Below are 48,215 nucleotides of genomic sequence, written 5' to 3'. Positions count from 1 at the left end.
CCCAGACCGCGAGCGCGGTGGGGCTTTAGTGGGTTATTCGGTTAGGTCAGGTGGTCTGCGGGACCGGGTGGCGGCGGCGTGCAGCCTCGATCTCCGCGGTGATGATGTTGTCGGCTTCGCGTTCGAGGTCGGCGGGGATTGAGATTTCGCCTCGGTCGACCATTCCCAGGATGGCGGCGATGGCGTCCTCCCAGAGGGCGCCGGTGTAGTCGTCGCGGATCATGCGGAGCTCTCGGGTGTCTCCCGTGGGGACGTACTCCCGAAGTGCTTCAGCGACCTCCTGTGCTGTCCTCATGCGGCCAGTTTACCGCCATAGGTAGGTCATCGGGTCGATGTGTTCCCCGAGCGTGTGGATGGTGCGGACGCTCGGGAACGCGCCGTCGTTGAGGACGACCCTGTAGACGCGCCCCTGGTACTCGGTGTGGAGCTCGACAGTCCCACGAATGGCCCTGGGTCCGCGTGGGTCTCGGTAGACCTGTTCGAGGATCTGGTTCAGGTGGCAGGTGACGTCCTCGGGGTCTCCCCAGGCTGGCAGCGGTGTCTTGCCGGCGGGGCGGTTTCGGCCGTGCTCCTTGATGATGTGGTCCACGTCGGCGTCTGTGACGGTCCGCGGGAAGCGTCGCCGCTCCCAGGGAAACTGGGTGCCGTCGCTGAATGTCACTCGCTCGTACGGGTCGAATGGGTCTTCGGGGAAGCCGGATGCCGTGGCCGCGCCGCGGCCGGTGGAACATCAGCTCCGTCTGCCCGATGGCCAGTGACGACACCGTGCAGATCAACCCGGACGCCTCGATCGCCTCCGCGCCCCGAGCCGCTGCGTGTACACCTAAGGAGCCGATAAAATGCCCGAAATGAGGTACCTGGACTATGCGGAGCTCGCCGAGCGGCTCCTCGCAATGGCAGAGGAGCGCCACGGCACGCAGTCCAGCGAGCGTTTCCTGCTCGGCCAGGATCCCGCAGTACTGTTCACGGGACTCGTGGTCGACAAGGTAACTGTCTCCCAGGGACTCTACGAGAACATCGTCAGTGAGATGACGGCACTCATCGCCAGTGAGACCGACCCCTGGATGCGCGGCGACCACCAGTACTGGGTCGACCAACTCACAGAGCTGCAGAAAGCCGCCACCGCCACCTAACCGGCCGCGCACCTCAGCCCACAGGAAGGAGAACACTCTTCGGGGATCACTCCCGCCTCCGCGGGCAGCACCCGGCCGGCACTGTTGTGCAGGTGGCCCCTGCCGGCTTCTACCATGACGGCCTCTAGGCGTTCGATCGCCGCGGCGGGGGCTTGGCGAGCACGTTCACGGTCACGACCAGCGGTCAGGAGCTGGCGCTCCTAGGGCTCAGCCCGCTCGTGGTTGCTCATATCCGAGAGCACACAGCCTCCGTATATTGCGGTGGCTCGGTCGTGCGCCAACGCTGCCGGAGGACGTGACTGGCGACGCTACCCGTTGACGAGCTGGGCGGCGCGCTGCTTCGACACTCCCAGCGCGTAACCGGTGTCACGCACTGATAGACCAGAAGCACGGAGCGCGCGGGCTGCCTGGCGGGCCTCCTCAGCGGCCGCCCGGTTTGCTCGGGCTGATTCCTCCCTGAGCCGCTTAGCCGCTTCCATGTGATCGCGCGCCTCATCGGGGATCACAGGCACGATGGTGACCTCAACTTGGTCCTCGGGCACGCCAGCGACGTAGGCGATGGCCTCGGGCATGATCCGCTCGGCTTCCTCAAGGGAAACTGCTTGAGACAGCGCGCCCGGCACCTCGTCGCACTGGAGCGCCCACCAGCGGCCCGTGCGGGTCGCGGTGACTGTGTATCGGGTCATTTCCTCCACCATCCTTTCCCGAGTTCATCGGCGTACTGGTCGAAGAACTTCCGTGCCGTTGTGTCGTCTATCTCGTTATGACGCCTATCTCGTTATGACGCCCCAGGGTGGAACGTTTGGAGCCCACGCGAATACCGGTGTGGTTGGTGAGCTCGGTGACCTCGAAGTCTTTACCGGCCTTCTTGGCTGCTTGCTTGAGCTTTTTGATCACCGCTGCGCGCTTCATGAGTATAGTCAATCCCGCACTTGACCATCAAGTCAAGTGCGGGATGTACGGAATGGTACCGCCGCACTGGCGGCACTACTCGGTTCGATCGTGTCGAGCAGTGCGGTCGCAACGCTCCTTGACGATCTATTGGGCCGCCTTGGCGACAGCGACACGGGTGGCGGGCACGTGACTACTCATCTCCGAGCGGTACGTGAAGGCCCTTAGCCTCATCGTCGTTGTCACGACGGGCCCTTCGCCGGTGGGATCGGCACTCGATCTGGTGGATTTCCTCTCGGCTACCGGTTACGCCGGCCTCGGCATGCCCATCATTACTGATGCAGGGAACTTCCTCCTGCCGATAGGTGCGCTACCGCGCTCTGCCTCGGCGTATAGCTCCTGCCGAAACCACCTCTTCGCTTGTTGAGGCCACTCCCGCATCCGCGGGAGTGGTCCGGGCCATAGCGGCGTAGCGCGTCCCCCACGACTGTGGGACCGTGAATGAAGTGACTGGATCCGCTCGGCGGACGACTCGTTCCACTTCGACCGCGAGGTGAAGCTCGGCGAGGTTGATCCGCGGCTCTACGACTTCGATCGTCCCTACGGGTGGGTGTTCTACTGCGAGATCTACTGCCACTTCACCAAGCTTCTTGCCCGAGACGTGAAGATCAGTGACCGAGCTTGGACACCGGGCTGATTGCCGCCTTGCCCGGTAGGGCGGGCGCGCTTCAGTCGGAAGATGACGTGGTCCCCGAGATCCTGTTCAGCCATTTCCACGAGGGCGTCTTGGGCCTCATCGAGATCCCGGCCGGTGGTGACTAGATCCACGTCTTTGGTGGTGCGAGACTCAGGGACCCGCGCCAGCATCCCATGCCGCCCTTCAGGAGCCATTCGCTGCGCTCTTCCTCTGCGAACACACGGGTGAGAAATCGGTCGAACTGAGCAAATCGCAGATGGTCTTGAATGCTGGTCCCCGGCGCCTTCTTGGCGGCTTACTTGTAGGCGGCTGCCAGCGCCGTCCAGCTGCCGTACTCAGCCTCCTGGCCCATCAGACTCCCGCGATCTCGTAGAGGCTTTCTCTGAGCTGCTGACCGGTGCGAACTCCGTTGCGCGTGGCCAGAGACTCCAGGTAGCGATCAAGTCGTGTGAGCGAGACTACCTTTCCGGCGTGCACGGCGTCGGCGACGACATCGCCGACCAGGGAGAGATCGGTGTTCTTGGCGACAAGATCAGCGATGGTCTGTTCCACGGAGGTCACTGGCATCCCGTCGATGAACGTCACCTGCTCGCGAGTCAGCTTCCGCACCTTCGTCAGGGTCTCCGGAAGCCGGGTGCGGCGCCGCTCAGGGACGGCAAAGCGGAATCCGCCGGTGTAGAGATCGCCAATCTCGTGTAGCTCAGCTGCGGTCTCCTCCATCGCTACTGCGGCGGAGACGCCGTCGGCCGTTCGGTCCAGACCGCCCAGCGCCAGCCACGCGACACGGAGATCGTCTCGACTGTCTGAAGGGGCTCCTGCCATTCGGTAGATCCCTTTGGCCATCCGCTCGATCGCTCCTGCCGATGCCAGACGCGAGAGCTGCATTCGCTCTACGCCCACGGACGCTGCCTGGGCGGTGGTGAACATGCCCCAATGCTGTTCCGCGAGCGGGGCTATCACCGCAATCACTTTCGCTGTCATAGCCACGATTGTAGCGTATAGTGATACAATCGTGGCATTCGATCAGCTGGTGTGGCGGGGCAGGGATCTCAGGCTGTGCAGTCGGAGATGTCGGGATCACCCCCGCGTCCGCGGGGAGCACGACGAGCTGTTGTCAGGCCGGCGGATGCCGGTGGGATCACCCCCGCGGACGCGGGGAGCACGCAGGGCGGAGGGACGGCGGCCTGTGCTGCCAGGGATCACCCCCGCGTCCGCGGGGAGCACTACGTGGGCAACGCGTCCCCGGGCCTGCCGATGGGATCACCCCCGCGTCCGCGGGGAGCACACTTCCTGACCAGGGACTTCTTTCTACGGTACCTCGGTTTAGCATCGGTTTCGACGGCACCAGCCGATCCCGGGGGCCAGTGAACACCCGGCGAAGAACCGGCAAAAGACCGACAAGACGCCAGCAGGACCCGCTATTCCAAGCATGCGATCCACCATTGCACCCCCATCACGAAGACAGGCCCGTACAGAAGGCCTTCGACACGCCCAGGGAGAGCGCAGCGGGCCACCAGCATCCGGTCACATAGGCACACGTAGAATGACCCGGAGAAAAGTGCGCCCGGCGTGAGCGAGCCGCGGGGAAGCCATCGGAGCCGCAGCAGTCGGCCACCAGCGGAACCGGTCTGCTCGACGTGCGCATTCCCACGATCATGGAGGACGGTGTGACCCAGCCACCGGGCGACGATTCGCGCAGCGAGTACCGCGCATCGGCGCGGCCGCGCCTCCGCTCAGACAACACCGGCGCCAGCAGCGGCCAGGGTTCTGCCCCGCTTTCACGCCGTGAGCGCATCCGGCAGGAACGCCAGCGCTCAGCGCCCAGCACCGCCGCCCATGGCATCCCCTCCGCCGACGTCACCGGCGAGCGCGGGCCCGTCGCCGGCGAGGACGGGCCCCACACCGGTAAGGACACGCCCCTCACTCGCGACGAGCGGCTGGACTCCACGAACGCTCCCGCCGGCCCGGCACGTGGTCCCGGGGACAGCGACTTAGCCCCCTACGCCGGGCGGGCGCCCGGACCATCGGGACGCGGTCCCCTGCTCGACCCCGACGAGGACGACGCCGGCCCGGAGATCTACGCGCCCCCGGCCGGCCCCGTCTCGGTCGCGTCCAGTTACCTCGCCGCGCGCAATGGCGCCACCAGCCCCGCAGCCGCCGCTGGTTCCGCCGCAGCGGTGACGGGCACCGCAGGCAATGTCGCCCGCACCGCCGCCGCGGAAGCAGCAGGTGCCGGCGCGGCCATCCCAGGAACCACAGCTGACGCCGGCCCGGGCGAGCCCATCGGAGCAGACGACGCCGACGCACCCCTGAGCCGGCGCGCCCTGCGCGACCGCCAGACGCGGAACCGCCGCCGCAAGGCCGACGCGGCCGCCGCCCACGCCCCGACCGAGTCGAGCGACACCCGCGCCGCAGGGGCAGCGTTCACCGAGGACGATCCGGAACTCACCACCGGTGACGACGGCCGCAGCCGGCACAGCACCCGCCTGGGCGAGGGATTCAGCGAACTCGTCACCTGGACGACCGCGGGCACGTTCCTTCCCGGCAGCGGTCTGATCAAAGCCGGCCGCAAAGGCCCCGGCCTGTTCATCCTGATCGCGTTCCTGGGGCTGATCGCTGCCGGCATCGGCTGGTTGCTGTGGCGCGGCCCGCTGGCCGTCGGCGCGCGCATGNGTGGCGCGGCCCGCTGGCCGTCGGCGCGCGCATGACCACGAGCCCCACCTATCTGCTGGCCATCGCCATCATCGCTGCCCTGGCCGGACTGATCTGGATCGGCATCATACTGGCGACCTACCGGAATCTCCGCGCACCCATCCTGCTCTCCCGGGCGCAACGGGCGCTCGGCGGCATCATGGTCGCGTCCCTGGCCGTCATCATCGGCGTTCCCGCCGGCGTCGTGTCGTCCTACGCGCTCATCCAGCGCAGCACCATCTCCACCGTCTTCGGCGACGCCACCGGCAGCACCGTCGCGGCGGAGGATCTCTGGGCCGACGAACCCCAGGTCAACGTGCTCCTGCTGGGTCGCGACGACGGCGAGGACCGTACCGGCGTCCGGCCGGACACCATCCTGGTCGCCTCGATCGACACCGCCACCGGGGACAGCACCCTGATCAGCGTGCCCCGCAATCTGAACCAGCCGATCTTCCCGTCCGGAAGTGCCCTGGAGGAACGTTTCCCCTACGGGTTCGACGCCTTCGGGCCGCAGGAAAGCATGATCAACGCGGTCTGGACGTGGGCCGAGGGTGAGCCGCAGGCGGTGGACAACCCCGCCGCCCTGGAGCCGGGCATGTGGGCGACCATGCAGGCCGTCGAAGGGTCCCTCGGGCTGGAGCTCGACTACTACGGCGCGGTGAACATGAAGGGCTTCGAGGACCTGGTCGACTCGATCGGCGGAGTCCGCATCAACGTCGAACGTCCCATCCCGATGGGCGGCGGCACCAACCAGAACACCGGCACCAAATACCCGATCTTCAACTGGATCGATCCCGGCGAGCAGGTGCTCGACGGCTATGAGGCGCTGTGGTACGTCCGCTCCCGTGAGGGCGCCGACAACTACGACCGGATGTGCCGTCAGCAGCGGATGCTCAAGACCACCCTGGACCAGGTGGACCCGCACGAGGTGGCGATGGCGTATCCGCGTCTGGCCGGCTCCGCCACCCGCAACATCCAGACCGACATCCCGCAGAACGAGGTCGGCGCCTTCGTCGAGCTGGCGCTGCGCATGCAGAGCGGTGAGATCAAGTCCGCCCAGATCAACAACGATGTCATCGCCACCGGGAACCCCGACTGGGACGAGCTGCACGCCTGGGTGCAGGAGCAGCTCGATCCGCAGGAGCCCTCGCAGGCCGAGGAAGCGACCGGTGAGGAAGCCACCGAGCCTGCCCCGGAGGAGACCGAGGAACCGGCCGAGACGGAACCGCCGGCACCAGGCATCGAGACCGAAGAGGGCATGTGCTTCCCGCAGGGGTACGACCCGAACGTGCTGCCCCAGGGTTACACGCCGGGCGCCCAGGGCTGACCGCCGCCGATGACCACCGTCGTCGTCATCGGAGCCGGACCGCGCGGCACCACCGTCCTGGAGCGCCTGGTCGCTCACGCGCACACGATGCCGCCGCCCTCTGCGCCGGTCCAGGTTCATCTGGTCGACCCCTTCCCCCCGGGGCCCGGCAGGGTCTGGCGCACGGATCAGAGCGCCGAGCTGCTGATGAACACGGTCCTGGAAGAGCAGACCGTATTCCCTGATGAGAGCGTCGCCGTCCGCCCCCGGCAGACGGGGCCGACGATGGCGCAGTGGGCGAGGGGGGTCCTCGCAGGGGAGATCCCGGCCACCGATGAGGCACGCGCCGATCTGCGGGTGCTCCCCTCGCCGGGGTTCCCGCCCAGGCGCCTCTACGGGCACTACCTGGCCTGGGCCTTCGAGCGGATCGTTAAGGACGCGCCGGCCTGGATGACCGTGACCGTCCACCGAGCAGAGGCCCTGGAGGTCCTTGATGCACCGGACACCCGCGCGGAGCATCCCCTGGCGGGTACGACTCCCGGCGCCGGTCCGGACTCTGCTGCCGGCCAGGTTCAGGATCAGCTCGTCCGGCTGGATGACGGCACCGATCTACTCGCCGATCACGTCGTCCTGTGCCTGGGACATCTGCCGGCCCGCCCCGCGCAGAACCGGCAGGACCTTGCCGCGTACGCCGGGCGGGGCGGTCTGGCCTATCAGCCTCCCGCGCTGCCGGCCGAGGTCGACCTGGACCGGATGGCGCCTCCGGGCACCGAGGTGATCGTGCGCGGCTTCGGCCTGAACTTCTTCGACCTGATGGCGCTGGCCACGACCGGCCGCGGCGGACGGTTCACCCGGGCAGCCGACGGCGAACTCGTGTACCGGCCCAGCGGGCGCGAACCGGTGTTCTGGGTGACGTCCCGGCGGGGCGTGCCCTACCGCGCCAAGCCGGTCATCGACGGCCGCCCCGTGCCGCAGGCGACCCTCCGGTGGACCACCGTGGGACGGTTCCGTGACCTGGCGGCGCGCCTGCGCCGGGACCAGGAGGCGGGCTGGGGCGCCCCGGCCGGAGGACCCGCCGCTCCCCCGGCTGAGGCAAAGGAACTGGGCGGGACGCTCGGCTTCAACCGGGACGTGTGGCCGCATGTGCTCGCCGATGCGCGCCTGGCGTACTACGGCACCCTCGCCCGGGTCCGGCCGCAGGCCTTCGAAGGAGACCCGGAAAGCTTCCTGAACGGTATCGTGCCGGAACGGCACGCCTCGTTTCCCGAACTCGAGGCGCGGTTCGTCCCGGACCCGGCCGACCGGCTTGACTTCGACGCCCTCATCAGCCCGCTGAAGGACCGCCGCTTCGGCTCCCCGGAGGAGCTGGAGGCATGGATGCGCGGTTTCCTCGAGCGGGACATCGCCGCCGCCCGTGCCGGTGCCGATTCGCCGCTGAAGATGGTCCAGGTGAGTCTCACCGCCGCGCGCCTGGTGGTCAAGGAACTCGTTGCCGACGGCCTCATCGAGGAGACCAGCTTCGCGGACGAGCTGCGCGGATGGTTCGAGGATTTCGTCGCGGGCCTCTGCGACGGCCCTCCGGTGGAGCGGATCGAGCAGGCTCTGGCCCTGCACCGGGCAGGTCTCCTCCGGTTCGCCGGTCCGGCGGCCGTCACCGGGGATGTCGGCACGGCGACGCCGGCCTTCGCGCTGCGGCGACTGCTGGCCGACGCCGAACCGGTACGCACCACCCACCTCATCGAAGCGGCCTCCCCCGCGAACCGGGTGATGCTGGCCGAGGACCGCCTGCTGCGGTCCATGCTCGACGCCGGCCGGGTCCGGGCGCGAGAGTCGCAGCTGGCCAATGGCCGGTTGTACCGCGCCAGCGGTCTGGAGGTGGCCGGGCCCGCGCACCGCACGGTGAACGCGGCCGGCGAGGTTCACCCAGGCCGTTACGTCCTGGGCCTGCAGCTCTCCGCGGTGCAGTGGGGCCTGGCGATCGCGGCGCAGCCGGGCACGAACGCCCCCAGCCTGCGGGACGCCGATGCGATCGCCCGGGCGGTGCTCGGCCTGCTGCCTGGCTGAGCTCCGCCCGCTGCGCGCTCTGCGCCCGGACGGAGGCGACGCCCCCTTTGCGTGGCGCAGAGACTTGCACGACGCGTCCCGTCAGGCCCGTTGCCCCATTGCCGGCGCCATGCCCTCCGGTCAACGCGGCGAGCCGGCGTCCTCGGGCACGAGCAGGTATTCGCCGCTGTGCGGCACTCCGGCCAGGTTCATGCCGCTGTCCCGGTGGGCATACGGCTCCCAGATCGGATCGTCGCGCGGCCCGATCTCCACGGCCGCGAACTCGAAGGGGATGCCGGCAGCGGTCAGCAGCGAGGCCCGGTCCATCAGCTGAGCGTGCAGATGCGGCTCGGTGGTGTTGCCGGAATTCCCGCATTCGCCGAGCAGCTGCCCGGCTTCGACCCGCTCGCCGCGGCGCACCCGCAGGGAGCCACGTCGCAGATGCGCGTAGGCGGCATAAGCACCGTCGTCGTGCCGGATCACCACGTGATTGCCGAGCACCCAGAGCGGACCGCCCAGCTGCCGGACGTTGCCCTCCACGAACAGCCACAGGTGCGCCCATCCGGACGTGCGCGAGCGGTGATCGCGCTGCCAGCCGCAGGTACGCACGACGGTACCGGCGGCCATGGCGTGTATCGGCGCGCCGAAGGCGGCGAACGCCTCCGGGGGCACCATGCCGCCACGGTCATAGGGCGGGTCGGGCCCCTCCGCTGGGCGGGCGGCCAGGTCGATCGCATAGGCCTGGCCGAAGATCCTCACGCCGTGGCTGGGCACCGCACTGCTCGGGGTGTTGAGCGCCAGCCAGCGGCCCCGCACGGGCGCCTGCAGCGTGCGACGTTCGTGGCGGGGGTGCAGCTTACCGCCGAGCAGGGAGAGCAGCAGCATCGCACCGATGCCCGCCACCGCGCCGTAGACGACCACGGGCCAGACCACCGGCAGAGGCTGCGGCAGTCCGGCGATGTTGCGCACGGCATTGACCAGGCAGATGACGAGGCCGACGGCGATGACGATCAGCCGGACCCGGTAGACGCCTCGTAGAACCCTCATACCGGGCGCACCCCCATCAGGCAGACGAGCAGCGGCACGACGCGTTCCGGCGGCACCTCGTAACGCCCGCGGCCGCGCTGGCGCAGCCACCCGCCGGCGATGAGCTGCCGCAGATGATGGTGCAGCTGCCCCGTCGTACCCAACCCCTCGAGCTCGGTCAATGCGGCCGTCGTCTCGACTCCGTGCAGCACCTGCCGCAGGAGTTCCAGCCGCACCGGGTGGCTCAGGGCCGCCAGCGCCGTCACCCGGTCGGACCAGTCCTCCTGCAGAAGCGGGCCGGCCGGTGTGCCGTACTGCCATTCCACCGGGCCGGCCGGAAGGGTGACGCTGCCGAGCAGCATGACGGCGCCGGCTTCAGCGCCCGCTTCAGGCCCCGCCTCGTCGAGCCGCGCCCGTAAGCCGTTCAGCGCCCAGAAGACGTCGTCCTCGGGGGCCGCATCCTCGTCTGCGGGCTGCTCCGGCCCTATCGCGCCGGCTACGCCGCGGGCTGCACGCGCCTCCAGCGCCTCGACCCGGGCGCGCAGACCTTCCAGTTCCTCGGCCAGCCGCGTAGCGTCCTCGTCTGTCATGCACCCTATAGTACCGAATTACGTAATTACGTAGAACCCCCATCTTCGCCGGCGACCGCCGCGATGCGCTCCGGATCGTAACCCAGCAGTCCGCTGAGCACCTCTTCGGTGTGCTCGCCCAGGTCGGGGCCGACATGCCGGATCGGCAGGGAGGCATCGCCGCCGATGACGGGGGTGACGCCGGGGAAGGCGACCTCCGCCTGCTCATCGCCGATGGTGGTCGTCCGGGTCTGGATCATCCCCCGGGCACGCAACTGGGGATCGTCGAGCAGGTCCGGCGCGGTATAGATCGGCCCGGCCGGCACGCCCGCCTCGTCGAGGACGGTGAGCGCCTCCGCGCTCGGCAGGCCCGCCGCCCACGCTCCGATGGCCTCGTCCAGCTCGTCGCGGCGGTCCCAGCGGCCCGCGTTGCTCTGCAGGCCCGGGTCCGTGGCGAGATCGGGGCGGCCGATAGCACGCATGTACCGCTGGAAGATCGCGTCGCCGTTGCCGGCGACCACGATGGACTTCCCATCGGCGCACACATACGCGTTCGACGGCGCGATGCCCTGCGTCCGGCCGCCGGTGCGGGTGCGGACCTCGCCGTAGGCGGAGTAGTCCGGCACGAGGGATTCCATCACGGAGAACATCGCCTCGTTCAGCGCCACGTCCACGATCCGCTGCGGCAGGCCGGTGCTGTCCCCGGAAGCACCGGCCGCGCCGCGACGGGCTTCGCGCCGGTAGAGGGCCATGACGATGCCGAAGGCCGCCTGCATCCCGGCGATGGAGTCGCCGATGGAGATGCCCACCCGTACCGGCGGCCGGTCCGGATCGCCGACGAGTTCGCGGAACCCCGCGTAGGCCTCGGCCACGGCGGCGAATCCCGGCCGCGCGGACATCGGGCCGCTCTGCCCGAAGGCGGAGATCCGCCCGATGATCAGCTCGGGGTTACGGAAGTTCATCTCCTCCGGGCCGATCCCCCAGCGCTCCAGGGTGCCGGGACGGAAGTTCTCCAGCACGGCGTCGCAGTGCGGCACCAGGTCCAGCACCGCCTGCCGCCCCTCGGGGGACTTCAGGTCCAGCACGATGGACTTCTTGTTCCGGTTGAGGGTCCGGTACAGCATCGACGTGGTGCCGCGGTAGAGCCGCCAGTTGCGCAGTTCGTCGCCGGTGCCGGGCCGTTCGACCTTGATGACTTCGGCGCCGAAGTCGGCCAGCATCCGCCCGGCCGTCGGCGCGGCGATGTAGTTGCCCAGCTCCAGGACGCGCAACCCGCTCAACGGCAGCGCGTCCTCCGCGGTCCCGGGTGCCTCCGGGGTGTCTGACATGGGAACTCCTCGTCTTCCTCGACGTGCCGCCAGACTATCGCGTGCCGGAGGGGACAGGCCCGGGCAGGCGACCAGCCAGGGTGTGGAGCCTGAGTGCCAACGATGGAGGGGCCGGCCCGGGCAGGCGGCCAGCCGCCAGGTCCGCGACGGCCGCGTGGGACCGGCACGCGTGCATCCGCGGCACAGCGCGGCTTTACACGGACGAGACACGGTCCTCATCGCGGTGAAACGTGCGTCCCTCACAGTGGTGTCTAAAGGGACGGCGCGAGGTCCCTGGTGGGCACCGACGTCCACAGGGGAACCCGTGCCAGGACCCGAACGAGGGGAGCAGCATGAGCGTCGCCGGACCCGCCGGGCCGTATGGACGGTCCCCGCTGCCCCAGCCGTCGGCGCGGCCCGCCCAGCCCGATCCGGCCGGGCACCCGCCGCTGCCCGCTCCGGTAGAGGCCGGGCACTGGGCCCGGCAGTGGTCCACCGCGCTGCAGTGCTTCGATCTGGACGCCGGCCGCTTCGAGGTGAGCCTGCTGGCCTATGCAGAGAACGCCACCTACGACTGCCTCGACAGGCACAGCGGCGAGCGCCTCGTACTGCGGCTGCACCGGCCCGGAGTGCATCAGCTGGTGTACATCCGCAGCGAACTGGCGTGGATCGACGCGCTGCGCCGTGATCGCGCCGTGCACACGGCCGGGTTCCGGATGGCCGCCCCGGCCGAAGCGGTGGCACGATTCCGCGGTCCCGAGGGGCAGATGCTGCATGCGGCACTGTTCGAGCATCTCCCCGGCCGGGAACCCGCGACGGAGGATCTGCCGGGGACCATGGCGCTCATCGGCGCCCAGACCGCCCGTCTGCACGCCCATGCCCGCGGATGGAATGCGCCGCGCGGATTCGACCGGCCCATCTGGAACGTGGACCATCTGATCGGCGATACGGCTCCCTGGGGCTGCTGGGGGCAGGTGCCCGAGGCACGCACGGAGGAACGCACGCACCGGCTTCTGGAGCGGGCCGAATCGAAGATCCGCAACGAGCTGGCCGCCTACGGCACCGGCCGGGACCGCTTCGGGCTGATCCACGCGGATCTGCGCACGGCGAACTTCCTGGTGGACGGCTCCCGCACGGCCGTGATCGACTTCGACGACTGCGGCACCGGCTGGTTCATGTACGACCTGGCCTGCACCCTCTCGTTCCGCGAGGACGATGCGCGCCTGCCCTCATGGGTGGCGGCGTGGCTGCGCGGGTACACCGGCAGCGCGGAACTGGGCCGGGAGGATCTGGCAGTGCTCCCGTCGATGCTCATGCTCCGGCGGCTGCAGCTGCTGGCGCGCGCCGGGGCGCGCCGCCATCCGGCCGTCGTGGACGGCGGCTTCATCCCGGCCACCGCCGCCCTGGCCGAGCGCTACCTGGACGGCGGCGTGCTGGCGGGCCTGGCCGCCTGACCGTCAGGCCAGCGCCTCGGCCAGCTGTCAGGCCAGCGCCTCGGCCAGCTGCCCCCGCGAGACGGTGCGCTTCCGGGCGATCGCCAGCCAGCCGGCGGTCACCGCCAGGACGAACCAGATGAACAGCGCTCCGTAGGCGGCTCCCAGGCCCGGGGTACCGGCCACGATCGAGGCGACGCCGTTGAACACCGGCGTCAGCGGCAGCGCCGGCTTGACCGCCATGAAGAACCCGGGCACGGCGGAGAGCACATGCGCCGCGGCGCCCAAGACGGCCAGCAGCACCGCGACGAACCGGCCCGCGCCGCCGAACCACGCCACCAGCGCATGGTGGATCGCGGCGAAGACGGCGCCGGAGACGATGGCGAACACCAGCAGGGTGCACAGATCAGCGAACCCCAGCTCCAGCACGCTCTGGGCCAGCAGCACGAGCGCCACGGCCTGGACTGATGCCAGCAGCACACCCGGCAGCAGCGCACGGGCCGCCAGCGCCGCCGAGCTCGCGGTGCTGCTCAGCGCGCCCGCGCTCACCGCCCGCAGGATCAGGTAGGTCACCAGGCCGCCGATCCACAGAGCCAGCGACAACAGCAGGGCGATGGCGGACGAATCCGCGAAGAGGCTGTCATCGGCGTCCTGGGAGATGGGCTGCGAGACCACCTCGGAGAGCCGCTCCCGGTCCGGGGCCGTGTACGAGGGGATCTCCTCTGCGCCCGAGGCGATCCCGGAGGCGAACTGGTCGGTGCCGTCGGCCAGTTCCCCGGCGCCCTCATCGAGCTGGGACAGTCCCCCGGCGAGTTCACCGGCGCCGTCGGCCACCTGGCCGACCCCGGCGGTGTACTCCCCCAGTCCGGTCGCGAGTTCCCCCGCTCCGGAGGCCAGCTGACCGGAACCGTCGGCGGCCTGTCCGATGCCCTCGGCCAGGGCGGGCATGCCCTCGGCCAGCTGTGAGGTGCCGTCTGCCAGCTGGCCGGCCCCGTCGCGCAGCTGCGCTCCGGCCTGGCTCAGCTGCCCGGCGCCCTCGGCGGCCTGCTGCAACTGCTCCAGAAGCTCCCCGAGCCCGGCGGAGATTCCATCGGAGAGCTCACGGGCGCCCTCGGCGAGTTGGCCTGCGCCGCCGATGAGGCTGGTCCCGGTCGACGGGTCCTGCTGGTCCAGGCCCGCGGCGGCCTGGTCCAGACCTTCGGAGACGCCCGCCCCGTAGCCTTCGAGCCTGGCCTGGCACATCTCCGGCGTGTCCTGCGGGGTGCACAGTTCAGCGATCAGCTCGGCCTGTTCCTCCGGCGTCGGCGCGGGAGGATTGGCCGCCGCGTCCCGCAGGCCGGCCTGGTACTGGCGCAGCCCCTGGTCGAGCCCTTCGGCGCCGTCAGCGACCTGAGCGGCTCCGTCCTCGAGTTCCTGCAGGCCTCCGGCAGCGTCTTCCCCGCCGGCCTCGGAGAGCCCCTCGACGAGCTGGTCCACGCCGCGCGTGTACTCGTCCACGCCGGAGGACAGCTGACCTGCACCGTCGGCCAGCTGCCGGGTGCTCTCCGGCAGCTCCGCGGTGCCGTCCCGCAGCTGGCTCAAACCGCTGCTCAGCTCCCCCGCGCCGTCTGCCAGCTGGCTGGCGCCGCCGCTGAGCTCGCCACCGGCGGCGTCGAGCTCCTCCAGCCCGGACGCGAGTTCCCCGGCTCCCTGCGCGGCCTCACCGGTGCCGTCGGCGAGCTGCCCGGCGCCGGAGGAGAGTTCGTCGGCGGCGTCACCGAGCTCGCGCATCTGGTCGCCCATGTCGTTGAAGCCCAGATAGATGTTGTCCAGGTAGTTGCCGGTCAGCTCCCGGTTCATGGTGGAGGTGGCGACATCGGCGATGGTGCGCCCGATCATCGCGTCCGAGAGCGGCCCGACCTCGGAGGTGCGCACGTCGATGGTGGCCTGCCGCGCTTCGGCCGGGTCGTCCTCGCCGAAGGAGAGGGCGTCGGCGGAGAACTCCTCCGGGATGGTGACGACGGCGGCGTAGGTGCCGTCCTGGAGGCCCTCGCGGGCGTCCTCGTCGTCGGAGAGCACCCAGCGGAGGTTGTCGTCGTCGGTGTCGACGAGTCCCGCCGCCAGCTGGCGGCCCAGGGGCACCAGCTGGCCGTCCATCTCGACGGCCTCGTCGTTGTTCACCACCGCGGCGCGGACCTCGCCGAGCCGGTCGGAGGCGTTCCATGTGGCCCAGACGAATCCGCCTGCGATCAGGAACGGCACCAGGACGATCCCGAGCAGGGAGACCCAGGTGACGCGTCCTCCGCTGGCGCGCTCGAGCAGGTTCGGGGTCATCGGCGGGCTCCTTCCATGGCCGCGGCCGGGTCGCTGTGCCCGGAGGTGCGCGCGGCGGGTTCATCCGTGTCGACGATGCGGGTGGGCGTGCCCGGCGGCAGCAGCGCGCTCGCGGCGGCCGGCGTCCGGGCGCCCAGGACCAGGCAGCCGGGCGCAACGTCTTCTCCAGTGCGGCTTCCGCCGGAGAGCGCGGCGGCGGCGAGGTCCGCGGCGGCATCCCGGGTAGCGGTCCCGGTGACCGTGTCGGCCTCGTCCAGCAGCGTCACGCGGGGCCCCGATCCGGCACGGATCTTGCGGGCCAGGCCGTTCAGCTCGTTCGCGCCGGCGGCGGGCAGGCCCGGACGGCCCTCCGTGCCGGGCAGGTCCTGGAGGCTGCTGTGGGGCAGGACACGGCGCAGCTGACCGGCCTGCTCGGGCAGGACGTAGCCGTCGACCTTCAGACGGCCCTCGTCCAGGGGCAGCCGTCCGCTGAGTGCCAGCAGGACGGCGCGCCGGCCGCTGCCGGTGACGATGAGCGCCTCGCCCGGCGCTGCCGCGAGGGAGACGGAGGAGAAACCGCGGCCGTAGCCGGCGCCCCGGTCCAGGCGCAGGCCCAGGTCCTCGCCGTAGACCAGCCAGGGCGCATCGGGCGCGGGCCAGTCCTTGAGGGCGAGCTGGCGGGCCAGCGCCTCGCCTTCGACGTCGAAGGTCGGCAGCAGCCGGTCCAGCCACGGCGGAAGCCACCAGGCGTACCGGCCCAGCAGCGCCATCACCGCCGGGACGAGGGTCATCCGGACGATGAAGGCGTCGACGAACACCCCGACCGCAAGACCCAGCGCGATTGCCTTGACGACCGGCTCTCCGGCCGGGACGAACGCCCCGAAGACGGAGAACATGATGATCGCGGCGGCGGTGACGACCCGGGCGGAGGAGACGAATCCGGTCTCGATGGCGTGCCGCGCGTCCCCGCCGTGGACGTAGTCCTCTCGCATCCGGGAGACCAGGAAGACCTCGTAGTCCATCGCCAGGCCGAACAGGACGCCCATCAGGATGATCGGCAGGAAGCTGATGACGGGTCCGAGCACATCGATCCCGAGCGCCGCGGCGCCGTGCCCGTCCTCGAAGACGAGCACCACCACGCCGAAGGCGGTGATGACGCTCAGCAGATAACCCAGGGTGGCCTTCAGCGGCACCCAGATGGAACGGAACACCATCGCCAGCAGGAGCAGGGACAGGCCGACGACGATGGCGCCGAACGGCAGCAGCGCCCCGGCCAGGCGGTCGGAGACGTCGATGCCGATCGCGGTGAAGCCGGTGACGGCGGTACTGATGCCGTACTCGTCTTCGAACTGGGCGCTCATGTCCTGGATGGTGCGCACCAGATCCGCGGTCTCCGGGGAATCCGGCGCGGTCTCGGGGATGACCTGGGCGATGCCGGTGTCGGCGTTCATGTTCGGCGTGGCCATGGGCACATCCGCCACGCCGGGCAGATCCCGCAGCTCATCGGCGATGTCGTCCATGTCGCCGAGCGGGTCGGTGGAGGAGATGATGTCGGCCTTGACGATGAGCGGGCCGTTGTAACCGGGCCCGAAGTGCTCGTCGATGAGGTCGTAGGTCACCCGGGGAGGGGTGCCCTCCTCCGCGGTGGCGTTGGAGGGCAGCGCGAGCTCCAGGCGCTGAGCGGGGATGGCGAAGAGGCCGAGGCCCACCACGATGACGACGATGGTCAGCGCGGGGATCTTCGTGGCGGCCCGCACCCAGCCGCGGAAGAAGCGGCTGGCCGCGGTGGGACGGGGTTCGGGTGCCGGCTGCCCGGCTGCCAGCGCCTCGCGGACTTTCCGCGGGCGCAGCTTCTCCCCGCCGAAGCCCAGCAGCGCCGGCAGCAGGGTGAGGCCGATGAGCACCGCGATCAGAACGGCCGCCGCCGAGGCGACGCCCATGGCCGAGAGGAACGGGATGCCTGCGACGGAGAGGCCTGCCAGCGCGATCATCACGGTCAGCCCGGCGAAGACGACCGCAGAGCCGGCCGTCGCGGTGGATTGGGCGGCGGACTCCTCGGCGTCCATGCCGGCGGCCAGCTGGTCCCGGTGTCTGGAGATGATGAACAGCGCGTAGTCGATGCCCACCGCCAGGCCGAGCATGAGCGCCAGCATGATGGTGGTGGGATTGATGGTGAAGAAGAGCGTGGCGGCGGTGATGAGCGCGATCGAGACGCCGACGCCCAGCAGCGCCGTCAGCAGCGGCATGCCCGCCGCCCGGAGCGAGCCGAGGGTGAAGAGCAGCACGATGAGGGCGACCACGACGCCGATGGCCTCGACGATGCTCACGTGCACCTCGTCCATCTGGAACAGCTCACCGCCGGGGCTGGCCTGGGCCCCTGGCGGCAGCTGCTCCTGCAGCGCGGCCGCCGCTGCTTCGAGTTCCTCGGACGCGCTGGCCGGGAGTTCCTGGGTGCCCAGGTCGTACTGGACGGAGATGATGGCGGCCCGGTCGTCGTCGGAGAGGCTGGTGGTCCCGGCCTCGTCGCCGTAGGGGTTGCTGGCGATCTCGACGTGCGCCAGATCCTCGATCTCCTCGAGCGCGTCCTCGACCGGGTCCCGGTAGGAGGGCGAGTCGATGACGTCCCCCTCGGCGGTCACCACGATGATCTGCGCTGAGCCCCCGCCCACCTCGGGGAAGGTCCGGTTCAGATCGTCGAGCGCTTCCTGCGAGGGGCTGCCGGGCAGGGTGAAGGTGTTGTCGAAGCCCTTGGAGAACAGCCCGGCCACAGCGCCGACGATCGCCAGCACCAGCACCCAGGACGCCAGCACTGTCTTGCGGTAGCGGAAGCAGCGGCGGCCCAGGCGATAGAGGAACGACGACATGAGGGCAGCAGTCTCCTTACGGTGCACGGCCGACGGTGGCGATCCGGCGCGAGCGACTCAGGCGCCGGTGGAAAGTGGGAGCAGATCCCGGGGAACGCTCGATACACTACTGTATCGAATACATGAGTGTATCGTTGGCTTGCAGGGTAAAGTTCTCAGCATTCGCCAATGTACGCTCTGCCGGGCCCGCCTGGAAGCCGGTACAGCGCCGGCAGGGACCGCCAGGAACCGGCAGGAACCGGCAGGAACACACGTCCCCTGAGGATGAAGGCAACGCTCCTCAGAAGGGCGTTGCGAGCCGCCACCGAGCACCGTTCCCGGCCCGCGGACCGGGCACGAATGACCAGCGCCGCCACGACCCATACAGCAACAACCCGACACCCGCGAGCATCCCAGACCAGGACATACAGACAGTGAGCACGCAGCAGGAACGCACGAATCACGCCGCGGCACCGGCAGAGGTGCCGGCCGAGGCCCCGGAGGGTGCCATCACCGAGCGCAGGCGCCGCACCCGGGAGCGGCTGCTGACCGCCGCCCAGCACGTCTTCGCGCAGCGCGGCATCGCCGGCGCCTCCGTCGAGGAGATCTGCGAGGAAGCCGACTTCACCAGAGGCGCCTTCTACTCGAACTTCGGCAGCAAGGACGAGCTGATCGAGGCGGTCTCGCTGCACATCATCGGGCAGATCCAGCAGCGGGTCGTCGATGCCACCACCAGCTACCCGGAGATCACCGACGGCGAGGAACGGCTGCGCCGCTGCGTGGCCGAGCTGGCTTCAGCGGTGCCCCGCGAGCGGACCCTGCTGCTGACGTTCAAGGAACTCCAGCTGTATGCCGTCAAGGTACCTTCGCTGCGCAAAGCCCTGGTGGAGTACCAGGAGACCGAGATGTGCTCCATCTATGAGGCCGCGAAGGCGTTCGTCGCCGAATGCGGGCGTGCGTTCACCCTCTCGGACGAGGTCAGCCTGGACCTGCTCGCGGCCGCCTACGAGTTCGCGGTGCAGCGGGCCCTGGAGACCGCGGATCCGGAAGATCCGGAGGTCGTCTTCGACCTCTCACTGCTGGCCGACCTCCTGATCGCCATCACCCGCCCCATCGAGTAGGGCTGCACACGCCGGCAATGCTCGTCGAAGGCAAACCGCCCGTATATCGCCACTCCGCCGGTACGTCGTCACTCTCCAGGCCCGGGGGACGACGATATACGGGCGCGGCGACGACCTAAGCGGCAGGCGCGCGCTGAGAGCAGGCGCGGCACATGCCCCGGGGAGGCGGGCGGCCACCGGAGGGGCGGCATCGGCGTCCGGTGCCCTGGAGCGCAGGCGCGTATAGAGTGGACGCGTCCGGCGGCTACCACCCGGCCGCGGACCGCACGCCGTTCCGGCGGCGGGCCACACGGATGCCCCCGGCCTGGTCGGAGGCGCCCGCCGAGATGCTTCGACTGGAGGCCCGACGGGTGCGGCGCCAGGGCGTGACGACCGGACACGAGCGCACACGAACTGAAGGAGAGACCATGCGGGTATGGCCCGGCACCGCCTATCCCCTGGGCGCCACCTTCGATGGCTCCGGCACGAACTTCGCCCTGTTCAGCGAGGTCGCGGACAAGGTCGAACTCTGCCTCTTCGACGACGACGGCGCCGAGACGCGGATCGAGCTGACCGAGGTCGACGCCTTCGTCTGGCACTGCTATCTGCCCGATGTGGGGCCCGGCCAGCACTACGGCTACCGCGTCCACGGCCCCTACGACCCGGCCAACGGGAAGCGCTGCGATCCAAGCAAATTGCTGCTGGACCCCTACGCCAAGGCGATCTCCGGTGAGATCCAATGGGGGCAGCCAATGTTCTCCTACGATCTGGACTCCGGCGGTTCCGGGGAAGGGCCCGTGGCGGAGGACTCGGCCGGCTCGACTATGCGCGCCATCGTGATCAACCCCTATTTCGACTGGCGCGGGGACCAGCCGCCGCGCCACCCGTACTACCAGAGCGTCATCTACGAGGCGCACGTCAAGGGCCTCACCCAGCAGCATCCCGACATCCCCGATGAGATCCGCGGCACCTACGCCGCCGTCGCGCATCCGGCGATCGTCAAGCACCTCCAGCGGCTCGGCGTGACCGCCATCGAGCTGATGCCGGTGCACCAGTTCGTGCACGACTCCAGGCTGCTGGAACAGGGCCTGCGCAACTACTGGGGCTACAACACGATCGGTTTCTTCGCCCCGCACAACGGGTACGCCTCCAGCCCGGAGACCGGCAGCCAGGTGCAGGAGTTCAAAGAGATGGTCCGCGCCCTGCACCGCGCCGGCATCGAGGTCATCCTGGATGTGGTCTACAACCACACCGCCGAAGGCAATCACCTGGGGCCGACCATCTCTTTCCGCGGCATCGACAACGAGCACTACTACCGCCTGGTCGAGGACGACAAGGCGCATTACATGGACTACACCGGTACCGGGAACAGCCTCAACGTCCGCAACCCGCACTCCCTGCAGTTGTTGATGGACTCACTGCGGTACTGGATCCTGGAGATGCACGTCGATGGCTTCCGCTTCGATCTGGCCTCGACGCTGGCCCGGGAGTTCTTCGACGTGGACCGGCTGTCCACGTTCTTCGAGATGGTCCAGCAGGACCCGGTGGTCTCCCAGGTCAAGCTGATCGCCGAACCCTGGGACGTCGGCCCCGGGGGCTACCAGGTGGGGAACTTTCCGCCGCTCTGGACGGAGTGGAACGGCAAGTACCGCGACGTGGTGCGCGACTTCTGGCGAGGCGCCGATTTCACCATCGGCGAGTTCGCCTCCCGAATCGCCGGTTCCGCCGATCTGTATGCCAACTCCGGACGACGCCCTTTCGCCTCGATCAACTTCGTCACGGCGCATGACGGGTTCACATTGTGGGACCTGGTCTCCTACAACGAGAAACACAACGAGGCCAATGGCGAGGACAACCGGGACGGCGAATCGCATAACCGTTCCTGGAACCACGGCGTGGAAGGCCCCACTGACGACGTTGAGATCCTGGAGCTGCGCACCCGCCAGCAGCGGAATTTCCTGGCGACGCTGGCCCTGAGCCAGGGGGTGCCGATGATCTCTCACGGCGATGAGCTCTCCCGCACCCAACACGGCAACAACAACGCCTACTGCCAAGACTCGCCGCTGGCCTGGATCGACTGGGACAACGCCGATGAGCCGCTGATCGCCTTCACCGCGCACCTGTTCAAACTCCGGCACGAGCACCCGACCTTCCGCCGCACCCGGTTTTTCTCCGGCAAGGCGGTGCGCAGCGACATCGCCGACCCCTTGCCGGATCTGGTGTGGCTCAATACCGACGGCGAGGAGATGATCCTCGAGGACTGGAACTCCGGTTACGCCAAGTGCCTTGGCGTGTTCCTCAACGGCGATGCCATCCCGGGCACGGACCGGCGCGGCAACCGGATCGTCGACGACGATTTCCTGCTGTTCTTCAACGCGGACCTGTGCGAAGTGGAGTTCACCCTTCCGGACCGCGAATACGCCGACGTGTGGACAGTGGAGATTGACACCGCAGGTGACTGGGAAACCGGCCGGACGCTTCGCGCCGGTCAGCGGATCACGCTACGCGGGAAGTCAATGCTGATCCTGCAGGAAGGTCAGGACGAGAGCGACGACGCGCAGATGTCCGCCGAAGCCTCCGTCGCCTCCCGCAGCAACGGCGGCTGACCCCACCGCACAGCACGCCGAACCGCTCGCGCCACATGACAAAGACCCGCCGCGCGGCGATGCCGGCGGCGGCGATCCAACGCAAGCGGCGAATCGCCGCTGCGAGAGTTCACGGACGCCGCAGGTCACGTGTGCGCTGGCGGTGGCGTGGCGGCCGCGCCTCACCTACTGACACCCGGCCCTCGTCTTGGTGCGCACAGTCATCCCGGCACGCCCGGTCTACTGCACCTATGGTCATAAGTACAAATGCCTGCTTGTGTTATGCTGTGAGCATCACCAAGGAGGTCACATGGGCGCTGAGCAAGTCACCGATCTGGCCTGGCGCGCGCTGGCCGATCGCAACCGGCGTGCGATCCTGCGGGCGATCCGGGCCGGGCCGCAACCGGTCGGCGCGATCGCAGAACAGGTAGGCCTCTCGCAGCAGACGACTTCGCACCATCTCGGGGTGCTCCGCAAGGCGGGTCTCGCAACCGGTCATCGTGAGGGCACCCGCCACCTGTTCGCGGTCGACCCCGACGGGCTGGCGGCGGTGCGCTCATACGTGGACGATTTCTGGCCGCGGAAGCTGTCTGACCTCAAGACCGCCGTCGAATCGCGGTGGGAGAAAGCCGATGGCTGAGTTCCGGGACTTCATCGACATCGCCGCTCCGCCGGAAACGGTGTTCGAGTACCTGACCACCAACGAGGGGATGACGGCCTGGATGGGTCACTACGCCGACCTCGATCCGGCACCCGGCGGGAACTTCGCGGTGGACATCGCCGGCCACCCCGTGCGAGGCAAGTATCTGCACGTCGAACCCCCGAACCGCGTCGTGATGAGCTGGGGTTTCGCCGGCAGCGACGACTTGCCGGCTGGAACATCCACGGTTGAATTCCGGCTCACGCCGATCAGCGGGGGCACCAGAGTCGAACTGTGGCATTATGACCTGCCCGACACGGAAGTACGTGGCCACGCCGACGGGTGGGCGAACTTCCTCCCTCGTCTCGCCGTCGTCAGCGCCGGCGGCGACGCCGGGCCGGACGACTGGCAGCCGCTCCCGGACTGATATCACCGCATTCACGACACGAGCCAAGGAGAGCCCCATGACCCACGGCACCGCGTACGACATCGTGCAGAAGTACCACCGTGCTTGGACCAGCGGTGACATCGACACGGCGATGAGCTACGTCGCCGACGACATCACCTGCCGCGCACCGGGCGCCGATCTGAACGGCAAGGACGCCTACCAGGGATTCATCGGCGGTTTCGCGCCCATGCTCACCGGCATCGGTGACATCGCTGAATTCGTCGACGGAGACCGCGTGGCCTTGTTCTACTACCCGCAAACCGCGGTGACCTCCACGGCTCCGGCTGCCGAGCTCCTCACCGTCCAGGCCGGGAAGATCACCACGAGTGTGCTGATCTTCGATCGGCTCTCCTACAGCCCGCCCGCGCAAGACTGAACCGGGAACAGATCATGACTCCTGAGCAGACCAGCCTGGTCGAACGTGTGCGGAGCCTGATCGCCGATGAGCCACTCGTGCGCGAGGTGTCGATGTTCGGCGGCAGGTCGGTGATGGTGAACGAGAAGATGATCGTCAGCGCCTTGAAGAACGGTGGCCTGCTCGTCCGGGTCGACGCCGGCCGGCACGACGAACTTCTCGAACGGCCGGGGGCCGTGCAGGCGGAGATGGGACCGGGCCGCGATATGGGTCCCGGTTGGATAGAGGTCTCCGCCGAGGCGATCAGCGACGACGAACGGCTGTCGTCCTGGATCGGGATCGCCATGGATCACAACCGGACCGTGACCGGCGGACTCGCGCACACGCCGGGAACCGGCTCCGCTAGGCTGAGGGACAAGCCCGGTTCGTAAGCGAGAAGAGGCGCCGATGGCACCGACGCGACCGCCGATGTCCACCTACCGCCTGCAGATCACGCCCGACTTCACCCTGTATGACGCGGCCGAGGCAGTGCCGTATCTGACCCGCCTGGGCACCGGCGCCGTATACCTCTCCCCCATCCTGACCGCCGCCTCCGGTTCCGCGCACGGTTATGACGTGGTGGACCCGACACGAGTCGATCCGGCACGCGGTGGCGAGGAGGGCCTGCGCGCACTCAGCTCCGCGGCCCACGCCGCCGGAATGCGGGTGATCGCCGATCTGGTTCCCAACCACATGGGCGTGGCGGACCCACAGGAGAACTCCTGGTGGTGGGACGTGCTGCGGCACGGACGCGAGTCCGCCTACGCCGGGTTCTTCGACATCGACTGGGACGCCGGCGACGGCCGCATCGTGCTGCCCGTCCTGGGCTCGGCAGAGGATCTGGCCGCCGTGACGGTGGATGCCGGTGCCGGGGTGCTGCGCTATTACGAGCACGCCTTCCCCCTGGTGCCGGGCACGCTCGGGCCGACGCACGGGTCACAGGAGCTCTCCGCCGTGCTCGCCGCGCAGCACTACACGCTGGTCTCCTGGCGGGAGGACCACCGGCTGAACTACCGGCGGTTCTTCGCGGTCAAGGAACTGGCCGGCCTGCGGGTGGAGGAACCCGCGGTGTTCGACGCCGCGCACGCCGAGGTGGCCCGCTGGTTCACCGAGGGGCTGGTCGACGGGGTCCGGATCGACCACCCCGACGGGCTGGCCGATCCCCGCGGCTACCTGGAACGGCTCGCAGAGCTGACCGGCGGCGCCTGGACGCTGGTGGAGAAGATCACCGAGCCCGGCGAGGCGCTGCCGGACGACTGGGCCGCCCATGGCACCACGGGGTACGAGGTCATCCGCGCCATCGACGGGTACCTGGCCGGCTCCGGTGCCGCCGGCGCCTTCGCCGCCCTGACCCCGGAGGCCGAGTTCGACGAGGTCGCCCTGACCGCCAAACGGGAACTGGCCGCAACGGCGCTGCGGGCGGAGTTCCTGCGTCTCACGCGCCTAGCAGAGGCCCATCTGCCCTCCGGCATCGTGCGTGGGCGACCGGACGCTGGCGCGGTTGCGGGCGCCGGGGCCCACCATGGCACGCCGTCGGCAGGCAGCCGCGCGCACGGGTCGAGGGAAGCCGGCGCCGCATCAGAGGGCGCGGACGCGCCGCGCGCCGACCTCCTGGAAGAGGCGCTGCGCGAGATCGCCGTCCAGTTCCACGTCTACCGTTCCTATGCAGGGCAGCCGCAGGACGAGCTGGACGCGGCGATGACGCGTGCCGGCCACGCGCGCCCGGACCTCATCGGACTCGTCGACGCGCTGGCCCCGCTGCTGCGCGAAGACGACCACCCCCTGGCGGTACGGTTCCGGCAGACGACCGGCGCCGTCATGGCCAAGGGCGTCGAGGACACCGCGTTCTACCGGTACGCGCGGCTGACCAGCCTCAACGAGGTCGGCGGCCAGCCCGACGGCTTCCCGTCCGAGGAAACAGGTCACCCGGATGGATCACATGCCGCCGCCAAAGGATCCGCTGGCGCAGGGCACCAGGGCGACGCCGCGCGTTCCGGCCAGTCCGGCCGCGCTGGAATGTCCGGGGACGCCGCCCGGTTCCACGCCCTCATGGCCGAGCGGGCGCAGACCACGCCTTGGGCGATGTCCGCCCTGACCACGCATGACACCAAGCGCAGCGAGGACACCCGAGCCCGTATCACCGTCCTCGCCGAATGCCCGGAGGACTTCGCGCGGTTACTGGCCTGCGCACGGCAGACGGCACCGCTCCCGGACGCACCCGAACTCGAAGTCCTGCTGTGGCAGGCGATCATCGGCGCCTGGGAACCCGCCACGAGCACGGGAGGCGCCCACGCGCAGCTGGCCACGAAGACCGGACCACCCGCGGATCTGCGCGAGCGGCTGCACGCCTATGCGCTCAAGGCCGCGCGCGAACAGGCCTGGCACACCGCCTGGACCGATCCTCATGAGCAGTTCGAGACGGCGCTGCGACGAGCCGTGGACCTCACCTTCGACGATCCCGGGCTGCGCGCGGAGATCGACCGCCTGGACGGCCTCATCCGCCGCCCGGCCGAGCAGCTCAGCCTGACCGCCAAGACCCTGCAGCTCATGGCGCCCGGCGTCCCGGACGTGTACCAGGGCACCGAGCTCCGGGATCAGTCCCTCGTCGATCCGGACAACCGCCGGCCCGTGGACTTCCAGCGGCTGGCGGGCCTGCTGGCGGCGCTGGACGGACCCGGCGAGACCTTCGACCAGGCCAAACTGCACCTGACCAGCACGCTGTTGCGGCTGCGGAACCGCCACCCGGACCTGCTGGAACCGGGGAGCTACACGCCCCTGGAACTCCGCGATCCGCGCCTGATCGGCTTCGCCCGCGGTGAGGACATCGTGGTCCTGGCATCCCGCTTCCCGGTGCGAACCGCCCGCGAGGGCTGGAATGGGGCGACCCTGCACTCGGAGATCGTTCCGGGACCGGTTTCCTCGCCCGGCCTGGACCCCGGCGATGCTGCGCTCGTCCCTGCCGCGACCATGCCTGTTGCGACCGGCAGCCTGCTGGCCGAACCGCACGCCTGGACCGAGGTCCTGACCGGCAGCGCGCCCCTCCAGGACGGACGCCTGAGCAGCGTCTTCGCCCGCTACCCCGTCGCCGTATTCGAGCGGAGCCGGTCATGAACCGGTGCGACCGGAACGCTCCCCAAGGCGCAGCACGTGTCCGCGCCGCACGCGAACGGCGCGCGACCGGCACCGTCGCCTGAGATCTGGAACGAGGAGACTGCTATGACGACAGCCGACGACCTGCAGCCGTTCTCGGTGTGGGCGCCGCATGCCGGCGCGGTCACGCTCATGCACCGGCACGCGCACACCACCACCTTCCGGGAGATCCCCTGCCGGCCGGGACCTCGTGAGGGCTGGTGGACGCCGGAATGGCAGCCCGACGGGAACGAACTCGACTACGGCTATCGGCTGGACGACGATCCCGAGCTGCTGCCGGACCCTCGATCCCGCTTCCAGCCCGACGGCGTGCACTGCCCCTCCCGCACGGTGTCCCTGCCGGCGCCGGAACAATGGCCGGACCGCAACTGGCGTGGCCGGCCCTGGGACGGCGCACCCGTCTACGAACTCCATATCGGCACCTTCACCCCCGAGGGCACCCTGGACTCGGCCATCGGGCGGCTGGACCACGTGGCCCGGCTGGGTGCCGGCTTCGTGGAGGTGATGCCCGTCAACGCTTTCAACGGGGAGCACAACTGGGGGTACGACGGCGTGCTCTGGCATGCCGTTCAGCACAGCCTGGGCGGGCCGCAGGCGTACCGGCGGTTCGTCGCCGCCGCGCACGAACGCGGGCTGGGCGTGATCCAGGACGTGGTGTTCAATCACCTGGGTCCCAGCGGGAACTACCTGGAGCGCTTCGGGCCGTATCTGCACCAGGCCGCCGCCAACACCTGGGGCAAGTCGGTGAACCTGGACGGGCCCGGCTCCGACGAGGTCCGCGCCTACATCCTCGACACGCTCACGATGTTCGCCCGGGACTACGGCGTGGACGGCTTCCGGCTGGACGCCGTGCACGCATTCGTCGACTCCCGCGCGATGCACATCCTGGAGGAGATGGCCGCCCACGCGGAACGATTGTCCACCGAGCTGGGCCGGCCGCTGACCCTGATCGCCGAGTCCGACCGCAACGATCCCGCCACCGTGACCGAACGCGACGCCGGCGGCATGGGCCTGGAGGCGCAGTGGTCCGACGATTTCCACCACGCGCTGCACGTGGCGCTCACCGGTGAGACGAGCGGCTACTACGCGGACTTCGAGCCGTTCTCCGCTCTGGCCAAGACCCTGCGTGGCGGTTTCTTCCACGACGGCACCTATTCCTCCTTCCGTGAGCGCCACCACGGGCGGCCGATCCCGCCGGAGCGGGTGCGGCCTTCGGCGCTCGTGGTCTCCGCGCAGACCCACGACCAGGTGGGCAACCGGGCTGCCGGGGACCGGCTCAGCCAGACCCTGCCGCCGGACCGGCTGGCGGTCGCGGCGACCCTCCTGCTGCTGAGCCCCTACACGCCGATGCTGTTCATGGGCGAGGAGTTCGCCGCGCAGACGCCGTTCCAGTTCTTCACCAGCCATCCGGAGGAATGGCTGGCCGAGGCGGTGGCCGCCGGGCGGCGGGAGGAGTTCGGCCGCCACGGCTGGGACCTGGACGCGGTGCCCGACCCGCAGGACCCGGAGACCTTCATCCGGTCCAAGCTGCGCTGGGAGGAGACCGCCCAGGGCACGGGCGCCGCGCTGCTGCGGCTGCACCGGCACCTGGCGGCCCTGCGCGCCGAGCGCATCACCGGCAGGGAGCTGGGATTCGCCGATATCCACGTGGAGCATTCCGAAGACGAGCGCTGGCTGGACCTGCGGCTTCCGGGCGTCCGCGTCATCACCTCGCTGGGACCTGTCGGCGTCACCCGCCCGATGGCCTCCGATGAGCGGGTCCTGCTGGACACCGCCGCTTACACCCACGGCCCCGCCGCTCAGATCGACCGCACCGCCGCCGATGCCGCCCTCCGCCTGCCCGGCTGGAGCGCCGCAGTCCTGGGCTGAGTTCCCTCGCGGGCCCTCTCAGCACCCGCAGCAACCCGGCCCGTCACGCACCTGCAACGGCGAACGCGCCGCGCCAGCGGTGCACAGAACACCATGTAAATGACAGAACCACACCGTAGACGGTGGTGTTCTGTCATTACGGTGGTGTTCTGTCACCACGCGAGGTGCGCGACGCGTGTGACCGCGCCCGAGGCTGCCCGAGGCTAGATGACGCGCGTCCAGAGTTCTGGCATGCGGTGGAATGGAAACCTAAGAGCCGCCGGCGGGGCCGTGAAGGTTACAGCGTGTGTTCCTGGCCGCGGGCGGCAACGGTGATCCGGCCGCTGAACTCCTCGGCGGCATGCGCTCCCACGACCGCGCGCATCTCGTCCACGCTGAAGTGGCTCAGCACCAGATGCTTCACCCCCGCGTCGGCGGCCAGGCGGCCGGCCATGCGCCCGGTGAGATGACCGTGCCCCTCGGTGGCCTGCCGGCCCGCTTCCAGATAGGTCGCCTCGCACACGAACAGGTCCGCGTCCCGAGCCGCTTCCAGCACGCCATCGCAGCGGCCGGTGTCCCCGGAGAACGCAACGGTCACGGGACCAGCGGGCCGGTCGGCAGGGTCGCCAGGGCGGTCAGCAGAATCGGCAGGCCGGTCACCAGGATTGGCGGGCCGGTCACCAGGTGTGGCCCCGGCGGCGGCTGCCTGGCCACCGGCGCCGCCGGCACAGTCGTCGTTCCTCTGACCGCCGCTGAGATCACCGGTCGGCGCGCCGCTTTCCCAAGCGCCGCTTTCCAGAGCGTCGCTTTCCTGCGCTTCGGGCTGGCTTTCCCCGTTATGGACGCCTCTGCGGTCATGCCCGATGCCGCCACCCCAGCCGTCGCTTTCCTGCCGGACAGCAGAGACGGACTTCGCGGCGAGCGACCGGAACCGGAGGCTGGCCGCCGGGACCGGGTGATGCGCCCGGTAGGAACGCAGTTCCAGGCCCAGATCATCGAGCCCGGGTTCGATCCCGCCGTCCAGGCCCATCCCTCGCACCTCCCACGCCGCGTGCATGGGCGACTCCATGCCTGGCAGGGTGTCGATGCCGAAGACTGCATCGAACCCCTTCAGCCGTTCGGCATCGGCGCCCGGCACGTAGAGCGGGATGCGCGGCAGTTGCTCCGGGAACGTCCAACGGTAGGCCAGTGCCATCAGGTCGAGCGAGTGGTCCGCGTGCAGGTGGGTCACGACGATCGCCCGCAGATCGGACAGCCGGTGCCGGGAGACGTACTCGGCCATGACGCCCGGCCCCGCGTCCACCAGCACGGCGCCGGCGGCGGTGCGCAGCAGGTAGCCGGACGCCGGGCCCGCCGCGGTGGGGGCGGTGGCGTTGCTGCCGAGAATCTCCACTGTCAGGGTCACTTATGCCTCCTTCTCGCCGAGCACCACACCGCGGCGCTGGGCGATCGTCACGTGCACCACATCGCCGGCGGCGACCGGCACGGGCGTCTGGGCGGAGATGGTCCGCCCGGCCAGATCCAGCTGCGCGAGCGTGCTCTCGCCGACGAACTCCGCCTGGCGCACATGTGCTTCGATGCTCCCGGCCGGCGGGTCCGGCTGCCCGTGACTCAGCGCCAGCGCGGTGGGCCGCAGCAGCAGCCGGGCGGGCTGGTCACCGGCAGGCGGGGTGACATCGTCGAATGTGCTGGAGGGGATGCGCCAGCGGCCCTCCAACGCCTGCACGCCCTCGGGCGTGAGCACCGCGTCGATCAGCGCGGCGTCGCACAGGAAATCCGCCACGAAGGCATCGGCGGGGCGAGCCCAGAGTTCCCTGGGCGCACCGATCTGGACGAGCCTGCCGGCGCGCATCACCGCGACCAGATCGGCCATCGCGAGCGCTTCCTGCCGGTCGTGCGTGACGATCACGTTCACGCTGGTGGTGGCGTCCAGCAGAGTCAGCATCTGGCGCCGCATGCCGCCGCGCAGCTGGGGGTCGAGCGCGGCCAGGGGTTCGTCCAGCAGCAGCACGTCCGGGTTGATGGCCATCGCGCGGGCCAGGGCGACCCGCTGCCGCTGACCACCGGACAGTTGCGCGGGCTTGCGGCGTTCCAGCGCGCCCAGCTCGGTGAACTCCAGCAGCTCGTCCACCCGCGACCGGCGCTGCGCGGCCGGGACACCCCGGGCCTTGAGCCCGTACTCGATGTTCCCGCGCACGCTCAGATGCGGGAACAGGGCGTAGTGCTGCGGCACCAGACCGATGTTCCGTTTGGAGGCCGGCACGCCGGTCAGATCCCGTCCGCCCAGGACCACCCTGCCCTCGGAGGCGCCGATGAGCCCGGCGATGGTGCGCAGCACAGTGCTCTTGCCGCATCCGGAGGGCCCGACGATGGCCAGGGTCGCGCCGTCGGGCACGTGCAGGTTCAGTTCTTCCACGGCGCGAGTGCCGTCGTAGTCGACGCTCAGGCCCTCGATCACGAGTCCGCCGGTGTTCGTCACGTCGTTCACGCTTTCGGGCCTTTCGTCGAGCGGGTGATGCGCTGGGAGAGCACCACGATGAGCAGGACCGGCACGATGCACAGGATGAACAGCGCGGTCTTCGCCGAGGCCAGTTCCAGCCGCTGGGTGGAGTAGGCGTCGAACAGGGCGAAGGGCGCCATCGGCGCGGCCGGCGGGTTGATGAAGAAGCTGATGTTGAACTCGCCGAAGGACAGCGCGAACGCGGTGATCACCGCCTGGATGAGCGCGGCGGCGCTGACCGGAACGGTCACGGTCGCCAGGACCCGCCAGGCCGGTGCGCCCAGGCTCAGGGCGACGTCCTCGCAGTCGCGCAGTTCACGCTCCCCGAACACGGGCACGAGCGCGGCCAGGGTGAACGGCAGCGTGAAGAGGACATGTCCGGCGAAGAGCAGCGCCCCTGAGGGTCGCAGTTCCGGGTACACAGTGATCAGCCCGATGCTCAGCGCGATGCCGGGCACGGCGAGGGGCAGGGTGGCCAGGAACGACACCGCCCGGGTGAGCGGGGAGCCGCTGCGGGCCAGCCACATCGCCAGCGGCCCGCCGAGGGCGAGGTTGGCCGCGACGACGCCGAGCGCGACGGTGGCGCTGCGGCCCAGGGTCGGGTTGATCTGTTCCCAGGCCTGGACCAGCCACTGGCCCGTGACCCCGCCGCCCCAGAGCCCTTGGGCGGAATTCATGCTGGTGGCGACCACGAAGGAGATGAGTACGGGGAACAGGATGAAGACCAGGCAGAGCGCCACGGCGATGCGCGTGGCGGCCCCGGTGGCGGTGCCGGGGACGCGAGCCGGCCGCCGGCCGCCCGGGGTGGCGGCTGCGGCACGGCCGGGCAGATCGGGACGACCGGACCGGCCAGAGTGCGTCTGCTGCGGCGTGCTCATGCGCGGCTCCTCTCGAGGATGCGGGCCAGGCCGCGGGAGACGGCCAAGGTGCCGGCGGCCAGCATGGCCAGCACGACCGCCAGACCGGAGGCGGAGGCGACCTGGTAGCGGTTGGAGAGTTCATCGGCGACGGAGAGCGCCAGCAGCCGTTCCCCCTGGGAGAGCGTTGCGATGGTGCCGTAGCCGCCGATGGTCACTGCAGCGGCGGTGCCCAGCACCTCCACCACGGCCGGGAGGACGATGGGCAGGGACACGGTGAAGAAGGCGCGCAGCCGGGAGGATCCCAGGGTCCGGGCGGTGTCCACGAGGGAGTGGTCGAAGGAGGACATGACCGCGCGCAGCGGACCGATCACCCGTGGGAAGGAGAAATAGACATAGGCCGCGAAGAGCCCGGGGATGGCGTAGGCCATGCCGCCGAAAGCGGGGATCGCCTGGGCGAAGAGGCCGGTGCGGCCCAGCATGAGGATGGTGAAGAAGCCCACGACGATGCCCGGCAGGGCGATCGGCAGCGTGAAGACGACGCTCACCAGAGCGCTGCCGCCCAAGATTCCGGGTCCGCGGTCCTGCTCGTGGCGGGACATGGCCAAGGTCAGCGGGATGCCGGCGATCAGCATGATGAGCACCGAGCCGATGCCCACCACGATCGAGTTGATCAGCTCCCGGCGCAGCCGGGCCTCAGTGAACACCTGCAGCAGATGGCCGAAGGTGAAGCCCGGCTGCTCGCCGCTGCCGGTGGCGCCGAGGCCGAGCGCGGTGACGCTGAGGATGGCCAGCGGCACGGCGCCGAAGATCAGCAGCACCGCGATGCCGGGAAGCGCCGCCGGCAGGGAGGAGAACCGCGCCTGGGCGGTTCCCCTCCGCCGCCGGACCCGCATCCCGACGGGATAGCGGAGAGCAGTGGTCACGCTCAGCCCACCTGCTGCGCGTACAAGCCGGTGAACTCCTCCTGGACCTCGCCCATGCGGGAGTAGTCCACGGTCGCGGCCCGCTCGTATTCCTCCGGCGGGAGGACCTTGTCGGCGAGCTCCTCCGGGAACTCCCCGACCGCCGGGCGCATGAAGCCCTGGGAGAACAGCGCCTGGCCGTCCTCGGAGAAGTAGAAGTCGAGCAGGTTCTTGCCGTTGTTCGGGTGCGGGGCACCGTTGACAAGGCCGACGACGTAGGGGATCTCCAAGCTACCCTCTGCGGGGATGACGACCTCGATGTTGCTGCCCTGCTCCTGCAGGTTGTAGCCGTTGAAGTCGGCGTCGATGAGGATCGGGATCTCACCCTGCGACAGCGAGGCGGTGGCGGTCTGGGCCGGGGTCACGGCGCCGTTGTCCGCCAGGTCGGAGAGGTATTCCAGGCCGGGCTCCCAGTTGTCCAGGTCCCCGCCGAGTGCGAGGTTCGCGGCGGTCGCCACGGAGTAGCCGACGGCGGCCTGGGAGGGGTCGAGGTAGCCGACCAGGCCCTCGTACTGGGGATCGAGCAGGTCCTCCCAGGACTGCGGGACCGGGACATCGCCTAGCGCATCGGTGTTGACCAGGAAGGCGACCGTGCCGGAGTGGACGACGTGCCACAGCTCCTCGGGGGACTTGTTGTCCTCGTCGAGCACCTCGGCACCGGCAGGGGTGTAGGGCTGGAGCAGATCGGCGTCGACGAGCTGGTCGGCGAAGGCGATGCCGACGTAGACGACATCGGCGACCGGGGACGCCGCCTCGGTCTGCAGGGCGGCGAGCGCCTGACCGGAGTTCTTCGGGTCGTTGGGCGCTTCGATGCCGGCGAACTGCGAGAACTCCGTGAGCACCTCGCCGAAGTTCGCCCATTCGGCTGGGCTGTTGTAGGTGACGACGATATCGCCGTCCTGCTCGTGCGCGAGGTCCGCTTCGGTGGCGGCGTCCGCTCCGCCGGAGCAGGCGGCGAGAGTCAGCGACGCGGCGGCGAGCGCGGCGACGGCGGTTGCGGTCCTGGCTGTGGTGGGCGTGCGACGCATGAGAACTCTCCTATGCGAGTGGGTCAGATGCGGGTCGATGGATCTGCGAGCTGGTGGGACCTGCGAGCTAGTGGGATCTGCGGGCTGATGCGCGAGACCGTTCCCGCGCGAGTTCAAACGTTTCAGCACAGGGTGAACGGAAGGCTAATGCGATGGGACAGGAAGGCGAAAACTCACGGTCGTCCGTAGTGCCGGCGGCTAAGGAGGTGTGGAGCCGGCGATGGGGACGGCGCCTGGGCGCCGTGTGTGCACGCCAGTCCGCAGAAACGATGGGCCGGCTGGCGGGCGATGTCGATCGCGCCTGCGCGCGGCGCATGCCGGAGGCAGCATTGTGTGGCGCTCACGGTCGCCGGCCCCGCGTAGACCGGCCATAGCATGGAAGCAGCCCGGGCGCGGAAATCCACCGCTGTTTCGAATCCCCACCGATGTCACCGAACTCCCGAGACATCACATCGAATCCCCGCCGATGATCTGCCGTGGATTCTCGAAACAGCGGCGGTTTTTACGCCGAGGGGCTTATGCGGAGCTCGGCGACGGACCCGCGCTCACGCAGGGCCACCGGGAGCACGATGTGCTCAACGCGGTCCTCGCGCAGCAGACGCAGGGCCTCGAGGCCGAACCGCGCCCGGTCGAAGGCGATGGTGGTCAGGCCCGGGTCCAGGAGCGCGGAGGTGGGCAGATCGTCGTGGCCGATGACGCTGACATCCTGACCGACCCGCAGGCCCAGGCGCGCGGCGACGCCGTACACGACTGCGGCCAGGTAGTCGCTGTTGAGCAGATAGCAGGGGTGTTCGGGCTGCGCCGCGTCGAGGACCCGGCGGCGGAGCTCCTCCTCGATCAGCCCGGCGACCGCGTCGGAGCGCAGGCGGGAGCGCAGGATCTCCCCCTGGATTCCGGCCGTACGGCATTCGGTGACGAAGACCTGCTCGCGGACGGCATCGGCGACGGATTCCTCTGGCGCGGCAATGAAGTCGAGGCGCCGGTGGCCGCGGCCGGCGAAGTGACTCACGGCTGCTTTGACCGCGGCCCTGTGGTCCGGGTTGATGGTGGACAGCTGCCCGGCGGCCTCGTCCGGGGGAGCTTCGACCTCGCCCATGTCCAGATTCAGGGCGACCACGCCGATGCCGGGGTGCTCGGTCATCCACGTCCGCAGCGGTCCCGAGCCGCCGACGGGCGCGATCACGATGCCGCCGACGCCCAGCTCGGCCAGGTGGGCGAGCAGGTCCTGCTGCTCTTTGAGCTCGTACTGGGAGTTGGTCACCAGGACCGCGCGGCCCTCCTCGCGGGCGCGTTCTTCCATCGCGGTGAGGCCGTCCAGGAAGAACGGGTTCCGCAGGTTGCGGATCACCACGCCGATGTCGACGCCGCGGCCGGTCCGCAGCATGCGGGCGTGCCGGTTCCCCCGGTAGCCAAGATCGTCGGCCGCTCTGAGGATGCGTTCGCGGGTCTCGTCCGAGACCCGGCCGTTGCCGTTCAGGGCGTAGCTGACGAGGGAGACGGAGACGCCGGCGCGCGCTGCGACATCGCGGAGTGAGGGGCGGGGGGCGGGCACGTCGGCAGTCTACCGGCGCGGCAGCACCGCGGCTCCGTACCCGCGGCCGGGGCGGCCGGGCCGTGCCGGACGCGGCAGCCGGGGGCGCGCAGAGTCCGGGTGTTCCCTCCGGGATGCCTGGATGGGTCTCTGAACGGCGCCGGCACCGCTGTGGGAGGGGTCAGCGCACGATCCGGCGGGAGAAACACCGGCGCCGCGCCGCGTGCGACATGGGCCTGAAGAGCCTCAGCGAATACGCGCGAGGGAGAAGCCGTCCCAGCCTTTGAGCCCGACGGTCTGCAGCGCGGTGGCGTCGATCCGGGGGTCGTCGTGCAGCGCGTCCATGAGAGCGCGCACCCCGATGACGTTGGGGTCCTCGGATGAGGCGTCGACGATGGCGCCGCCTCGGACGACGTTGTCGACGATGAGCACGGTGCCGGGCCGTCCCAGTTGCACGGCCTGCTCCAGGTAGCCGGGGTTGTTGGGCTTGTCGGCGTCAACGAAGACGAGGTCGAACGGCTCGGTACCTTCCTGGGCGAGGCTCCGGGCGGAGTCGAGAGCGGGTCCGACCAGGATGTCCACCCGTTCGCTCACGCCGGCACGTTCCAGGTTGCGGCGGGCGACGGCAGCGTTCTGCTCGCTGAGTTCGCAGGTGACGACGTGCCCTTCCGGGCCGACCGCCCGGGCGAGCCAGATGGTGGAGTAGCCGGCCAGGGTGCCGAACTCCAGGACGCGCCGGGCACCCGCGATCTGCGCGATGAGTGCGAGGAACGCGCCCTGGGCCGGCGTGATCTCGATGCCGGGAGCGGTGGTCTCCGCTGAGCTTTCGCGGGCCAGACGCAGCGCCTCGTCTTCATTGACGAGCATGTCCGTGAGGTAGCGGTCGACGGCTGCCGCGGTCGGGGCATCCTGGTCGGTCACAGCGCATCACGCCTTCCTGTACGGTTCGGGTTCCTCTCCTTGGTTCTGAAGTCTAGGCCTCCCCTCCGTTCGCGAGTGCGCACGACTGTGACGCGGCTCAGTTCGCCTCGGTAGCGTTCCGCACCCGTGCTCCGGCGGTGGGGGGATTTAATCTGCGAAAGTTCGGGCCAGGGGCATTTCGGCATCGGTTCAGCTCACACGACCGTGGCGCGGCGGCGCCGAGCTTCCCGGTGCCGGTTGACGGGGGTCGCATCCAGCACCCGTTCGACCATCGCAGCGAGGAACACGGAGGGCTGCAGCGCAGGCGGCACCTCGTCCTGAAGCAGACGCACCGCAGGCAATCCGAGTCCGTCGCCGGGGCCGGGCACGCTCTCGGCACCGATTCCCCGCTCGCCCCCTGATGTTGCTGGCACCGCGATCCCGTCCACCGCACTGCCCGGTTCCTGCCGGGTTCCGTCTGCGGATGCCCGACCGGCCCCACCGTCGGATCGAGCAGCATCGGCGGTCCCAGCCGAGGCGACTTCTGACGAGCCGCTGCCGGTGTGAGCAGTCGAGTCCACGTTGTCGAAACCGGTGCCGAGCAAGTCGAGGAGGCTCTCCTGGCCTTCGATGACCTCGTCGTCATCGGGTTCCAGTCCGGCGGCCGCGAGCGGATCGTCACCGTCGCCGGCGTCATCGCCGTCGGCAAGAGCCAGCTCATCGTCGTAGTCGATCATGAGGAGCCCGACCGCATGATAGGCGTCGTCCTCGCGGCCGAGTTTCTGCAGCAGGTCGATCAGCCATTCGGCTTTCTCGGGTTCGGTCTTCAGGATGGTGGACCGCAGCCCGTAGACGAATCCGAGCGCTGCCAGGGGGTGCCGCAGGCGGAGGTTCTTGGCGTCGCCGTAGCTCTCCTCCACGCGGTTGGCCGCGTTCTTGCCGAAGCTCGAGTCCATCCGTTTGGTACTGATGAGCAGTTCCGGGCCGGTGTCCCAGTCGGCCATGACGACGTCCACCTGTTTCAGGTAGTTCTTGCCGAGGATGTTGGCGCTGGCGCCGGCGACGCCCTTCATCGCGCCGGCGGCGAGCCGCTTCTCGACGGGGGCGCGCTCATGCTCCGGCAGCGTCTCCAGCAACCGTGCGACGGGACCGGGGAGAATCCGCGGGGCGCGGGCACGGGGCCAGACGGCGTCCGGGTCCAGGCCGGCCCGGCGCAGTTCATAGGCGACCCAGACGTCCAGCGCCAGGGCGGGCACCCCGGATGTGGTGGGGGCGGCCAGGGCGAGGGGGACGCCCAGCAGCCGGCGCAGCACGGCGTAATCGGGTTCGAAGACGAGGTCGGCGTTGGCTGCCGGGCGTGACGAGACCGGCCCTGGCACTGATCCCCGTCCTGGTCCGGGCATTGCGTGCTGCGGCTGCACGGCCTGAACGCGTGACTGACCGGGCATTCCTGCCTGACCGCCGGAGGTGTCTGCGCGACGCCAGGGATTGGTGTGATGGCCGCGCGGCGCTGCCTCGGCGACGATCCGGTCGAAGAGGTCCCAGGCGCGCGCCTTGAGAGAACGCTCAGCGGCCACTGCCACCCCTGATCCGGCGGCGGCGCATAAGCATGCCGTGGGCCTCACGGACCGCTGCCAATTCTATCTCGCCGAGCACGCCGGAACGGCGCAGCAGGATGTCGTCCACGCGGGCGGCGGCGTCCAGGAGCCGACCCCGCTCCAGCAGACGTGCCACGGCCGGTTTGATGCCCCGGAGCGCCTCGGCCTGTTCCGCCAGCAGCGCCGGCGCCGGCATGGCCCACCGGTCGGCTTCACGTGGCTCCAGCTTCAGGATGCCTCCGCCGTAGGAACGGCCGACCAGTTCGGCGCTGAGCAGCGAGGCCGAGTTGAGCGCCGCGAGCGGCAGCAGCTCCACCGCGAGGGCCTGTTGCGCGGCGTTCCCGCCGTGGAGGTACACGCCGTGGACCGAGTTGAGGTGCCGCGCCCGGGCGGGGTTGGCGACGATGCGGGGAGCGTCGGCGTTCATGCAGGTCAGCAGGAGATCTGCCGGTTCCAGCAGGGGCACGCGGTACCAGGGTGTGCGAATGCGGCACTTGTATGCCTGGTTCACCCCGGCATGCTCCCCGGCGGCGATATAGGCCTCGGTCGCCGGGTCGAGGGGCTTGCGCTGCGCCGGCCGGAAGAGCAGCGTGGCCCGTCCTTCCTCACCGAGCTGAGACAGACGCTGGGCTGAGAGCGTCAATCCGCGCAGATGGGCGCTGCCTGGTGGGGAAAGCCTGAGCAGGTCCCGCGCGGGCAGCACCAGGGAGGCGGCACGTTGCGGGGAGAGCGCGAAGTACTTGTTGTTGCCGGTGACCATGCCCAGCGTCGTATCGCCCCAGGTTTCCAGGGAGGCGAGCATACCGCCGGCTTCCAGTTCCGCCATCCGGGCCAGCAGTCGGGCGTCGACGAGGGTGGTGGTCCACTTCCCCGTCGGATCAGCGGGGTCCGCAGCCCAGGCACGGGTGTCCCCGGGGGAGTCGAGGTCCTCGGCGTTGCGGACGTGCCGCACGGTAGCCTGCCCGGCGGGCCCCTGACCCCAGCCGTCTGCCAGGAGCAGCACCACATCCGCTTCAGCGCCGGGGAACACCTGCTCGGCGAACATGACGAGCTCCACCGAGGCGAACCGCTCGAAGAGGAACTTCCGCACCGCGCCCGCGTAGTTGACGCTCAGCAGCTCCGCCGGCAGCACCAGGCCGAGGCGCCCGCCGGGAGCGAGGAACCCTGTGGCGTGGACGGTGAAAGCGGCCCAGCTGGAGGACAGTTTCGACAGCGCGACCCCCTGGGCGAGAGCCGCCTGGAGTGAGCGGCTCCGCGCCTCCCCGCTGAAGTCCTGGTACCGGATGAACGGCGGATTGCCGATCACGGCGGAGTAGTCCGGCCGCGGCCGGACGGAGAAGAAATCGGCTTCCTCAAGACGCGCGACGCCGCCGGCCGCCGACACCCGGGACCGCGCCAGGGCCGCCGAGGCGGGGTGGATCTCCACACCGTCGACCGCCGGCCGCTCCCCCGGGGCGAGCTCAGCGAGACGTTCGACCGCCGGGACGAGGAAGGAGGCGTCGCCCGCCGCGGGCTCGAAGACCCTGTCCCCGGCCATGCGCACGGCCCAGCGGGCGATGAAGCCGCTGATGGCCGGCGGCGTGAAGAAGGCGCCGCGCGCCTTGCGCGCCTCCGGGGTGTCCGGGACGCCTGCGGCACGCGCAGGAGCCTGTTCGGCGGTGGTGTCGAGCATGCACCCTATTCTGCCTGCCCGCACGGACAGTGGTTCCCGCACGGGAGAATGGGCGTCCTTCCCGGGGCGCAAGCACATGGCCTCGGGTGACGAACAGTTCGCCGGCTGCTCACGCATCGTTGCCCGCGTGTTCCCCTGCATGTCGCCCCGGCATGGTGCCATGAAGCGTAAGGACGACTGCGCCGCCCGCGGCCCCCACGGGACCCGCTGGCCGAAGTCGAGTCATAGGCGAACGCGAGTCACCCAAGGGATGTCGATGCGCTCACTCGGTTTCACCGCCCTGTTCCTGTTCCCTCCGTTCTCCCTCCTCGTGGCCCTCGCCATCCGTTGACGCCTCGGGCGGCGAGCGTTCTCATCCGCCGGAGCCGCCGCCACCCTCGCGGCTTCAGCCGGCGTTGATGCGCAGCGCGGCGACCAGGTCGCGGTAGAGCGGACTGGTGCCGAGCAGTTCGTCGTGAGTGCCCCGGTCCACGATCCGCCCGCCGTCCATGACCAGGATCTGATCGGCGTCGATGACGGTGGAGAGCCGGTGCGCGATCGTCACCACGGCGGCCCGTCCGGCTCGCTCGGCGATGGTCTCGTGAATGGCGTTCTCCGTGATGCCGTCCACCTGCGCCGTCGCCTCGTCCAGCAAGAGAACCCGCGGATCGGCCAGCAGCGCACGAGCCAGGGAGATCCGCTGGCGCTGTCCGCCGGAGACGTTCGTCTCGCTCAGCGGAGTGTCCAGCCTCTGCGGCAGCGCCTCAACCTTCTCCCGCAGGAACAGCCGGTCGAGCACCTCGTCGACGCTTTCCTCCGAGGCGCCGGGGTTGGTGAAGAGCAGATTGTCCCGGATGGTGCCCGGCACGACCGGCGTCTCCTGTTCCACATAGGCGAAGGCACTGCGCACCTGCGCATGGGTGAGGGCGCCGTAAGGCACGCCGTCGAGCCGGAGTTCACCGGACTCCGGCTCCAGGAACCGGAGCATGAGGGAGAGCATCGTCGTCTTGCCCGCCCCGGACGAGCCCACCAACGCCAGATGACCATGCCGCGGTACGACCAGCTCGATGTCCCGGACCGCCGGCTCCATCCCGGGCGCATAGCGTGCGGTGACGGCGCGCATCTCCAGGACCGGCGGTTGCCGGTCGCGGTGATCGCTTGCTGCGGGCTCGGGGTGCGCGGCGCTGCGCTGGCTCCTTGCCGGTTCCCCCTCCGGCGCACGGTTTCGCTCCACCGCCTGTCCGGGACGCTCCACCGCCGGTCCGCGACGCTCCGCCGCCGCAGATGCGGGACCTGCGCCCGGGGAGCCCGCCGATGAATCCGCTTCCGGCCGCGCCCTGCCCCGCTCCCAGCCTCCGTTCGCCGGCACCGCCCCGGCACGCTCCGCCGCGGGCGGCGCGATCACTGGCCTTCCGCTTCCCGTCGCCACCGCCGATATGGTTCCCGGCACGGCCGGCTTAGCGGCTTCAACACCGCGATCGGCTCGGCGAAGTTCCCGCTCGGCGGCGTCCGCATCGGCGGCATCCTGGCGGCCGGCGGCGATGGCGACATCGGCTCCGGGCGACTCCACCTCCATCTGCTCGATCTGGCGGATCCGGCCAGCCGCTGCCATGCCTGACTGCAGGGTGGTGAGGTTCTGGGTCAGCTCCATGATGGGCCCGCTCAGGCCCCAGACGTAGAGCAGGAAGGCGATGAGCGTGGAGACGGTGATCTCCCCGATGGACACGCGGTAGGCACCCAGGGCCAGCACCATGATCACGGCGATCTCCAGCCCGGACATCGCCACCGTCCAGGCGGTCGCCTGGATCCGCACGGACGTCAGGCTGAAGCGCCGCGATTCGCCGACGTGACGCATCAGGCCCGCGAACCGCCGTGGCTCCGCCCCGGAGGACTTCACCGTCTTGATCGCCCGGACGGTGCCTTCGAGTTCCGATCCGAGCCCGCTCAGCGCCGCCTGAGCCTTCTCCTCGACCTTGGAGATCCGCGGCATGAGCACGATGAACAGGACGACGACGACCGCTACAGCCGCCATCGTGGTCAGCAGCAGCACCATGTCCAGTCGCCCCATCAGGATGAGCGAGCCGATGAGCATGATGCTGCCGTTGATCAGGCCGATCACACTGGACGAGGCGGCCTGGTTCAGCAACACGGTGTCGGAGGTGACGCGAGTGACCAGTTCACCGGGCGAGCGGCCCAGCAGCGCGAAGACGCGCGCACCGAGGTACCGCAGGATCATCCGCCGGCGCGCGTCGTAGACGATGTTCTCCGCGAGCGTGCCGAGCATCACCCATTGGAACCAGCCGATGACGGCGCCGAGCACCATGAGCGCCGCGAGCACCAGCACCGGATCGCGCAGCGAGCCGTCGACTTCGAGCGTGTCCAGCACCCATTTGGTGACCATGGGGCTCGCCAGTCCCATCGCCGAGACCGCCAGGGCGAGCACGAGCCCGAAGACCAGCACACGCAGGTAGGGACGGGCGAAGGACCACAGGATGGTCAGCCGCTCACGGGTCGGCACCGCGGGATCGCCGGTGCCCGGGGCCTCGGGACCGGCGGTCTGGGAGGAACGCGGTGCCGCCGGGGACGACGGCGTAGCAGACTCGTTCAGGTCACTCATGACAACTATTGAGACATTTATGTCGCATTTTTGTCAACCTGAGAACTATTCTGCACCGAAAGCATCTTGTACTCTGAAGTGCATGCCCGAGCTCAGCACGACCGCCGAACGCACCCGCCGCTCCATCCTCATGGCCGCGGTGGAGGTGCTCGGGGTCAATCCAGGAGCGCCGCTCGCCGAGGTCGCGCAGCGAGCCGGCGTTTCCCGCAGCACCTTCCACCGGTACTTCGCCGACCGTTCGGCGCTGAAGGCCGCGGTGGACGAGCTCGCGCAGCAGGAATGGGTTCAGGCGGTCCAGAACGCCAGACTGGACGACGGCACCGGACTCGAGGCCTACCGGCGTCTGTGCGGGCGGCTGATGGAGAGCCTTCCCGTCCTGGTCTGGTGGATGAGCGCGGCCGGCTCCGGCGCCGCCGAGGCGCAGGAGAGCAGCTGGGACGAGCAGAATGCCCTCATCGCCGCAGCGATCCAGCGTGGGCACGAGGACGGCAGCATCGACCGGGCGCTGAGCGTGGAATGGATCAGCAGCCTGATCTGGTCCACTCTCTACGCAGTGCACTTCATCCCCCCCGAGAGCCGCACGGGGCTGAGCCCCTTCGAAGCGCGGGAACAGGCGATGCGCACGCTGCTCAAAGGGGTCGCCGCCGAGCCGCCGGCCGTGTGAGAGACGGCCGTCCTCACGGGCCCGGCACAGCTCACGCTGGGCGCGCGCACAGCAGACGCGCCGGCAGTGGACACGGCCTCTGCGACGTGGGAAACTGGCGGCCATGCATCAGACCTCGGATGGCACCGCCGTGCGGATCGCCGACGTCCTCCTGAAGTACCGCTCCGCAGAGGAAGCCCCGCAGATCGCCGACCGCCTCACCGCTGCGGGCGTCTCAGGCGAAGAGCTGCTGCAGGCACTGCAGACGCTGGGGGATTCACTCGTCGACGCCCAGCCCGCGGGCCGTCCCGAAGCAGTTCGGAACGCACTCATCGCCGGCGAGGTCCAGGCGTATACGAGCGCCGCGTACCGCCGCGCCGCCGCACTGCGCGCCTCCGCCCTCACCGTGGCCCTGCACCAGACCACGCTGGCCTCAGTGGCAGCCGAACTCGGCGTGAGCCGCCAGGCGGTGTTCAAGATCGTCAAGAACAAGGAGACCCCCGCGGCGTTCCCGCCGCGTCTGGACATCAAGGACCGGTGAGGCGGTGGGCCGGAGCACCCCAATGCTCATGTTCGGCGGCGCCACCGCGGTAGAGCGGATCGGCGTCGCCGGCGCCGTTCTGATCGCCGTCGCCGGACTCTCCCTCTTCGCGGATTCAGCCCTCCGCTTCCTCACCCTGGCCGGCGCCTGCATCGTCATCCTGCTGACCAGCTTCGCCTCTAACCGGTTGCACTGGCAGGCCAGGTGGCACCTGGTCGACGGCGTGGAGGGAAATCCCATCTCCCCCTCATGGCGCCTCGCGGAAGCCGGACTGACGATCCTGCTGGCCTCGGCCACCGCTGCGGCCGCCCGGGCCCTGGGCTCCTACGAAGGGCCCGGGGAGCAGCTGACCCCGGGCGACCAGCTGTGGGCGGCCACGACCGGGATGCGCACCATCGGCGCCATGCTCATGCTCCTGGCGGTCGCGAACATCGTGCGCCCGCTGTGCCGGTGGCAGACGGTCATCGTCATCGCCTGCGGTTACGCACTGGCCAGCGCCGGGCTGTGGCTGTGGACCGATGTGCTGACCCCCGACGAGTGGCACGCCGCGCAGACGGCCGTCGCCTTCGTCGCGGCGCTCGTCCTGGCCGGCTTCGTCATCACCGCGCGCCGCCTGAGCTATCTGCTGCTCAGCCGCGCCGACGGTCCCTAGCCGCCCTCAGGGAGCGGGGACCAGCACATCGCGGACCAGGGCGTCCAGCCGGGCGTCGGCGTCAAGGAACTGCCGCAGCGTCTTGCGCGCCGCCCCGAAGGACTCGAACTCCTCCGGCGTCATGCCGTCGACGTCGTAGGCGCGGGAGAAATCCGGGATTCGCGCCCGCAGAGTCTCGATGATCCGCTCGTCCACCGGCTCGTCGATCCGGTGCAGGTCGACCGGGATCCGGTTCTCGTTGATCCTGACCTGCCAGTCGAACGGCGGGGAGATGACCAGATCGCCGCCGATGAGTTCCGACCAGTGCAGGTGGGTGCGGAAGGCGGCGGAGAGGATGCGGGAGCGGAAGCCCCGCTCGGTGAAGATGCGGTAGGCCTTCTTCAGCGCGGCGACCCCCGCCCAGTCCAGATAGCCGGGCTCGATCAGCAGCCGCTCGCGTGCGGCGACGGCCTTGAGCCAGTCGTCCAGACGGCCACCCATGATGGTGACGACATTGCCGAATTCGTGGTTCTCCAGTCCCTCTGCGGCACGCCGGTCCAGGCCGCGCTCGATCGCCTCGGCGACGGCGACGGCCTGCGCCACCGTGAACGAGACCGTGGCATTGACGCTGACTCCGCGGTAGACGGCCTCCTCGATGGCCCGGATCCCGGTCGCGGTGGCGGGGATCTTCACGATGATGTTCTCCGCCAGCTGCGAGAACTCCACGGCCTGGGCCACGAGCGCCTCGGCATCGCGGTGCAGTCGCGGGTCCGTCTGGATGGACAGCCGTCCGTTGCGTCCGCCGCTGGCCTCGAAGGCGGGCTCGAGCAGAGCGGCGGCGGAGACGGAGAGCTCCTTCACCACCCGCCAGCCGAGCCTCGACTCGCCCTCGGACGGGTACTCGGCGGCGAGCTGCTCCAGCCGCGGCCGCCAGGTGTCCAGATCATTCTGGATCGCGGTCAGGGCGATCACGGGATTGCAGGTCGCACCGACCGCGCCGAAGCCGATCGACGCCTTCAGCTCCCGAGGGTCGGCGGAGTCGTTCCAGAGTGCGGTGGGAGAGTTCTCGGCGGCGTAGCGCAGGGGCAGCACGGCGTCGTTGCCGGAATGCTGGGTCATGGTCTCCATCCTCATCGTCTCATCAGTCACCGGCGGCCGGCGGCACTCGACGGCGCGCCGCAGGATCCATCCGCGGTAAGGCCCGATCCGGCCCAGCAGGGAGCGACTGCGTCGTCACGGGTCCCTGCCGACGATCTTAACCCGAAACGGGCAATTTGTCCTGACATTAACTCATATCCATGCAGGCCGGCAGCCCTGCGCGAACCCGGAACGTGGCGCGTGTGATGTGACATGCGTCCCGTATTGTTGCTACATAACCGGACGAAGGAGGCGTCATTGGCGCGCCAGCCAGAAGTGAAACTGCCGGCCGAGCTGTTCCGCGATCTGGAGCGGAGCGGGCCCGTGCCGCTCTACTACCAGATCTCCAACCGCCTGGAGGACGCGATCACCTCCGGTCAGCTGCCGGCCGGCACCCGGCTGGAGAACGAGATCGCCCTCAGCGAGCGACTCGGGCTCTCGCGCCCCACGGTCCGCAGGGCGATCCAGGAACTCGTCGACAAGGGCCTCCTGGTCCGCCGCCGTGGAATCGGCACGCAGGTCGTACACGGCCAGGTCAGCCGCAAGGTGGAACTCACCAGCCTCAATGAGGACCTCCGCGAGTCCGGGCGGCGCCCCGCCACCACCGTGCTCGTGCACGAGGTGGTCCCGGCCGACGACGCGGTCGCCCGGGCCCTCGTGGTCCAACCCGGCTCCCCCACGCTGCACATCCGCCGCCTGCGGACCGCCGACGGCACCCCGCTGGCGATTCTGGACAACCATCTGCCCGAGGCCTACACGGACCTGGACCGCGAGGACCTCCAGGAGCGGGGCCTGTACGAGCTCTTGCGGGAACGCGGCGTGGTCTTCAGCGTCGCCAAGCAGGTCATCGGCGCCCGGCATTGCACGGCCAAGGAGGCCGAACTGCTGGACGTCCCCAAGACGAGTGCCGCACTGACCATGAGCCGCACCGCCTTCGACAACAACGGCATGGCGATCGAGCTCGGCGAGCACTGCTACCGCCCGGATCTGTACTCCTTCGAGATCATGCTCGTCAGCCGCTGAGAGGCGGGTCGCCGGCGGCAGATGCGCCCTTCCCGTGAAGGCACCCATGTGCTAATGTCATAACAAATGACCTCCACGGGTCGTGCCCAGCGCTGTGCTCGCATTCGCAGGGCGTGCCCGGCCAGCGAGAAAGTTGTACACCGGCGTATGACAGCAGCATCCTTCTCCCAGGGAAGCCCTGACGCTTCACAGCCGCCCGCCACCGCCGCCTCCGGGGACGGTCCCTTCGACGTCATCACGATGGGCCGCATCGGCGTGGACGTGTACCCGCTGCAGGACGGCGTGGGCCTGGAGGACGTGGAGTCCTTCGGCAAGTACCTCGGCGGCAGCGCGGCGAACGTCGCCGTCGCGGCGGCACGCCACGCGCGGCGCAGCGCCGTCATCACCGGCGTCGGCGACGATCCCTTCGGCCGGTACCTCAAGCGCGAGCTCACCCGGCTCGGCGTGGACAACCGGTTCGTCGGCACCTCGCATGGGAACCCGACCCCGGTCACCTTCTGCGAGATGTTCCCGCCGGACGACTTCCCGCTCTACTTCTACCGCCAGCCCAAGGCACCGGATCTGGAGATCTCGCCGGAGGACCTCGACACCGAGGCCATCGCCTCCGCGCGGATCTTTTGGGCCACCGTCACCGGGCTCTCCGCCGAACCCAGCCGCAGCGCGCACCACGCCGCCTGGAAGGCACGCGGCCGGCGCCCCCTGACCATCCTCGACCTGGACTACCGGCCGATGTTCTGGGAGTCCCCGCAGGTCGCGTCCGAGGCCGTCGGTGCCGCGCTGGAGCACGTCACCGTCGCCGTCGGCAACCGTGAGGAATGCGAGGTCGCGGTCGGGGAGACCGAGCCGGAACGCGCCGCCGATGCGCTGCTGGAGCGCGGCGTGGAACTGGCGATCGTCAAGCAGGGCCCCAAGGGCGTCCTGGCCAAGACCCGGGAGGAACGGGTCGAGGTGGCGCCACACCTGATGGAGGTCGTCAATGGGCTTGGCGCCGGGGACAGCTTCGGCGGCGCGCTCTGCCACGGCCTGCTGGCCGGCTGGGACCTGGAACGGCTCTTCCGCTTCGCCAATATGGCCGGCGCCATCGTGACCACCCGCCGGGAATGCTCCACCGCCATGCCCACCACCTCGGAGGTGGAAGCGCTGTTGAAGGAGAAGGAGGCCGCCGATGCCTGAGCTGAAGGCCCGCACGGAATTCAGGTACCTGGACCCGGCGGCACTGCAGCGGGTGCGGGAGATCCGTGCCGCGGATCCCGAGGCCATCGACCGCGCGCTCCAGGCCCGTACCCGCCGTGAGCTCCTCGGCCCGGACGGGCGGCTGTTCATCGTCGCCGCCGATCACCCCGCCCGCGGCTCACTCGGAGTGGGGGGCGATCCCGCCGCGATGGCCGATCGCAGCGATCTGCTCGACCGGCTCGCCCTGGCGCTGAGCCGCCCCGGCGTGGACGGCGTCCTGGCGACCGCGGACATCGTCGACGATCTGGCGCTGCTGGGTGCCCTGGAGGGCAAGATCGTGGTCGGCTCCATGAACCGCGGCGGCCTGGCGGGGTCCCGGTTCGAACTCGACGACCGGTTCACCGGATACGACATCGCCGGGATCAAACGGGCCCGGCTCGACTTCGCCAAGACGCTGCTGCGGGTCAACCTCTCCGATCCCGGAACCCTGAGCACCCTGGTGGCCAATACCCGCGCGGTCAACGAAGCCGCGGACGCGCAACTGCCCATCATGCTCGAGCCGTTCCTGAACGTCTGGGACGGTGAGCGGGTCCGCAACGTCCTGACCGCCGAGGCGACCATCAAAGCGCTCAGCATCGCCGCCGGCCTGGGACGCAGCTCCGCCTACACCTGGATGAAGCTGCCCGTGGTGGACGAGATGGAGAAGGTCATGGCCGCCACCACGCTGCCCACGCTCCTCCTGGGCGGAGAACGTAGCGAGGACCCCGATGCGACCTTCGCCACCTGGGAGCGCGCCCTCGCGCTGCCGGGAGTCCGCGGCCTCACGGTCGGCCGCAGCCTGCTCTACCCCGCTGACGACGACGTCGAGCGCGCCGTGGACACCGCCGCCAGGCTCGTGCACGGCTGATCACCCACGATCACGAAAGGGAACCACCATGTCTGATTTGCCGCTCATCCCGCACTGGATCAACGGAACCGAACACCACACCACCGGCACCAACACCGCACCCGTCTACAACCCCGC

39 protein-coding genes are annotated in these 48,215 nt (G+C 69.8%); 18 read left to right on the top strand and 21 right to left on the bottom strand.

All coding sequences use genetic code 11. From position 1 onward, the window contains the following. Positions 1 to 46: 46 nt before the first annotated feature. Both IEW13_RS16455 and IEW13_RS16450 read right to left on the bottom strand, forming a co-directional pair. Positions 47 to 295, bottom strand: a complete 249-nt coding sequence (locus IEW13_RS16455) for a hypothetical protein (RefSeq protein ID WP_188551999.1) — start codon at positions 293 to 295, stop codon at positions 47 to 49. A 9-nt stretch (positions 296 to 304) separates the two neighbouring features. After that, positions 305 to 661 carry a hypothetical protein gene (locus IEW13_RS16450; RefSeq protein WP_188551998.1) on the bottom strand — a complete coding sequence of 119 codons (357 nt, stop codon included), beginning with the start codon at positions 659 to 661 and terminating at the stop codon, positions 305 to 307. A 178-nt stretch (positions 662 to 839) separates the two neighbouring features. Here IEW13_RS16450 and IEW13_RS16445 point away from each other — a divergent pair, with 178 nt between their 5' ends. Further along, positions 840 to 1,133: a hypothetical protein gene (locus IEW13_RS16445; protein ID WP_188551997.1), complete on the top strand. Its 294-nt coding sequence runs from the start codon at positions 840 to 842 to the stop codon at positions 1,131 to 1,133. Positions 1,134 to 1,441: 308 nt separating this feature from the next. On the opposite strand, the gene IEW13_RS16440 is transcribed toward IEW13_RS16445, so the two are convergent. The 3 genes from IEW13_RS16440 to IEW13_RS16430 all read right to left on the bottom strand — a co-directional run bounded on the left by IEW13_RS16440 (position 1,442) and on the right by IEW13_RS16430 (position 3,702). Next, positions 1,442 to 1,819, bottom strand: a complete 378-nt coding sequence (locus IEW13_RS16440) for a hypothetical protein (RefSeq protein WP_188551996.1) — start codon at positions 1,817 to 1,819, stop codon at positions 1,442 to 1,444. 67 nt (positions 1,820 to 1,886) lie between these two features. Continuing rightward, positions 1,887 to 2,045: a ribonuclease PH gene (locus IEW13_RS16435; protein WP_229745268.1), complete on the bottom strand. Its 159-nt coding sequence runs from the start codon at positions 2,043 to 2,045 to the stop codon at positions 1,887 to 1,889. A gap of 1,027 nt (positions 2,046 to 3,072) precedes the next feature. Next, positions 3,073 to 3,702 (bottom strand): type IV toxin-antitoxin system AbiEi family antitoxin domain-containing protein, encoded by a 630-nt coding sequence (locus tag IEW13_RS16430; protein ID WP_188551995.1) that lies wholly within the window; start codon positions 3,700 to 3,702, stop codon positions 3,073 to 3,075. A 1,723-nt stretch (positions 3,703 to 5,425) separates the two neighbouring features. Here IEW13_RS16430 and IEW13_RS16420 point away from each other — a divergent pair. Next, complete coding sequence (locus tag IEW13_RS16420) at positions 5,426 to 6,739, top strand: LCP family protein (RefSeq protein ID WP_188551993.1); 1,314 nt, start codon at positions 5,426 to 5,428, stop codon at positions 6,737 to 6,739. A 9-nt stretch (positions 6,740 to 6,748) separates the two neighbouring features. Then, positions 6,749 to 8,782: an FAD/NAD(P)-binding protein gene (locus IEW13_RS16415; RefSeq protein WP_188551992.1), complete on the top strand. Its 2,034-nt coding sequence runs from the start codon at positions 6,749 to 6,751 to the stop codon at positions 8,780 to 8,782. 120 nt (positions 8,783 to 8,902) lie between these two features. Here IEW13_RS16415 and IEW13_RS16410 read toward each other — a convergent pair whose 3' ends face one another. From IEW13_RS16410 to IEW13_RS16400, 3 genes are read right to left on the bottom strand one after another with little or no spacing between them, the layout of a single operon-like run. Further along, entirely contained in the window at positions 8,903 to 9,808 is a 906-nt protein-coding gene (locus IEW13_RS16410) for a M23 family metallopeptidase (RefSeq protein ID WP_188551991.1), read from the bottom strand. Then, positions 9,805 to 10,377: an ArsR/SmtB family transcription factor gene (locus IEW13_RS16405; protein ID WP_188551990.1), complete on the bottom strand. Its 573-nt coding sequence runs from the start codon at positions 10,375 to 10,377 to the stop codon at positions 9,805 to 9,807. Before IEW13_RS16405 ends, IEW13_RS16410 begins: the two co-directional genes overlap by 4 nt. 26 nt (positions 10,378 to 10,403) lie before the next feature. Then, the gene (locus IEW13_RS16400) at positions 10,404 to 11,684 is read right to left on the bottom strand and encodes a CaiB/BaiF CoA transferase family protein (RefSeq protein ID WP_188551989.1); all 1,281 of its coding nucleotides are present in this window, start codon (positions 11,682 to 11,684) and stop codon (positions 10,404 to 10,406) included. Between the two features lie 332 nt (positions 11,685 to 12,016). Here IEW13_RS16400 and IEW13_RS16395 point away from each other — a divergent pair, with 332 nt between their 5' ends. After that, on the top strand, positions 12,017 to 13,117 hold the full coding sequence (locus IEW13_RS16395) for a phosphotransferase enzyme family protein (protein ID WP_188551988.1): 1,101 nt from the start codon (positions 12,017 to 12,019) through the stop codon (positions 13,115 to 13,117). 27 nt (positions 13,118 to 13,144) lie between these two features. Here IEW13_RS16395 and IEW13_RS16390 read toward each other — a convergent pair whose 3' ends face one another. Then, positions 13,145 to 15,409: a YhgE/Pip domain-containing protein gene (locus IEW13_RS16390; protein WP_188551987.1), complete on the bottom strand. Its 2,265-nt coding sequence runs from the start codon at positions 15,407 to 15,409 to the stop codon at positions 13,145 to 13,147. After that, positions 15,406 to 18,252 carry an MMPL family transporter gene (locus IEW13_RS16385; protein ID WP_188551986.1) on the bottom strand — a complete coding sequence of 949 codons (2,847 nt, stop codon included), beginning with the start codon at positions 18,250 to 18,252 and terminating at the stop codon, positions 15,406 to 15,408. The genes IEW13_RS16390 and IEW13_RS16385 overlap by 4 nt, the downstream gene beginning before the upstream one ends. 413 nt (positions 18,253 to 18,665) lie before the next feature. Here IEW13_RS16385 and IEW13_RS16380 point away from each other — a divergent pair, with 413 nt between their 5' ends. The 8 genes from IEW13_RS16380 to treZ all read left to right on the top strand — a co-directional run bounded on the left by IEW13_RS16380 (position 18,666) and on the right by treZ (position 28,417). Continuing rightward, complete coding sequence (locus tag IEW13_RS16380) at positions 18,666 to 19,352, top strand: TetR/AcrR family transcriptional regulator (RefSeq protein ID WP_229745267.1); 687 nt, start codon at positions 18,666 to 18,668, stop codon at positions 19,350 to 19,352. Positions 19,353 to 19,759: 407 nt separating this feature from the next. Continuing rightward, positions 19,760 to 21,937: a glycogen debranching protein GlgX gene (gene glgX, locus IEW13_RS16375; RefSeq protein WP_188551984.1), complete on the top strand. Its 2,178-nt coding sequence runs from the start codon at positions 19,760 to 19,762 to the stop codon at positions 21,935 to 21,937. A gap of 289 nt (positions 21,938 to 22,226) precedes the next feature. Next, positions 22,227 to 22,556, top strand: coding sequence for an ArsR/SmtB family transcription factor (locus IEW13_RS16370; protein ID WP_188551983.1), 330 nt, complete (start codon positions 22,227 to 22,229; stop codon positions 22,554 to 22,556). After that, positions 22,549 to 22,983 carry an SRPBCC family protein gene (locus IEW13_RS16365; protein WP_188551982.1) on the top strand — a complete coding sequence of 145 codons (435 nt, stop codon included), beginning with the start codon at positions 22,549 to 22,551 and terminating at the stop codon, positions 22,981 to 22,983. Before IEW13_RS16370 ends, IEW13_RS16365 begins: the two co-directional genes overlap by 8 nt. 37 nt (positions 22,984 to 23,020) lie before the next feature. Continuing rightward, the gene (locus tag IEW13_RS16360; protein ID WP_188551981.1) at positions 23,021 to 23,380 is read left to right on the top strand and encodes a nuclear transport factor 2 family protein; all 360 of its coding nucleotides are present in this window, start codon (positions 23,021 to 23,023) and stop codon (positions 23,378 to 23,380) included. Between the two features lie 14 nt (positions 23,381 to 23,394). Beyond that, the gene (locus IEW13_RS16355; RefSeq protein WP_188551980.1) at positions 23,395 to 23,790 is read left to right on the top strand and encodes a TfoX/Sxy family protein; all 396 of its coding nucleotides are present in this window, start codon (positions 23,395 to 23,397) and stop codon (positions 23,788 to 23,790) included. Between the two features lie 16 nt (positions 23,791 to 23,806). Then, entirely contained in the window at positions 23,807 to 26,509 is a 2,703-nt protein-coding gene (locus IEW13_RS16350; protein ID WP_188551979.1) for an alpha-amylase family glycosyl hydrolase, read from the top strand. A gap of 105 nt (positions 26,510 to 26,614) precedes the next feature. Continuing rightward, positions 26,615 to 28,417 (top strand): malto-oligosyltrehalose trehalohydrolase, encoded by a 1,803-nt coding sequence (treZ, locus tag IEW13_RS16345; RefSeq protein ID WP_188551978.1) that lies wholly within the window; start codon positions 26,615 to 26,617, stop codon positions 28,415 to 28,417. A gap of 277 nt (positions 28,418 to 28,694) precedes the next feature. Here the strand turns inward: treZ and IEW13_RS16340 are convergent, their stop codons facing one another. From IEW13_RS16340 to IEW13_RS16295, 10 genes are all read right to left on the bottom strand, one after another. Further along, the gene (locus tag IEW13_RS16340) at positions 28,695 to 29,801 is read right to left on the bottom strand and encodes an MBL fold metallo-hydrolase (protein WP_229745266.1); all 1,107 of its coding nucleotides are present in this window, start codon (positions 29,799 to 29,801) and stop codon (positions 28,695 to 28,697) included. After that, positions 29,802 to 30,884: an ABC transporter ATP-binding protein gene (locus tag IEW13_RS16335; RefSeq protein ID WP_188551977.1), complete on the bottom strand. Its 1,083-nt coding sequence runs from the start codon at positions 30,882 to 30,884 to the stop codon at positions 29,802 to 29,804. Then, positions 30,881 to 31,774 (bottom strand): ABC transporter permease, encoded by an 894-nt coding sequence (locus IEW13_RS16330; protein ID WP_229745265.1) that lies wholly within the window; start codon positions 31,772 to 31,774, stop codon positions 30,881 to 30,883. Before IEW13_RS16330 ends, IEW13_RS16335 begins: the two co-directional genes overlap by 4 nt. Continuing rightward, positions 31,771 to 32,679 carry an ABC transporter permease gene (locus IEW13_RS16325; protein WP_188551976.1) on the bottom strand — a complete coding sequence of 303 codons (909 nt, stop codon included), beginning with the start codon at positions 32,677 to 32,679 and terminating at the stop codon, positions 31,771 to 31,773. The genes IEW13_RS16330 and IEW13_RS16325 overlap by 4 nt, the downstream gene beginning before the upstream one ends. 2 nt (positions 32,680 to 32,681) lie before the next feature. Further along, positions 32,682 to 33,746, bottom strand: a complete 1,065-nt coding sequence (locus IEW13_RS16320; RefSeq protein WP_188551975.1) for an extracellular solute-binding protein — start codon at positions 33,744 to 33,746, stop codon at positions 32,682 to 32,684. Between the two features lie 502 nt (positions 33,747 to 34,248). Beyond that, entirely contained in the window at positions 34,249 to 35,298 is a 1,050-nt protein-coding gene (locus IEW13_RS16315; protein WP_188551974.1) for a LacI family DNA-binding transcriptional regulator, read from the bottom strand. Between the two features lie 225 nt (positions 35,299 to 35,523). Beyond that, complete coding sequence (locus IEW13_RS16310) at positions 35,524 to 36,198, bottom strand: O-methyltransferase (protein ID WP_373283599.1); 675 nt, start codon at positions 36,196 to 36,198, stop codon at positions 35,524 to 35,526. 194 nt (positions 36,199 to 36,392) lie between these two features. After that, the gene (locus tag IEW13_RS17610; protein ID WP_229745264.1) at positions 36,393 to 37,754 is read right to left on the bottom strand and encodes a hypothetical protein; all 1,362 of its coding nucleotides are present in this window, start codon (positions 37,752 to 37,754) and stop codon (positions 36,393 to 36,395) included. After that, positions 37,744 to 39,447, bottom strand: coding sequence for an HsdM family class I SAM-dependent methyltransferase (locus tag IEW13_RS16300; RefSeq protein ID WP_188551973.1), 1,704 nt, complete (start codon positions 39,445 to 39,447; stop codon positions 37,744 to 37,746). Before IEW13_RS16300 ends, IEW13_RS17610 begins: the two co-directional genes overlap by 11 nt. A gap of 385 nt (positions 39,448 to 39,832) precedes the next feature. Further along, on the bottom strand, positions 39,833 to 42,043 hold the full coding sequence (locus IEW13_RS16295) for an ABC transporter ATP-binding protein (protein ID WP_229745263.1): 2,211 nt from the start codon (positions 42,041 to 42,043) through the stop codon (positions 39,833 to 39,835). An 82-nt stretch (positions 42,044 to 42,125) separates the two neighbouring features. Here IEW13_RS16295 and IEW13_RS16290 point away from each other — a divergent pair, with 82 nt between their 5' ends. The 3 genes from IEW13_RS16290 (at position 42,126) to IEW13_RS16280 (ending at position 43,879) form a co-directional block, all read left to right on the top strand. Next, complete coding sequence (locus tag IEW13_RS16290) at positions 42,126 to 42,707, top strand: TetR/AcrR family transcriptional regulator (protein ID WP_188551972.1); 582 nt, start codon at positions 42,126 to 42,128, stop codon at positions 42,705 to 42,707. 103 nt (positions 42,708 to 42,810) lie between these two features. Continuing rightward, a complete protein-coding gene (locus IEW13_RS16285) occupies positions 42,811 to 43,227 on the top strand; it encodes a hypothetical protein (RefSeq protein ID WP_188551971.1) in 417 nt (138 codons plus the stop codon). Positions 43,228 to 43,231: 4 nt separating this feature from the next. Further along, complete coding sequence (locus IEW13_RS16280) at positions 43,232 to 43,879, top strand: hypothetical protein (protein ID WP_188551970.1); 648 nt, start codon at positions 43,232 to 43,234, stop codon at positions 43,877 to 43,879. 6 nt (positions 43,880 to 43,885) lie between these two features. Here the strand turns inward: IEW13_RS16280 and IEW13_RS16275 are convergent, their stop codons facing one another. Beyond that, positions 43,886 to 44,977 carry a transaldolase family protein gene (locus IEW13_RS16275; protein ID WP_188551969.1) on the bottom strand — a complete coding sequence of 364 codons (1,092 nt, stop codon included), beginning with the start codon at positions 44,975 to 44,977 and terminating at the stop codon, positions 43,886 to 43,888. 276 nt (positions 44,978 to 45,253) lie between these two features. Here IEW13_RS16275 and IEW13_RS16270 point away from each other — a divergent pair, with 276 nt between their 5' ends. From IEW13_RS16270 to IEW13_RS16260, 3 genes are all read left to right on the top strand, one after another. Then, positions 45,254 to 46,018: a GntR family transcriptional regulator gene (locus IEW13_RS16270; protein ID WP_229745262.1), complete on the top strand. Its 765-nt coding sequence runs from the start codon at positions 45,254 to 45,256 to the stop codon at positions 46,016 to 46,018. 147 nt (positions 46,019 to 46,165) lie between these two features. Next, positions 46,166 to 47,191: a 5-dehydro-2-deoxygluconokinase gene (gene iolC, locus IEW13_RS16265; protein WP_188551967.1), complete on the top strand. Its 1,026-nt coding sequence runs from the start codon at positions 46,166 to 46,168 to the stop codon at positions 47,189 to 47,191. Then, a complete protein-coding gene (locus IEW13_RS16260; protein WP_229745261.1) occupies positions 47,184 to 48,098 on the top strand; it encodes a Cgl0159 family (beta/alpha)8-fold protein in 915 nt (304 codons plus the stop codon). Before iolC ends, IEW13_RS16260 begins: the two co-directional genes overlap by 8 nt. Positions 48,099 to 48,215: the final 117 nt, after the last annotated feature.

Source organism: Sediminivirga luteola (assembly GCF_014639315.1).
Classification (GTDB): Bacteria; Actinomycetota; Actinomycetes; order Actinomycetales; family Brevibacteriaceae; genus Sediminivirga; species Sediminivirga luteola.
This window is presented reverse-complemented; position numbering and strand designations above follow the sequence as displayed.

Bases quoted from the DNA above. Each gene is read 5' to 3' on its own strand.
- IEW13_RS16420 (WP_188551993.1), top strand. From the start codon at position 5,426: ATGACCACGAGCCCCACCTATCTGCTGGCCATCGCCATCATCGCTGCC.
- IEW13_RS16410 (WP_188551991.1), bottom strand. From the start codon at position 9,808: ATGAGGGTTCTACGAGGCGTCTACCGGGTCCGGCTGATCGTCATCGCC.
- IEW13_RS16260 (WP_229745261.1), top strand. From the start codon at position 47,184: ATGCCTGAGCTGAAGGCCCGCACGGAATTCAGGTACCTGGACCCGGCG.
- IEW13_RS16415 (WP_188551992.1), top strand. From the start codon at position 6,749: ATGACCACCGTCGTCGTCATCGGAGCCGGACCGCGCGGCACCACCGTC.
- IEW13_RS16360 (WP_188551981.1), top strand. From the start codon at position 23,021: ATGACCCACGGCACCGCGTACGACATCGTGCAGAAGTACCACCGTGCT.
- IEW13_RS16320 (WP_188551975.1), bottom strand. From the start codon at position 33,746: ATGCGTCGCACGCCCACCACAGCCAGGACCGCAACCGCCGTCGCCGCG.
- IEW13_RS16275 (WP_188551969.1), bottom strand. From the start codon at position 44,977: ATGACCCAGCATTCCGGCAACGACGCCGTGCTGCCCCTGCGCTACGCC.
- glgX (WP_188551984.1), top strand. From the start codon at position 19,760: ATGCGGGTATGGCCCGGCACCGCCTATCCCCTGGGCGCCACCTTCGAT.
- IEW13_RS16400 (WP_188551989.1), bottom strand. From the start codon at position 11,684: ATGTCAGACACCCCGGAGGCACCCGGGACCGCGGAGGACGCGCTGCCG.
- IEW13_RS16440 (WP_188551996.1), bottom strand. From the start codon at position 1,819: ATGACCCGATACACAGTCACCGCGACCCGCACGGGCCGCTGGTGGGCG.
- IEW13_RS16385 (WP_188551986.1), bottom strand. From the start codon at position 18,252: ATGTCGTCGTTCCTCTATCGCCTGGGCCGCCGCTGCTTCCGCTACCGC.
- IEW13_RS16330 (WP_229745265.1), bottom strand. From the start codon at position 31,774: ATGAGCACGCCGCAGCAGACGCACTCTGGCCGGTCCGGTCGTCCCGAT.
- IEW13_RS16435 (WP_229745268.1), bottom strand. From the start codon at position 2,045: ATGAAGCGCGCAGCGGTGATCAAAAAGCTCAAGCAAGCAGCCAAGAAG.
- IEW13_RS16290 (WP_188551972.1), top strand. From the start codon at position 42,126: ATGCCCGAGCTCAGCACGACCGCCGAACGCACCCGCCGCTCCATCCTC.
- IEW13_RS16430 (WP_188551995.1), bottom strand. From the start codon at position 3,702: ATGACAGCGAAAGTGATTGCGGTGATAGCCCCGCTCGCGGAACAGCAT.
- IEW13_RS16445 (WP_188551997.1), top strand. From the start codon at position 840: ATGCCCGAAATGAGGTACCTGGACTATGCGGAGCTCGCCGAGCGGCTC.
- IEW13_RS16355 (WP_188551980.1), top strand. From the start codon at position 23,395: ATGACTCCTGAGCAGACCAGCCTGGTCGAACGTGTGCGGAGCCTGATC.
- IEW13_RS16405 (WP_188551990.1), bottom strand. From the start codon at position 10,377: ATGACAGACGAGGACGCTACGCGGCTGGCCGAGGAACTGGAAGGTCTG.
- IEW13_RS16350 (WP_188551979.1), top strand. From the start codon at position 23,807: ATGGCACCGACGCGACCGCCGATGTCCACCTACCGCCTGCAGATCACG.
- IEW13_RS16285 (WP_188551971.1), top strand. From the start codon at position 42,811: ATGCATCAGACCTCGGATGGCACCGCCGTGCGGATCGCCGACGTCCTC.
- iolC (WP_188551967.1), top strand. From the start codon at position 46,166: ATGACAGCAGCATCCTTCTCCCAGGGAAGCCCTGACGCTTCACAGCCG.
- IEW13_RS16295 (WP_229745263.1), bottom strand. From the start codon at position 42,043: ATGAGTGACCTGAACGAGTCTGCTACGCCGTCGTCCCCGGCGGCACCG.
- treZ (WP_188551978.1), top strand. From the start codon at position 26,615: ATGACGACAGCCGACGACCTGCAGCCGTTCTCGGTGTGGGCGCCGCAT.
- IEW13_RS16390 (WP_188551987.1), bottom strand. From the start codon at position 15,409: ATGACCCCGAACCTGCTCGAGCGCGCCAGCGGAGGACGCGTCACCTGG.
- IEW13_RS16395 (WP_188551988.1), top strand. From the start codon at position 12,017: ATGAGCGTCGCCGGACCCGCCGGGCCGTATGGACGGTCCCCGCTGCCC.
- IEW13_RS16455 (WP_188551999.1), bottom strand. From the start codon at position 295: ATGAGGACAGCACAGGAGGTCGCTGAAGCACTTCGGGAGTACGTCCCC.
- IEW13_RS16300 (WP_188551973.1), bottom strand. From the start codon at position 39,447: ATGCTCGACACCACCGCCGAACAGGCTCCTGCGCGTGCCGCAGGCGTC.
- IEW13_RS16370 (WP_188551983.1), top strand. From the start codon at position 22,227: ATGGGCGCTGAGCAAGTCACCGATCTGGCCTGGCGCGCGCTGGCCGAT.
- IEW13_RS16365 (WP_188551982.1), top strand. From the start codon at position 22,549: ATGGCTGAGTTCCGGGACTTCATCGACATCGCCGCTCCGCCGGAAACG.